This is a genomic window from Streptomyces sp. MP131-18 (assembly GCF_001984575.1).
In the GTDB taxonomy this organism is placed as follows: domain Bacteria; phylum Actinomycetota; class Actinomycetes; order Streptomycetales; family Streptomycetaceae; genus Streptomyces; species Streptomyces johnsoniae.
On record NZ_LZNS01000001.1, the window covers coordinates 623,938 to 680,657 of the forward strand.

Sequence of the window (56,720 nt, forward strand, 5' to 3'; positions counted from 1 at the left end):
CGTTCTGTGGTGGCCATGGAACCCGGCGGGTCTTCGGGGATCAGCCGTCGAGGGCGGTGAGCGCCTCGTCGATCTGCGGCAGGTAGCGGTCGATCACCCAGGGCACGGTCAGCGGATTGATGATGGAGGAGGCGGTGACGAAGGAGTTGTCGTCGCTGGCGACGACGGAGCCGCGCTCGATGGCGGGGATCGCGCCGTACAGCGGCTGGTCCTCGATCTCCGCGCGGGTCTCCTCGTCGGTGTAGAAGGTGAAGACCAGGTCGCTCTCGGCGAGCTGGTCCGCGTTCTCCAGGCCGATGAGCGCGGAGTCGGTGCCCTCGGTCTCCTCGAAGGTGTCGACGACCGGGTCGACGGTGAGGCCGAGGGAGCTGACCATCTCGACCCGCTGCTCCTCGGGGAGGAAGACGCCGAGCGTGCCGGGGCCCGAGGTGTAGATGTACGAGAAGCTGACGTCCTGGTATTCGGGGCGGGTGGCCGCGGCGTCGGCCAGCTGCTGCTCGATGCCGCCGATCAGCTCGGTGCCCTGCTCGGCCTTGCCCAGGGCGGTGGCGATCAGCTCGATCTGCTCGTCCCAGTTGGTGCTCCAGGCCAGATCGGGATAGGCCACGGTGGGCGCGATGTCGGACAGGATGTCGAACTGGTCCTGGGTGATACCGGACCAGGGCGCGAGGATCACGTCCGGTTCGAGTTCGAGGATGGTGTCGAAGTCGATGTCCTCGCCCCCGGTGAACTGGGTGGGCAGTTCGTCGCCCGCCTCCGTCACGGCCTCGTGAATCCACGGCAGGTAGCCGGTGTCGTCGCTCCCCCACTCGTAGCTCTCGATGCCGACCGGGGTGTGGCCGAGGGCGATCGCGGTCTCGGCCGAGCCCTGCCCGAGGGTGACGACGCGCTCGGGCTGCTCGGTGATCTCTGCCTCGCCGAGCGCGCTGTCGAGGGTCACGGGGAACGCGCCGCCGCTCTCCGCCGACCCCTCGGACGAGGTGTCCTCCTCCTCGTCCCCCGAGCAACCGCTCAGGACGAGGGCCAGCGCGGTGGCGGCGGCCGAGAGGGCGAGCGCCTGACGTCGTATGCGGGTGGGGCTGGACGGCATGGATATCCCTTTATGTTTTCCGGTGACTGCGCAGCGGCGGCGCGGGGCGCGCGAGCTTAGGTTAGCCTAAGCTCACTTGGGCTGCTCTTTCAAATATCCGCCCGCGGAACGGCCGGTACGCTGCCGGTGCCGCGGGGCACGTCCCGGCCCCCCGGCCGGCGGACGAGCGCGAGGAGCGACCTGAATGAGTGCAGACCCCGTACGGTTCGGCATCGTGGGCAGCGGATGGCGCTCGGAGTTCTTCGTGCGGCTGGCCCGCGCCCTGCCCGGCCGGCTCGCGGTGACCGGCGTGGTGACGCGCTCCGCCGCACGCGGCGCCGAGGTGGAGGCCGGCTGGGGGGTGCCCGCCTTCCGCACCGTCGAGGAGCTGACCGCCGCCTCCCCCGCGCCCGAGTTCGTCATCCCCAGCGTTCCCTGGTCGCAGACCGGCCCGGTGACCGCCCGCCTCGTCGCGCTCGGCGTCCCCGTGCTCGCGGAGACGCCGCCGGCCGCCGACCTCGCCGGACTGCGCGAGGTGTGGCGGGAGACCGGCGGGTCCGGCCTGGTGCAGGTCGCCGAGCAGTACCCGCTGATGCCCGGGCACGCGGCGCGGCGCGCCGTGGCGGGTGAGGGCGTGATCGGCGAGGTGACGTCCGTTCAGCTGTCCTCGACGCATCTGTACCACGCCGTGTCCCTGATACGGCACCTGCTCGGCATCGGCTTCGAGCCCGCCACGGTGACCGCGCGTTCCTTCTCCGCGCCGCTGGCCGATCCGCTGACCAAGGACGGCTGGTCCGGCGACCTGACGCCGAAGGACGCCGCGACCACCCTCGCGCTGCTGGACTTCGGCGGGCGCACCGGCCTGTACGACTTCACCGACAACCAGTGGTGGAACCCGCTGCGCGCCCGGCGCATGGTCGTCCGCGGCTCGCTGGGCGAGATCGTCGACGACACGGTGGTGCGGATGGCCGATCCGCGTACTCCCGTCGCCTCCCCGCTGGTCAGGCGGCAGACCGGCACGGACCTCAATCTGGAGGGCCGCGAGCTGCACCACATCGCGTTCGACGGACGCGTGGTGTACCGCAACGCCTATCCGGGCGCCGGGTTCTCCGAGGACGACCTGGCCGTCGTCGACCTGCTGTGCCGCACCGGGGCCTGGGTCCGCGGCGAGGGCCCCGAGCCCTACCCGCTGGCGGAGGGCTGCCAGGACCATCTGATCGGCCTGGCCATCACCGAGTCCGCGCGCACCGGGCAGCCGGTGACCACGGCCCGCGAACCCTGGGCCGGCTGACGGCGGTATGCCTGCCCCGCCCGCCCAGCACGGCGCGGCCGGGGGCGCGCGGGGTGCGTGGGGGCGCGGGCGGAACGCGGAAAGTGCCGGATCTGGCAGCAAGTTGACCCGCCGTGCTGCATCAAGCTGACGCCCGCGGCCCTCCCCGCCCCCGCGCTACGCGAGTAGCGTCGGGCCGCAGCCGGACGGACGCCGAGGGAGACCGCAGGATGACGCGGTGGAGCGGGAGGTGGGCATGCGCTTCCAACTGCTCGGGCCGCTCGGCATGAGCGACGGCTCCGACACCGTCGTCCTCCAGCCCTCCAAGCCCGCGAACCTGCTGGCGGCCCTGCTGATCCACTCCGGCACCCTCGTCTCGGCCGACTACCTGCAACGGATGGTCTGGGGCGACGAACAGCCGGCCACCGCGCGGGCCGCGCTCCAGACCTGTGTCCTGCGGCTGCGGCGCCTGTTCACCAAGCACGGGGTGCTCGACACCCCCATCGAGGCCGTGCCGGGCGGCTACCGCATCCTCGCGGACGCCCGTTCGCTGGACCTGGTGGACTTCCGCACCTCCGTCACCCAGGCCGCGGGCGCCACCGACCCCGAAGCCGAACTTGCCATGCTGCGGGTCGCGTTGTCGCTGTGGCAGGGGGCCCCGCTGACCAATGTCCGCTCGGCGGCGATCCACCGCGACGAGGTGCCGCGGCTGGTCGAGGAACGGCTGCGCGCCGTGGAGCGCGGCTGCGATCTCCAGCTCGCGCTGGGGCACTTCGGGCAGGCCCTCGTCGAACTGTGGGGCCTCACCCGCGCCCACCCCGACCACGGCCGCTTCCGCGAGCAGCTGATCGAGGCCCTGTACCGGTCCGGCCGGCAGACCGAGGCGCTGGCCGAGTACCGGCGTTACCAGCAGTATCTGGACGAGGAGCTGGGCATCGGCCCCTCGGCCGCGCTGCGGGCGCTCGAACTGGCCATGCTGCGCGGCGAATCCCTCGGCACACCCGCAGAACCTCCCGGCGCCCGCGCCGCCGCGCCCGCCGCGGCACGGCCCGAACCCGCGCCCGCGCTGCCGCCGGTGCCGTGGTTCACCGGCCGCGCGCGGGAGGTGGCGGTGCTCGCGGAGCGGCTCGGCCGCGACGCGGACCGGCAGGAGCCGGTGCGGGAGCTGATCTGCGGGGCCCCGGGCATCGGCAAGACCGCGCTGGCCCAGCATGTGGCCCACCTGCTCGGGGACCGCTTCCCCGGCGGCGCGCTGCTGACGCGCCTCACCGGCGCCGACGGCGCGCCGCGCCCCGCGGCCGAGGTCGGCGCCGAGCTGGCCGCGCGGCGTCCTGACCCGGCCGCGGGCGGGGCACTGCTGGTGCTCGACGACGCGGCGGACGCGGAGCAGGTGCGCGAGGTGCTGCCCTTCGCGGGCGGCGGTGCGGTGCTGATCACCAGCCGCAGGAAACTGGCCGGGCTCCTCGCCACGCACGGCGGCCGGGTGCACCGCCTCGAACCGTTCGCGGCGCGGGAGTCCCACGCGCTGCTCGCCTCGGTGCTCGGCGCCGAACGCCTGGCCGGGGACACGGCGGCGGCCCGCGACCTGGCGGTGCGCTGCGGGCACCACCCGCTGGCACTGATGATCGCCGCGGCGCGCCTGATGACGCGGCCGGCGCTGCCGCTCGCGGACGGGGTGCGCTGGCTGGCCGAGGACCCGCTGGCCCGGCTCGCACTGCCCGACGACCCGGGGCTCTCCGTGAGCCGGGTGCTGTCCTCGGCGCTGAAGCGTCTCGAACCGGACCTGGCCGAGGCGTTCCTGACAGCCGGGCGCCTGCCGTCGCCCGCGTTCCACGCCGCCGACTGCGCCGGGCTGCCCGGTTTCGCCGGGCCCGGCGCGGAGGCCGTGCTGGAACGGCTCGCCGACGCGGGTCTGCTGGAGGACGGGCCGCCCGGCCCGTACCGCGTGCACGAGCTGCTGCGGCTGTTCGCACGCCGCACCGGCCACGGCCGCGTCCGACCGAGAGAGAAGGTGTGACTGGGATGGCCACGGACTTCGACCGGCTGGCCGGGACCCGCCCGCGGATTCGGCGTGACGTGCTGTACACGCAGACCCGGGACGGCGTTCTCTTCCACAACGCGGACGGCGGCTTCCATCTGGCCGGGCGGACCGCCTACCGGTTCGCGTCCGTGCTGGTGCCGCGCCTGGACGGCAGCAGGCGGCTCGCGGAGCTGTGCGACGGGATCGGCGAAACACAGCGCGCCATGGTCGCCAAGCTCGTCTCCTCACTGCTGGAACGGGACTTCGCCAGGGACGCCGCGCCACCCTCCGGCGCCCCGCTGCCCACGGAGCTCGCCCGCCGCTTCGCCGAGCAGATCGCCTACGTCGACCACTACACGGACGATGCCGAGGCGCGCTTCGCCCGCTTCCGCGGCACCCGGGTCGCGGTGCTCGGGGACGGCGAGACCGCCAGCTGGTGCGTGCTCAGCCTGGTCCGCAACGGCTGCGCGGAAATCGCCGCGGAGACCGCGGCACCGGCCGCACGGCAGGAGGCGACGCGGCTGGCCGCGGAAGGCTGCCCCGTGCGGCTGACCCGGCTGCCCGCCGGCGCCGACCCGGGCCCCGAGCACGACGTGGTGGTGGTCACCGGGCGGGACGCCGCCGTGCGCACCCACCGGCTGCTGGCGGCGGGGCTGCCGGAGGGCAGGGTGCTGATCCCGGCCTGGACGTTCGGGGACCGCGCCGTCGTCGGCCCGCGCAGCACCGCGGGAAGCACCGGCTGCTGGTCGTGCGCGCTGCTGCGGCTCGGCGGCAATGTCGACGCGGCCGCGGCGGCGGAGCTGTGGAGCCAGGTGGCGGGCGGGGCGGTGCCGGTGCAGGGCCCGCCCGGCGGGCTGCTCGCCGGGCCGGTGGCGGCCATGATCGGCAACCTGCTGGGCTACGAGATCTTCCGCGCCGCCACCGGGGCACTGCCGCCGGAGACGGCGGGCCAGGCCCTGATCCAGGACCTGGACTCACTGGACGTGGTGGCCGAGCCGGTGCACCCGCACCCGCGGTGCCGGCTGTGCGGGCAGGACGCCGGTGAGCCCGCGGCCGCCCTGCCGGACGAGCTGGCCGTCACGCCCGCCACGACGCCGGAGTCGGCCCGCGCGGCCGAGGAGCTGGTGGCGGACCTGAACCGGATCAGCACGGCCCTGGTCCGCCCGCACACCGGCGTGTTCACCGCCTACGACGACGAGACGCTGCCGCAGACGCCGCTGAAGGTGACGCGGGTGCGGCTGACGCCCTCGCCGTCGGGCCCGCGGCGGATCGCCGCCTTCGACGTGCACCACCTGGCCGGCGCCCGCCTGCGCGGACTGCGGGCCGCCGCCGCGGTCCACGCCGAGCACGCCGCCCCGGCCGCGACGCTGCCCGGCGGCGCGGGCGGCCTGCCCGTCCTGCTGCCCGACGCGCTGACGGTGGGCGCCGGAACGGGCGTGGACGCGGCCGGGATCGCGGCCTGGTCGGCGGTCACCTCGCTGCTGACCAAGGAGCGTTTCGCGGTGCCCGCCGCCGCGCTGCGGCCCTTCGGCCCGCACAACGCGGACCGGGTGGTGCTGGCCGGGTCCTGGGGCACCGGCGCCGGGCCCACGCCTGGCGAGGCGGCCGGGCACGCGCTGCTCTCCGCGCTGGCGCACGACGCGCTGCTGCGGGCCGTGCGCGGCACGACGGCGGTGGCGCCCGTGGCCGCGGGCGAGGGGCCCGAGCCGGTCTTCCTGCTGAAGTCCGCCGGAACGCTCGGCACTTCCGTCGAACTGCTCGACCTGGGCGAGGGCGAACGCTCCGGCGCCCACGTGGTGCTGGCCCGCGAAACCGCGGGCGGCGCCGCGGCCCGCTGGGCCGTCGGCCGCGCACTCGACGCGGAGTCCGCCGCGGTGGCCGCGCTGCGCGACCTGCTCGGCGCGGTCCAGCTGGCCGCCGAGGAGGGCGGGACGCCGGACACCGGCGACCCGCTGCTGCCCGAGCTGGCCGCGGAGGCGATCGCGGTGGGCGCGGAGCCCTCGCGGCCGCCCCTGGTGACGTTCCCCGCCGTGCTGAGGCGGCTGCGTGCGGCCGGGCGGGACGTGCTGTACCTGGCGGACACGCCCGCCGACCTGCGGTCGGCCGGGCTGCACACCGCGCGGGTCCTGCTCACCACGGGCGCGGCCGATGCGGAACGCTGACGCGGGCCCGGTGGCGGCGGACTGCCGCCGCCTGGCCGACCTGATCGAGGGCACGCTCGCCGGCTGGCCGTCCGCACCCGCAACCGCGGATGTCGCCGCGCTGGGCACGGACGACGCCTTCGCCGCGGCTTCCGCGGCGCGCGGCGGGACGGCGGGCGCGGTCCCGGTCCGCATCTACGGGCGGCACGCCGTCGTCGGGCCGCTGCCGGCGGCCGGGGGCGCGCCGAGCCGGCCGTGCCCGCAGTGCCTGGAGCGCCGCTGGCAGGCGGTGCGCTCCGCGGCGCTTCGCGATGCGCTCGAACGGGGTTCTGGCACCGCGGCCTCGGGCCGGAACCCGTACGTCACGCCGTTCGCCGCCGACACCGTCGCCGCGGTGGCCGCCGCCGCGCGGCGGGCGGAGCCCGCGGTGCACCTGGTGGACCTGGCCGCGCTGACCGTGCGCCGCTACCCGCTGCTGCCCGACCCCGAATGCCCGCGCTGCGGCCGGTCGCAACCCGGGCCCCGGCGGCCGGAGCCGCCGGTTCTCGGCCCGGCGCCCAAGCACCGGCCCGGCACGTTCCGGGTGCGCGCCCTGCCGGACCTCGACCTGCCGACCGACGCCTATGCCAACCCGGTGTGCGGGGCGCTCGGCCCGTCCGTGGTCTACGACGTGTCCTCCACCTCGACCTCGGCCACCATCGGCTGCTTCTCGCTGCGCTCGGGCGACTACCTGCGCGAGACGTTCTGGGGCGGGCACACCGACTCCTTCGGCGACAGCGTCCGGGTGGGCATCCTGGAGGGCCTCGAACGTCACGCCGGGATGCGGCCGCGCGCCCGCACCGGGGCGGTGCGCGGCAGCCTCACGGGGCTCAGGGCCGCGGGCCACGAGGTCCTCGACCCGCGCACGTGCGGCCTGTACGCGGACGCCTTCCACCGCGCGCATCCGCACGTGGCACCGTTCCACGAGGACCGGGACATCCCGTGGGTGTGGGGGCACGCCCTGGGCGCGGGCCGTCCCGTGCTGGTGCCGCAGGTGCTGACGTACTACCACGCGACGGGCCTGGCGGAGCGGTTCGTGCAGGAGAGCTCCAACGGCTGCGCCTCCGGCGGCTGCCTCGCGGAGGCAGCGTACTTCGGGCTGATGGAGGTCGTCGAGCGGGACGCGTTCCTGCTCGCCTGGTACGGGCGGGTGCCGCTGCCCGAGATCGCCCCGGACACCAGCGACCGCCCCGAGACGCGGCAGATGGTGGACCGGCTGGCAATGTACGGCTACCGGGCGCGGTTCTTCGACAGCCGCATCACGTTCCCCGTGCCGGTCGTCACCGGGGTCGCGGTCCGCGAGGACGGGGGCCTGGGCCGGATGTGCTTCGGTGCGGGCGCGAGCCTGGACCCGGAGGCGGCGCTGGCGTCCGCGCTGTGCGAGATCGCCACCGACGCCGTCAACCTCCCGGAGCGCACCGCGCGCGAGGAGCCGCGGCTGCGCGCCATGGCCGCCGATTTCTCGCGGGTGACGGCGCTGCACGACCACCCGCTGGTGTACGGCATTCCCGAAATGGGCGAGCACGCCGCGTTCCTGCTCGGCGCGCCTGGCGATCCGCCGCCGCGGCGCCGCGCGCTGCACGACACGTTCCGCGCGGGCTCGTTGCTGCCGGTGTCGGACGACGTGGGCCAGGATCTGGCGGCGTGCGTGGCGGCGGTGAACGCGGCGGGCTTCGAGGTGATCGTCGTGGACCAGACGACGCCGGAACAGCGGGACCTGGGCCTGGTGACGGCCGGTGTGATCGTTCCCGGGCTGCTGCCGATCGACTTCGGCTGGGCGCGGCAGCGGGCGCTCGGCATGCCGCGGCTGCGGACCGCGCTGCGTGAGGCGGGCCGTGCCGAACGCGACCTGGACCCGGCCGACTTCAACCCGGCCCCGCACCCCTTCCCGTGACCGCGGCGAACGAAAAGGAGCAGCCCATGGGGTACGCGCGCTACGCCCACGCATACGCCGACGCGATCCTGCATCGCGGCCGGACCCCGATGGAGCCGGTGGACTTCGTGCCGGACTGGGCCGACGGGCCGCGCAAGACCAAGCACTACCCGGGAACGGAGCTGCTGCCGCTGCCCGAGCCCGCGCCCTATCCGGCGGCGGCCACCGTGGACCTGGCCCTGTCGGGGCAGGCAACCGGCGGCGGACCGGTGTTCGACCGGGCGCTGCTCTCGGGAATGCTGCGGGACTCCTGCGGGCTGACGGGCCGCCGCCTCGGCGTGCAGGCCAACACCGACCTGGACGCGCTGCCGCACTATCCGCTGGCGAACTGGTCGCGCGGCACCGCGTCCGGCGGCGGCCTTTACCCGGTGTCCGTGTACTGGGTGTCCGGGCCGAGCGACCCGGCGCCGCCCGGCGTGCACTACTACTCGGCGCGCCACCACGCGATGCGCCGCCTGCTCACCGGCGATGTGACGGCGCAGGTGCGGGCGGCACTCGGGCCGGACGCGCCGGGCCCGGAGACCGACCAGTACCTGGTGCTCGGCATCAAGTACTGGCAGAACGCGTTCAAGTACAACAGCTTCTCCTTCCACGCGGTCAGCATGGACCTGGGCGCACTGCTGGGCACCTGGCGGCTGTGGCTCGGCGCGCTCGGCGCGGCCGTCGAGCCCGCTCTGTGGTTCGACGAGGAGAGGCTGGCCGCGCTGCTCGGGGTGCGCGTCGAGGAGGAGGGCGTCTTCGCGGTGGTCCCGCTGCCGTGGACCGGCGCGCGGGCGCCCGCCCCCGCGCCGGGCGCGGGGGGTGCGGCGGTGCGCCGCCGCGACGCCGAACGCTCCCGCACCGTACTGTCGTTCGAGGCACTCGACGCGATGCAGCGGGCCACGTCCGCGGACGCGGCCCGTCGGCCAGGCCCCGGGGCGCTGGCGCCCGCCGCCGCGCCGGCCGCGCCGACGACGCCGCGGGCCGAGGCGCTGCCGGCGCCCGCGCCGCTGTCCGCCGACGTGCGGACCGCGCTGCGGCGGCGGCGCAGCAGCTTCGGCCGGTTCGCCGCCGAGCGGCCCGTGACGGCGGAACAGCTCGCGGCCTGCCTGGCCGCCGCGGCCGGGGTGCGTCTTGGCGGGGACGGCGACCGGGCCGGGGCCGGCGCGCTGGTGAAGCTGTACGCGTTCGCCGGGCACGTGCAAGGAGTGGCGCCCGGTGCGTACGAGTACCTGCCCGCGGACGGCGGCGCCCTGCGGCGGGTACAGGCCGGACCGCCCGGGCCGTTCCTCCAGGAGAACTACTTCCTGGCGAACTACAACCTGGAGCAGGCCGGTGCCGTGCTGGTGCCCACGGTCCGCACGCACGCGGTGCTCGACGCCGTCGGCGACCGCGGCTACCGCCTGGCGAACGCGCTGATCGGCGCCGTCGCGCAGGCGACCTACACGGCGTCGGCCGCGCTCGGCCTCGGCTGCGGCGTGGCGCTCGGCTTCGACAACGTCTCCTACCGGGAGGAGCTGGGCCTGACCGGGACCGACGAGGCGCCGCTGCTCATCATGATGATCGGCCACGAACGGCCCACCGCCGCCGACTTCCGCTACGAGATCGCCTGAGCGGCGGGACGAGGAGTGACCATGGACGGCACGGTGGACACCGGCGGGGACTGGCAGCTCGGCCCCCGGTTCGTGGCGCGCGTCGCCGGGCTGCCGACCGAGGCCGTGCGGCTGCTGCGCTCGCCGGAGGCGCGGCGCTGGGCGGACGAGGTGCTGACGCGGGAAGCGCGGCTCGCGGCCGAGGGCGAGCGCGTCGGGGACCTGCTGCACGGCGTCGTCGGCGGCCTGGCCGACGAGGCGGCGCGGCGCGCGCTGCTGCGGCTGCGCCGCGAGGTGTTCAACAACCGGCTGCCCGCCGACCGGGACGCCGCCCTCGGCCTGGTGGCACGGCTGGACCCGGCGGCCGGCGACGCGTTCGGCCGCTGGCTGTCGGACCGCCTCGCGCTCGCCGAACGGGAGGCGGCCGGTGCGGACCTGCTGGCGGCCGAGACCGCGCGCACCCGCGCGGAGCTGCGCCGCCTGGCCGCCGGGCCACGGCTGCGGGACGGGCTGCTGCTCGCGTCGCCCGCACTGGACGCGCAGCTCGACGGCTGGCTCGCCGCCCCCACGGAGGGCACGGACAAGCGGAGCCGGAAGATCGAACGGTCGCTGCTGGCCTACCTGTACCGCACGGCGTGCAAGACCAGCCCGTTCAGCTCCTTCACGGCCGTGGCGCTCGGCGCCTTCTCCGAGGCACAGGACGCGGGCGGCGCGCTCGCCACCGCGGGCCCCTGGACGAGTCACCCGCGGCTGAACGTGGCGGCGCTCGGCAGGATCGCGCAGGCCGTCGTGGCCGACCCGGCGCGCCGCGCCGACCTGCCGGTGACGCCCGCCTCCGGCTGGGGCCGCGACGAGGAACGGGTGCGGTACGTGCGCCGCTGGGTGACGACCGGCGACGACGACACGGCCGTCACGTTCGACACCGTCAAGGACCGGCTGTTCTTCCTGCGCCGCAGCGGCGCCCTGGAACGGATGCTGGCGTTCTTCGCCGAACGTCCTGAGCCCCGCCACGGCGAGCTGGCCCGCCTGCTGGCCGCCGACCAGCAGGTACCGGAGGCGGAGGCGGAGGCGTACCTGGCGGCGCTGCTCGACGTGGGGATGCTCCAGGTGCCGTGCCTGACGGTGGACGTGCACGACACCGACCCGCTGGACGCCTTCCGCAGCGCGCTGCGCGCGCTCGGCCGGGAGTGGGCGGACCGCACGGCCGACGCGCTGGCCGGGGCCGCCGACTGCCTCGACCGGTATCCGGGGGCCGGCCCGGAGATACGGCGCGACCTGCTCGCCGACCTGCGCGGGCACCTCGCCGGGGTACAGCGGGATCTGGGCGCGCCGCCGCGGGTGCCGCGCACGGTGCTGTACGAGGACGTCGTCGCCCCCGCGGTGACCGGCGCGGGGCCGCGGCTGCGCGCGGCGCTGTCCGCCCCGCTCCGCGGGATCGAGCCGCTGCTGCCCGCGTTCGACCTGACGCTGCCGCAGCGGCTTACGTTCAAGGGCTTCTTCCTCGCGCGCCACGGGTCAGGCGGGCGCTGTGCGGATCTGCTCGGTCTGATCAACGACTTCCACGAGGACTTCTTCGACCAGTACCTGTCGTTCACGGCGAAGCGGTCCCGGTTCGACGCCGCGGGCGATCCGGTGCCGGAGGAGAACTGGCTCGGGCTGCCGCAACTGAAGGCGCTGGACGCGGCGCGCGCCGCGTTCGTGGCCGGGATGCGGGCCAGGTGGGCGGCCTCGGGCGACAGTGACGGCGACGGTGACAGCGAGCTGGTCCTGGACGAGGCGCTGGTCGCGGAGGTGGCGGCCGAGCTCGCGCCGCTGCCCGCCGGTCCTTCCCTCTACAGCCACCACGTACAGCTCGCCGAGCCCGCCGGCGCCGGGCAGGACGGCCCGCTGGTGGTGCTCAACCGCAGCTACGGCGGCCTGTCCTTCCCGTTCAGCCGCTTCACGCACTGCCTGGACACCGGGCGGGGTCCTGGCCTCGCGGCCGGGCTGCGGGAGCGCGCCGCCCGGCTCGCCCCGCCGGGCGCGGTGTTCGCTGAGGTCACCGGCGGCCCGGTGAGCAGCAACCTGAACCTGCACCGGCGGCTGACCGACTACGAGATCGTGTGCCCCGGCGAGCGCAGCAGCGTGCCGCCCGAGTGCCGGATCAGTCTTGAGGACCTGGTCATCGAGCACGACGCGGCCGCGGACGTGCTGCGCCTGCGGTCGGTGCGGCTCGGCGTCGAGGTGGTGCCCGTCTACCTCGGCTACCTGGTGCCGCTGGCCCTGCCGGAGGTGCCCAGGACGCTGCTGCTGCTCTCCCCCACGTCCATGGCGCCGCTCGACGTGTGGGGCGGCGTCCCCGAGGGCCTGCCGCGCGGGGGCGTCACCCGGCGCCCGCGGGTGCGGTACGGGCGGCTGGTGCTGAGCCGGCGCAGCTGGAGCGCGCCGGCCACCGCGCTGCCGCCGCGCGCCCGGGGCGCGGGCGATGCGCGGTGGTTCCTCGGCTGGCACCGGTGGCGGCGGGAACAGGGACTGCCGGAACGGGTGTTCGCGACCGTCTCGGGCGGCGACGCGCGCGGCGCGACCGGCGCCAAGCCGAGTTACGTGGACTTCGACAGCCCGCTGTCGCTCACCGCGTTCGAGGCGCTGGTGCGGGAGCCGGGCGCGCGGGTCGTGCTGCGCGAGGCGCTGCCGGGCGAGGCCGGGCCGCACACCGCCGCCGACGACGGCGAGCACGTCACCGAACTGGCCGTGGAGACCGTGCGGGACCCCGGCCCGGCCGGGCCCGCGGGCCCTGAGGCAGGAGGGAACGTTCCGTGAACCGCACCGGCGAGTGGCAGGCCGTCCACATCTACTACGCCGCCAACCCGCGCCCGATGCTGCTGTCCTGCATCCGTCCGCTGATCTCGCGGCTCACCGCGGACAGGCTGCTGGCCGGGCACTTCTTCATCAACTACTGGCTGGAGGGCCCGCACGTGCGGCTCCGGCTGAAGCCTTCCGAGCCGGGGGCCGAGGGCGAGGTGCGGCACCGCGCGGAGGAGGCGATCGACACCTTCCTCGCCAGGCGGCCGGCGCTGTACGAGGTGGACTCCGGCTTCCTCAACCAGTTCTACAACCAGCTGTTCGACATCGAGTTCCCCGGTGCGGAACGCGCCGCGTACCTGGACGCGGACGGCCGGATGAACCTGCGCCCCAACAACTCCCGCAGCTGGCTCCCGTACGAGCCGGAGTACGGCAAGTACGGCGGCCCGGCGGGCGTGGCGCTGGCGGAGTGGCACTTCAGGCACTCCAGCGACCTGGTGATCGACGCGTTCCGCACGAAGAACCTGCATCTGCGCACGGTGCTGCTCGGCACCTCGGCGCAGCTGATGCTGGTGATGTCGGCGACCTTCGTGCGCGGCGACGAGGAGCTCGCCGACTACCTGGACAGCTACTACGCGTTCTGGCACCGCGCGTTCCCCGGCACCGGCTTCATCGGCAGCACGGCGTACGAGCGGAAGGCCGACGAGGTGACGGAGGACCTGGCCCGCTGGTACCGCCGCATCCGCGCGGCCGTCTCGGGCGAGGACGGCGCCCGGCTGCCCGCGTTCCTGGCGCGGTGGGCGGCGCACTGCGCCGAACTGCGGACGCGGGTACGGGAGCTGGCCGCGCGCGGCGATCTGGTGTTCCGCTCCTGGGACGGTGAACGCGAGGAGCAGGTCACCGACCCGGACGAGGCGCTTGTCCGGCTGCTCTCGCCCTACCTGCACATGACCAACAACCGGCTGCACGCCACGATTCAGGACGAGGCGTACCTCGCCCACGTGCTGGGCCGCGCCCTGCGGCTGCCGGGCGGCGCGCGCGCCGGGGAGTGGGCGCGGTGACCGCCCTGGCCGAACTGCGGCCGAGACTGCGGCCCGACGTGCTGATCAGCGAGCCGCTGCTGCACGGGCCGAAGACGGTGCACCTGGTGAAGGACCCGGTCAGCGGCCGGTCGTTCGAGGTCGGGCCGAGGGAACGGTTCCTCATGGCGCGGCTGGACGGCGACGCGACCCTGGGCGAGATCGGCGCCGCCTACGCGGGCACGTTCGGCAGGCGGCTCGCGGACGGCAACTGGCGGCAGCTTCTCGCTCTGCTCGGCAGCCGCGGGCTGCTGACCAGTGGGCCAGGCGGGCCAGGCGGCGCCGCGCCCGCGGCGCCCGAGCGGGCCGGCGGGGCGGCCCGGCGCAACGGGCCGCTGCGCGGCAGCGTGCGGCTCGTCGCGGACGCGCACGCGACCGCGGGGCGGCTGCACCGGAAGGCGGGCTTCGCACTGCGCGGGCCGTGGCCCGTGCTGCTGCTGGCACTCGTGGCCGGGATGGAGGCGGTGCTGCTGTGGCATATCGGGCCGCTGCTCGACGGCGCGGCGCGCGTGTTCGGCAATCCGGTGCTGCTGGTGGGCGTGGCGACGCTGCTGTGGTTCTCCACGGCGCTGCACGAACTGGCGCACGGGGTGGCGGCCCGGCACTACGGCGGCCGGGTCGGGGAGATCGGGCTGCGCTGGCGGCTGCCGGTGATCATGATGTATTGCACGGTGGACGACTACCCCTACCTGTCGGTGCGGCGGCACCGGATCGCGGTGGCGGGCGCGGGCGCGGTCGCCAATCTGCTGTTCCTTCTGCCGTTCTTCGCCTGGTGGCTGGCCGCGCCTGCCGGCGCCACCCGCGAGGCGCTGGCCGGGCTGCTGTTCCTCGGCAGCCTCCAGGCGCTTGCGATGCTCGTTCCCCTGCCGCCGCTGGACGGTTACACCATCGTCAGCCAGGCGTTCGGCGCGACCAGGCTGGCCGAGTCGAGCCGCCGCTACCTCGCGCTGGCGCTGCGCAGGTCGCCCGAGGCGGCGCGGTACCCACGGCGGGCGCGGCTCGCCTACACCGCCTACGGGGCGTGCGCCGTGCTGGTCTGCTGCCTGCTGCTGGCGGCGCTCGTCCTGCTGGTCCACGCGCTGCTGACCCGTTGAGAACACGTCGGAAGGAGAGTCCCGTGTCCCGCACAACCGGCCCGGGCGACCCGGCGGCCCCCGCGGTCGTCCTGAACGAGGTGCGCAAGCACTACCGGGAGACGCGTGCGGTGGACGGCGTCTCGTTCACCGTCGCCCGAGGCGAGTTCTTCGGCCTGATCGGCCCCAACGGCGCGGGCAAGACGACCCTCGTGGAGATCATGGAAGGGCTGCGGCAGGCGGACGCGGGCACCGTGTCGGTGCTGGGCGCGAGCCCCTGGCCGCGGAACCGGGCGCTGCTCCCGCGGCTCGGAGTGCAGACCCAGACCTCGGCGTTCTTCGTGCGGCTCACGGCCCGCGAGCATCTGGCGACCGTCGCGGCGCTCTACGGCGCGGAACCTGCGGCGGTGCCGCGGACCCTCGCGCTGGTCGGCCTCGGCGAACAGGCCGACGTGCGGGGCGAGGACCTGTCCGGCGGCCAGCGGCAGCGGCTCGCCATCGCCTCCGCCCTGGTGCACGATCCGGAGCTGCTGTTCCTCGACGAGCCGACCGCCGCCCTCGACCCGCAGGCGCGCCGCTCGCTGTGGCAGGTGCTGCGGGAGCTGAAGGGCGCGGGCCGCACCATCGTCTACACCACGCACCACCTGGACGAGGCGGAGGCCCTGTGCGACCGGGTCGCCATCATGACCCGCGGGCGCGTCACGGCGCTGGACTCGCCGAACCGGCTGATCGCGCGCAGCAGCAGCACGACGCGCCTGGTGGTGCCCGCGGAACGCCTGTCGCTGGCCGAGGCGGGCGAACTGCCCGGCGTGATCAGCGCGGTGCTCGACGGCGACGCGGTGGTCCTGGAGACCGGCGACGCGGGCCCGCTGCTCGCGGCCGTGGAGAAGGTCGCGGGCCTCGCGGGCGTGCAGACGCGCACCGCGACCCTGGAGGACGTCTACCTGCACCTCACCGAGCAGCCATGACAGCCGGGCGAGACGGAACGGAGCACACGCCATGAGCGCCTACACCGCGCTGCGGGGAGCCGGTTACCTGGCCTACACCAGGGACCGGACGACCCTCTTCTTCACGTTCGCGTTCCCACTGCTGTTCCTGGTGGTCTTCGGGCTGATCTTCAGCGGGCAGGATGTCGAGGAGAGCGGCCGGCCGTACATCAGCTACATCGCGCCCGGCGTGCTGTCCTGGGGAGTGGCGAACGCCGCGGTGTTCGGCGTGGCCTTCATGCTGATGCAGTGGCGGCGCGACGACATCCTGCGCCTGATCCGCATGACGCCCGCGCCGCTTCTCGCGGTGCTCGGCTCCCGGTTCACGCTGGCGCTCGGCGTCGGCGCGGTGCAGGCGGTGCTGTTCGTGGCGGTGGCGATGCTGCCGGCGTTCGGGCTGCGTCTTGACGGCGGCTGGCCGCTGGCGGTGCCGCTGCTGGTGCTCGGCATCACCGCGTTCCTCGCGCTCGGGGCGGTCGTCGGCTCGTTCACCACCACGCCCGAGGCGGTGGCCGCGGTCGCCAACTGCCTGATGGTGCCGATGGCCTTCCTGTCCGGGTCGTTCTACCCGCTGGACGCGATGCCCGGCTGGATGCAGACGCTGTCGTGGGTCCTGCCGCTGCGCCACCTCAACGACGGCCTGTCCGCGGCCCTGACCGGCTCGGGCGGTACCGGCGACATGGCGCTCGCCGCGGGCGGACTCGCCGTGTTCTGCGCCGTCTTCGGCGTGCTGGCCGTGCGCAGCTTCCGCTGGAGCGACCGGACATGACGACCGCGACCCCGCCGCTCGACGCGGGATGCGCCCAGCTCCAGGCGGAGTTGCGGGCGCGCTGGGACGCCGGGGGCCGCCCGGGTCCCGAGCCGTGCGTGGTGCCGCTCGGGGCCGCGGACGCCCTGGCGCGGGACGGCGACCCGCAGGCGGCCCGCCGCCCCTCGGCCGGCCTGCACCTGACGGCGCGCGCCGTGCTCCTCGGCCCGTGGGGCGGCCGGGCCGCGCCGGCGGCCTGCGGCCGGTGCCTGGCGATGCGCTGGCAGCGGCTGCGCACCCGTTCCGAACGGGAAGCGCTGGAAGGCACGTTCGCGCCGCGGGGCGGCGCGGCCTGGCCGGTGCTCACGGCGTACGCCGTGGACGCGGTGTGGGCGGCCCACCGCGCCGTGCTCGCCCGCGCGGGGCGCACGCCCGCGGACGGGCTGCCGCGGGTGACGCGGGTGGACCTGGCGACCCTGGCGCTGGTGACGTTCCCGCTGCTGGCGGAGCCGCTGTGTCCGCACTGCGTGACACCGCGCCCGGACGACACCGGCGCGGCGCTGCCCGTGCCCGCGTCCGCGGCCAAGCCGTCGCCCGGCACCTACCGCACCAGGCCCGCCGGCGCCTACCCGCTGCCCGCGCAGGCGCTGGTCAACCCGGTGTGCGGGGTGCTGGGCGCACGCACCCACCTCAACCCGGCCTCGACGACCACCGCGCCCGTGTCCGGCAGCAATTTCGTGCGCGGCTACGCCGGGCTCAACGACGTCACCTGGAGCGGCCAGGCCGACAGTTACGCCGCCAGCCGGACGCTGGCCCACCTGGAGGGCCTGGAGCGGTACGCGGGGACCCACGCCAGGCGCGGCCTGCTGCCCGTCGTCGGCTCCTACCACGCGCTGGTGCGCCGCGAGGGTGCGGCGGCCGTGCTCGACCCGGCGACGTGCGGCTTCTACGCGCCGGAGACCTACCGGGACGACCCGATGGTCGCGCCGTTCGACCCGGACCGGGAGATCCCGTGGCTGCGGGGCTGGTCGCTGCGCGCGGGGCGCCCGGTGCTGGTGCCCGCCCGGCTCGTCCACTACAGCGCCGGGGTGCGGGCGGACAACTTCGTGTTCGAGTGCTCCAACGGCTGTGCCACCGGCGGCAGCTGGACGGAGGCGGCGCTGTTCGGCCTGCTGGAGCTGATCGAACGGGACGCGTTCCTGCTGGCCTGGTACGGCCGCCGCCCGCCGGTGCCGCTCGACCTGGGCGCGCCCGCGGACCCGCGCGTGCGCGGCATGCTGGACCGGGCCGCGCTGCTGGGCTACGACGTGCGGGCCTTCGACGTGCGCAGCGACCTGGCGGTCCCGGTGGTGACCGGCCTCGCGGTGCGCAGGGACGGCGGCCCCGGACTGCTGTCCTTCGGCGCCGCGGCGGGCCTCGATCCGGAACGGGCGGTGGCGGACGCGCTGAGCGAAGTCCTCACCTACATCCCGCACCTGCCGTGGCAGGTCGCCGAACGGCGCGCCGAACTCGACGCGATGGCCGAGGACTTCGGTCTGGTGCGGCAGTTGCAGGACCATGCGCAGCTGTACGGGCTGCCGCGCATGGCCCGCCACGCGGACGGCTTCCTGCGCGCGGGGCCCGGCCGGCCGCTCGCCGAGGTGTTCGCGGGCTGGGAGCGGCGCCGGCCGCGGACGTCCGATCTGCTGGACGATCTGCGGCTCGTCGTCGCCGAGCTGGCCGCGGCCGGCCATGACGCGATCGCCGTCGACCAGACCACCCCGGAGCAGCGGTCGTTCGGGCTGCGTACGGTGGCGACGCTGGCGCCGGGGCTGCTGCCGCTCGACTTCGGCTGGCACCGGCAGCGCGCGCTGCGGATGCCGCGGCTGCGCCGGATCGCGGGTGCCGGGGTCCGCTTCACGGCCGCGCCGCACCCGTTCCCGTGAGCGCGTCGCCCCCGGTGGCGGGTACGGCGGACAACGGCCGCAGGCCCCCGCCGGGAGGGGGAATTCACCGGTGGGGGCCGCGCCGTGCGGGGCGCCGGGTCAGGCGCTGCAGGAGGTGGTGCTCGTGGTGCTGGAACAGGTCGAGGTGGAGGAGCAGGACGTCGAGCCGGCGAGGACGACCTCGGCCTCGTCCGAGTAGTCGGAGATCTCGAAGGTCTCCGACTCCAGCTCCAGGATCTCGTCGGCCAGCGTGGACAGTTCGGACTTGTCGCTCATGGATGCTCCTTCGGTCGTCTTCCGTACGGCTGCGGGCCGTTCCGTGCCGTCGGCACTGCGTCCCATTGCACCTGAGGCCGCTGGCAGTTCGGCCGCGCAACCCCTCTCACCCCGCTGACACCCGGTGTCAGCGGAGTGTGCGCGCGCCGGCGCGGCGGCCCGGCAGGATGGGCATGACCACGGCGGAGGGAGGGCGCGGATGACCACGGCCGACGCCGTCACGGTGCCCGCCGCCGTGCTCAGGTCCGCCCTGGAGCTGTACCTCGGCCTGCACATGGCCCCGGAGCTGTCGGGCGCGGAGGAACGCACCGCGGAATGTTTCGCCGACTGGCTCGCGGCCGACGGCTACGCCGTCACGCGCGGCATCGGCGGGCACGGCGTGGCCGCGGTGCTGCGCCGCGGTCCCGGGCCGACGGTGCTGCTGCGGGCCGAGCTGGACGCGCTGCCGGTGACGGAGGAGACCGGCCTGCGGTACGCCAGCCGCGTGCCGGGCGCGATGCACGCCTGCGGTCATGATCTGCACCTCGCGGCGCTGGCCGGCGCCGCCCGCGTGCTGGCGCGCGAGTCCGCACCTGGCGCGGGCGGCACGATCGTGGTGGTGGGCCAGCCCGCGGAGGAAACCCTCGACGGGGCCAGGGCCATGCTGCGGGACGGGCTGTACGAGCGGTTCGGCACGCCGGACGCAGTGCTGGCGCAGCACACCGCGACGCTGCCCGCCGGTTCCGTGGCGCACGGCCTGGGCCCGCTGCTCGCCGGCAGCGTGGCCGTGGACGCGGTGCTGCACGGCACCGGCGGCCACGCCGGTGCCCCGCATCTGACGGTCGATCCGGTGGTGGCGGCCGCCGCCGCGGTGCTGCGCCTCCAGGGCGTGGTCTCGCGCGAGACGCCGCCCGCGGAGCAGGCCGTACTGACGGTCGGCAGGCTGCACGCGGGCGAACGCAGCAACGTGGTGCCGGACCACGCCGAACTCGGCATCAGCCTGCGGGCATTCGGGGAGGCCGCGCTGAAGCGGATGGAGGCTGCCGTGCGCCGGGTGGTGACCGCGGAGAGCGAGGCGTCCGGCTGCCCGCGGCCCCCGCGGTTCGAGGTGGTCTCGCACGCGCCGCCGCTGGTGGCGGACGCCGCGCTGACCGAGGAGGTACGCGCGGCGCACCTGGCGGCGCTCGGGACCGGGCGGGTGACGCGCTGGGCACCGGCCGCGGCCACCGAGGACTTCGGCTGGTTCGGTCCGGCGGGGGCCGGGCTGCACGGCGGGAGCGGCATCCGCCTGGGGTACTGGATGCTCGGCACCGTGGGGGCGGCCCGTCTGCGTGCCGCCGCACAGGCTGCGGACGGCACCGGGGCCGGGGCGTCCGTGCCCGGCAACCACTCCCCCGCGTTCGCCCCCGAGGTGCGCACGGCGCTGCCCGCGGGCATCGTGGCGATGGCGAGCGCCGCCCGGCGCGTGCTCGGCGGCGGTCAGATCCAGCCGCGCTCGCGGGCGAGCAGCGCGGCCTGAGCGCGGGTCGAGGCGCCGAGGCGCCGCATGACGTCGGCGACGTACCGCCGGTAGGTCCTGACCGAGACGCCGAGATCCCTGGCGCCGGTCTCGTCCTTGCCGACCGTGCACATCAGGGTCAGCACCTGGAGTTCCACGGGGGAGAGCCCCGCCTCCTCGTCGACGGGGCGGCGCAGTTCGAGGGGGACGTCCTCGGCCTGTTCCCAGGTCTTCTCGAACAGCGCGACCACCCCGGCGAGCAGCACCTCGCCGTGTACCAGCAGGGCTTCGTGGCCCGCCTCGCCCGGGTCCTGCGGCAGCAGCGCGGCCCTGCGGTCGTAGACCACGGCGTGGGCGGGGACTTCGGCCACGACGCGTATCCTCGCGCCGTGCGCGACGAGTTCCGCCAGGCGGGCCAGCGTCGGCCGGTCGTCGAGGGCGGCGGCGGGGACGACCATGCGGCGCTTGACGCCGCGGCGCAGGGCCCGCAGGTCGAGTGCCTGGGCGTGGCGGGCGTGCCCCGCGGGGGCGGCGGCCCACGGATCGGCGGAGAGGATCTCGTCGCGGGCGAAGAACGTCAGGTCCTCCATGCGGCTGGTCACCTCGTGCAGGCCGCCGAGGTGCTCCACCGGGGGGATCGCGTCGGGCCGTGCGGCGCCGCCCGTGGCGGCCGGCGCCCGGCCGGGGCGCGTCTCCGCGCGCAGCGCGGCGACGACGTGGTGCGAGGTGGTGATGTGCTGCACCTCCTGGTACAGGTGGCGCAGGCGCAGCTGGGTCAGCCGGGCGACCGCGGTCTCGGGGTCGGCGGGCGTGAGGAGTTCGGGCGGGTCCCCGGGTCTGAGCAGTCGCAGGTGCAGCAGCCGCCCCAGGGCTTCCTGGGCCGTCTCCTGTGCGATGTCGAGGGACAGATGCAGATTGCCCGCCGCGCTATTGGGGTGGCGCAGAAAGTGCCGATAGACCATTTCTTCCGATTTGGAGACCCCGAAGACAGCCATCTCATTCACCTGCACGGCCGACCTTCCTACGCTGTGGGGACTGCGGCAGGGCACAGAGTAAGGGGAGCAGTGGCCCGCCGGTGGCTCAGAACCGATGATTTCCTGCCCCATATGGTCCCCGGATGAACACCGGACGAACGCAGAGAGCCACATTGTGTTCGCCGTGCTGCCCGTCGGGGGCAACTCCGGGCATCCCGGAACGCCCCGGACGCACGAAGCCAACTCGCGCCGGGCGCACGACGGTCTGCGCCCGGCGCACGCCACCGCGGAACGCGCCGCTCCAGTCGTGTTCCCATTCCGGGCCGGGCGGCGGGGCGGCGACGCGGGAAGCGCGCCCCCGGGGAAAGACGCGTCAGAAGGTCCTCAATTCCCTTGTCCGACGGGCCGAATGGCGCTCACTTTTCGACGGCCGGCTGCGCCTCGCTGGGTTGCACTATCACGAAACCCTCGCCTTGGAGCACGAGCTGGTACACCTCGCCCGAACCGCCCCGCAGCATCGACTTGAGGCTCTGCGAGCGGTTGATCGAGGTGTGCAACTGGCTCGACCAGCCGACGACCGCATCCGTGTCGACATGGACGGGCGCCTGCGAGGTCACGGGGATGACGATGGGGGCGCCGTCGCACGTGAGGCCGATCCTGCCGTGCCCGCTGAAGACACAGTTGAACAGGCCGCCGCCGGTCATCCCCGCGCCGCTCACCATCTTGATCTCGTAGGCGAGCGAGGGGTCGAAGCACAGGACGTTGCGGCCGTTGATCGTCAGGCTGTCCTGTTGCTCCAGGTCTATGACGAAACAACTCTGGGCATTGTGCGCGAACCACACCTCCCCCTGACCCCGCACGGCCATGAGGGAAAGCCCCTCGCCCGTGACGGCACGCTTGAGGAAGTTGCCCACGCCCTGCTGCTTCACCTCGAATTGAAGATTGCCCCGGAACGCCACCATTGCGCCCTGCCGCGCATGGCACTCGCCGTCGACGACGTACTTGATCGCCTTGTGGTGTTGCAGGCTCATGCCCGACTCGGTCGGCGGCTGGGCCTGGTATTCGGCTTTGAAAAGGTCGCTACGCACGGCGCAGATCGTACGCCGATGGGCCGCTCGGGCGGAGGGGAACCGCACAGGCGAGCGGCAATACCGGTGCGGATGCCGGTGGTTCGCCCACCTTTGTCCTGATATTGACCGTGGGCGGTTTCCGGTCAGCCGGCCCGGGAGCCACCGCATCCGGGGCACGGCGGGGCAACGGCTCCCTTCCCCTCCGTGCGGGAGGAAGGGCGCCGCGTGCGGCGGGGTGACCCGATCCGCGTCAGTGTGCCTTCTCGTACGCCTCGCGGACATTGGCCGGGACCCGTCCGCGCTCGTTCACCTCGTACCCATTCTCCTTGGCCCACTGGCGAATCCTGGCGGTGTCCACCGTTTGCGGCGCCCGCTTGGCCGCGGCGCCCGCCCGCTGCGTCCTGCCGGTCTTCCTCGCCTTGTTGACGAACGGGCCCATCGCCGAGAGGAACTGGTCGAACGAGTCCGGCGCAAGGTCGATCTCGTAGTTCACGCCATCGATGGCGAAGGTATGCGTGCTGACCTCATCCGTGTCTTCGCCGGTGAGGTCATCGGTGTAGATTGTGACAACTTTCCTAGCCATGGCCGGAGTATACGGCCAATGGAGTGGCGGTCCATATACGCCGGGGAAGGCGCGTCACATCGGGGACGCACGCGCCCGCCGTTCCCGTTGACCGCGATCCCGCCGCGGGCGGCGCCCCGTTGTGCCATGACGGGGCGCCGGGAACGGGAACAGGGGTGACTACGGCCGGAATTCACCCGGTTGCAGATATCCGGGAAATCCGCTTTCCGTTTTCTTCGCGGGGCGTTATGGCACCTCGGCAGGGATGCCCGCCTCCACGCGCGCGGCGCGCAGCACGTCCGCGACCTGCACCCGGGCCCCGGTGGCCGAGGAGGCGATGGCGGCATACACCATGGCCAGGCTCAGCAGGTTGTCGTGGCACTCCCCCATCGGCACCCGCCCGGTGCGCAGCGCGGTCACGAAATCGGTCAGCGCGCCCGCCGTTCCCTCGCCGGGGAGCGGCGGCGCCACGGGCCCGGGACCGGCCGGGCCGTGCGCGATCTCCACCTCGGGCTCCCCCTCGCCGTCCCAGATGGCGCTGCCGCGGGAGCCGCCGAGCCGCCACCGGCTGTTCCACGAGGTCTCCAGGCCGTCGGCGCACCAGCTTCCGGTGTAGACGAAGCGGACGCCCCCGGCCATTTCGAAGACGGCGGTGGCCGAGGCGTCGCCGCGGTACCAGCTCCACGGCGGGTTGTACTCGTCGCAGTAGACGGCGACGGGATCGCGGTCGAGGACGAAGCGTGCGGCGTCGAAATTGTGCACCGCCATGTCGAGGATCAGCGGGTGATCCATGGCGTCCCGGAAGCCGCCGAACCGCGGCGCCCTGAAGAACTCCTGGGTGAGGAGCCCGAGTTCGCCCAGCCGGGCGGCCTGGGCCTTCAGGGCCCACAGCCTGCGGTCGTACCTGCGGTTCTGGCTGACCATGAACAGCAGCCCGCTGTCCTCGGCCGCCTTCACCGATACGGTGGCCTGCGCCAGGTCGGCGGCGAGCGGCTTCTCGCCGAGCACGGGCAGGCCGAGGTCCAGGGCCTCGAGGGTGACGGGCAGGTGGGCCGCGGGGACGGTGACGTCGATGACGGCCTGGGCACCGCCGCGCGCGGCGACCTCGCCGAGCGAGGTACCCACCGGCACCTCCTCCGTGCCCGGCTGCTCGGCGAGCGCCCCGCGGGCCGCCGCCGGGTCGAGGTCCACCACCCCGGCGAGGGCCACCCGGGCGTCGGCCGCGATGGTGCGCAGCCAGGCCCGGCCCATACCGCCGGCGCCGACCAGCAGCACGCGCAGCGGCTCGTCGCCCGGCACGGTGGCGAACGGGGGCGGCGCGGTCACCGGTCCCGCTCCTCGTACCAGCCGGTGGCACGCCGGTGCAGCTCGGGCGCCCGGCGCGGAACGCCCCGCTGCTCGACCCAGCGGACGCCGTTGGCCACGACGCGGCGCACGTCCGGGTGGTGGTAGACGGGGTACTCCTGGTCGCCGGGACTGAAGTAGAAGATCCGGCCGCGCCCGCGGCGGAAGGTGCATCCGGAGCGGAAGACCTCGCCGCCGCTGAAGGAGCTGATGAACACCAGCTCGTCGGGGGCGGGTATGTCGAAGAACTCGCCGTACATCTCCTGTTCGGGGATGATCAACGGGCTGGGTATGCCCTCGGCTATGGGGTGCGTGGGGTCGACGGTCCACACCAGTTCCCTGTCGTGCCCGCCGCGCCAGTCCAGGGCACAGGTGGTGCCCATCAGGGCCTTGAAGATCTTCGAGAAGTGCCCCGAGTGCAGCACCACCAGGCCCATACCGCCCAGCACATGCCGCTGCACGCGTTCGACCACGGCGTCGTCCACCCGGTCGTGCGCCGCGTGCCCCCACCAGGTCAGCACGTCGGTCGCGGCGAGCACCTCCTCGGTCAGACCGTGCTCCGGATCGGCGAGCGTGGCGGTGCGGACGGTGGCGTCCGGCACGTGCTCGGCCACCGCCGCGGCGATCTCGCCGTGGATGCCGTCGGGGTAGCGCGCGCGAACGCCGGGCTCCGTGGTTTCGTGAACGTTCTCGTTCCACACGGTCACCCGCAGGGCACGCGATGTCGTCGAGCCGGTCATGGTGGTTCCTACCTCCGTGTTGTGGTCCCGCGGGACCCTACCCGCCGGGCCGGCCGGCGAACGCGGCACGCGGTGTGGCGAGCGCCTCGGCCGGCAGGCGGGCGGCGAGACGCGCGCCGCCCGCGGTCAGCCTGCGAAGACCTCGACGAGGGACCAGACGGCCAGGCCGAGCATGCACACGCCGCCGATGCGCTGGACGGTCTTCAGCGGAACGCGCTGCGCGATGAAGCGGCCCACGAGCAGGGCCAGCGCGGAGACGCTCATCAGGGCCGCGGCGGCGCCGATGGAGGTGGACAGCGCGTCGTTCGTGGCGGCGAGATTCGCGGTGGTGATCTGCGTCAGGTCGCCCCATTCGCTGATGAACACCGCCGTGAACGCGGTGGTGAAGACGGGGAGGAAACCGGTCACCTTCCGGGCCGCGCCGCCGCCCTCCTCGTCGTCACCGCCGCCGCGCAGCAGCAGGAACGCGCCGAAGCCGAAGAGGATCGCGGACACGAGCCGGACGGACCAGTCGGGCAGCAGCCCGATCAGGCTGCCCGCGCCGACGGCGATGGCCACATGCACGACGAACGCGGTGGAGGTGCCGAACCACACGTACAGCGGGCGCATGCGGGTGCCCATGGCCAGCGACGCGAACATCGTCTTGTCCGGAAGCTCCGCGAGGAAGATCAGACCGAAGGCGGTGAGCACCGCCAGGAGGTCGAGCGACATTCCGTTGGCTTTCTGTGAGGGCCGGGTCGCGCGGCGCTCACGTGACGCCCCTCGCGGGGGGCCGGGGAGGACCACTCGGCCCGGCACGACGTCGTACACCCACGCGAGGAACGTGGGTGCGGTCATACCTGGCCGAAGGTCTCGTCCACCGCGGCGCCTGCGGCGTCGCGGCCCGGCTGCCGGGCCATCCGCGGGCGGATGGCCAGTATGTCGACCGGCCGGTATTGCGGGACTACTCCCCTTCGCTGCCCTCAGTGTACCCGCGGTGCGGAAAGGCCCGCGCGCCACATCGGCTGGATCTCCGGGCCGCCGTCGGGCAGGGCGGTCGGGGCGCCCAGCGCGCGGAAGCCGCAGCGCTCGTACAGGGCGCCGTCGCGCGGTGTGCCGGCCTCCAGGTAGGCAGCCGTCTCCTCCTCGTCGGCGCGGGCCAGTTGATACCGCAGCAGGGCGCCGCCGAGACCGCGGCCGCGCAGGCCGGGGAGCACCGCGGTCCGGGAGAGGTGCCAGTGCGGCACGCCCTCCGGGTGGCGCGCGCCCACCAGCTCCTGCAACCGCCCCATGCGGGCCAGCATGGCCGTTCCCCTCCCGGCGGCGGAGGCCTGCCGACCGCGCCCACGAGTCTACTGGGGTGCCGGGTGCCGGGTGCCGGGTGCCGGGTGCCGGGTGCCGGGTGCCGGGTGCCGGGTGCGGCCCCGCGGCAGCACCCGGCGGCTGCGGCTCGGCCGGGGGTGATGCCGACCTCGATACCGCCCCTGGCCCGGTGCGCCGGGTCAGTCCTGTGCGCGGCCCGTGGTGACGCGGGCGATCATGAGCGCGAGGAGGATGATGCCTCCGTAGATCGCCTGGATCCAGAACGACGAGACCTGGGCGAGGGTCAGCAGGTTCTGCACGACGCCGAGGAGCAGCACACCGGTGAGCGCGCCGAGCATGCTGCCCTTCCCGCCGTCCAGGCTGATCCCGCCGATGACGGCCGCCGCGAACACGGTGAAGATCATGTTCTCGCCCTGGTTGCTGTTGATCGCGCCGACGTAGCCGGTCTGGATCAGTCCGCCGACCGCGGCCAGGACACCCGCCGTGATGAACACCCCGAGCAGCACCCGGTCGACGCGGATACCCGCGGCGCGCGCGGCCTGCTGGTTGCCGCCGATCGCGTACAGGGCCCGGCCCCACCGGTGGTATTTCAGCAGCAGGCCGGTGATGCCGAACGCGGCGCCCGCCAGCCATACCGAGGCGGGCACGGTCAGGAACGTGCTGGTCGCGAGCGTGAAGAACGCCTCGGGCATGCCGAAGAGGGTCTTGCCCTCCGTGGCGCCCACGAGCAGGCCACGCAGGATGATCAGCATGGCGAGGGTGACGATGAAGGCGTTCAGTTTCAGCTTCACCACCAGCAGCCCGTTGACCGCGCCGATGCCGGCGCCGACGAGCAGGATGCACAACAGCCCGACGGCGACCGGCAGTTCGGCGCCGAATCCGGCCTGGGCTGCGGGCAGTACGAACAGCGCGCCCAGGGCGGGTGCGATACCGACGACGGACTCCAGCGACAGGTCGAATTTGCCGGAGATGAGGACGAGGGACTCCGCGAGCACCACCATCGCCAGGGCGGCCGAGGCGCCGAGGATCGAGATGATGTTGCGCTCGGTCAGGAAGGAGTCGTTGGTGAACGCGCCCAGGATCATGAGCAGAATCAGCGCGGGCAGCAGCGCCAGCTCCCGCAGGCGCCGCCACAGCGGCGAGTTGCGCGACGGGGAGGCCGGCGCGTCCGGGAGCTTGGGTGCGCCGGTGGTGCGGCCCAGGGCGGACGGCGTCCCGGTGTCAGCCACGGTCGACTCCTTCGATCGATGCGATCAGCTCGTTGTCCCGCCACCCCGCGCGGTACTCGTCGGTGATCCGGCCGTGGAAGAGGACCAGGACCCGGTCGCAGTGGCGCAGGTCGTCCAGCTCGTCCGAGACCAGCAGGACGCCGATGCCGCTGTCGCGGGCGCTGTCGACGCGCGCGAGCAGCGACTCCTTGGACTTGACGTCGACGCCCGCGGTGGGATTGATCAGGACGAGCAGCCGCGGATCGGAGGCGAGGGCGCGGGCCATGACGACCTTCTGCGCGTTGCCGCCGGAGAGGTCGGACACCGGCTGGTCCGGGCCCTGGGCGTGGACGTCGAGACGGTCCATCAGCTCGCGCGCCAGGGCGCGTTTGCGCTTCTGGCCGATGAACCCGTACCTGCCGAGCCGGCCGGGCACGGTCAAGGTGCTGTTGTCGCCGATGGAGAGGCCGGGGACGGTGCCCTGCTCGTCCCGGTCCCGGGGAACGCAGCCGACCCCGGCCCGCAGCGCGGCGGCCACGTCGCCGAACGGCAGGGCGGCGCCGCCGACTTCGGCGGCGCCCGCGGTGGGCGTGTGGAGTCCGGTGAACGTCTCGGCGAGCTGGACCTTGCCGCTGCCGCTGCTGCCGGCGAGGCCCACGACCTCGCCGCGGCGCACGGTCAGGCCGACGTCCTCGAAGGCGGGTCCGCTCAGGCCGGTGGCGACCAGGCACGCCTCGGCGGTCGCGTCCGGGGCGGGCCGCACATGGCCGCGCGCCAGCACGGCCTCGCCGGTCATGGCCTCCACCAGGGCGGGGCGGGGCAGTTCCGCCACGGCCGCGGTGGTGACCCAGCGGGCGTCCCGCAGCACGGTGACGGTCTGGCAGACCTCGTAGACCTCCTGGAGGTGGTGGGAGATGTAGAGGAAGGTCACCCCCGCCCTCTGGAGGGAGCGCATGCGCGTGAACAGCCGCTCGATCTCGCGCTTGTCCAGCTGGGCGGTCGGCTCGTCGAGGACGATGAACCGGGCGCCGAAGGACAGGGCGCGCGCGATCTCCACCATCTGCCGGTCCTCCACGCGCAGGTCCGCGGTGCGGGCGCGCGGGTCGACCCGCACGTCCCAGGTGTCGAGGAGGTCGGCGGCCTGCCGGTGGAGCAGGCGCCAGCTGATGATGCCGCGCCGCAGGGGCTGGCGGTTGATGAACAGGTTTTCGGCGACGGTCAGTTCGGGGACGACGGTCGGCTTCTGGTAGACGCAGGCGACCTTTCTGCGCCACGCGTCGCGGTCCGCCAGGGGCGGCGCGGGCTCGCCGTCGAAGAAGACCGTTCCCTCGTCGGGCGCGGTCAGGCCGGTGAGGATGCCGACGAGGGTCGACTTGCCCGCGCCGTTGCGCCCGACGAGGGCGTGGGACTCGCCGGGCAGCACGGTCAACTGGCCGTCCCGCAGGGCGGTGACGGGGCCGTAGCGCTTCACGATGCCCCGCGCCTCGGTCAACGGCCGGGGCGCCGAGTCAGGTTGACGTTCGCTCATTGGTCGCGGTTGCCCCACAGCTCGGGGTCGTCGACGTTCTCCCTGGTGACCAGGGGCGCGGGAAGCTGGTCCTCCAGCAGCCCGTTGGGCAGCTCCACGATGGTGGAGCCGTGGTCGGTCGGCCCCGGCTCGAAGGTCTCACCGGCCAGCGCCGCCTTGATGTAGTACATGCCGTACTGGGCGTAGGCGTCGGCGGGCTGGGAGACCGTCGCGTCGATCTCGCCGTTGCGGATGGACTCCAGCTCCTGCGGGATACCGTCGTTGGAGACGATCGTGATGTGCCCCTCCTCACCGGCCGGGTGCAGCATGTCCTTGCTGCGCAGGGTCTGGAGCGTGGGGGCGAGGTAGACGCCGCCCGCCTGGAGGTAGATGCCCCGGATGTCGGGGTTGGCGTTGAGCAGGGTGTCCAGTTGCGCGGCGGCCTTGTCCGACTCCCAGTCGGCGGGGATCTCCAGCACCTCGAGACCGGGGTGGTTTTCCGCGACGCAGGTGCGGAACGCTTCGGACCTCTCCCGGCCGTTGACGGAGGACAGGTCGCCCATGATCTGCACGACCTTGCCCGTTTCCACGTGCTCGCCGAGGTAGGCGCAGGCCGCTTCGCCGTAGGCGACGTTGTTGGCCCGCACGATCATCTCGACCTCGCCCTCCTCGGGGGCGACGTCGACGGCGACGACCGGAACGCCGCGCCGCTCGGCCTGGTCGAGGGCGGCGGAGATGGCGCCGCTGTCCAGCGGGGCGACGACCAGTCCGGCGACGTTCTGGTTGAGCAGGTTGTTGACGTCGGTGATCTGCTGGGCCGAATCGCCGTTGGAGTTGACCGTGCCGAGCGCGTCGACGCCCTCGGAATCCGCCATCCGCGGCACGTAGTCGTTGTACGCCTGCCAGAAGGGAGACGTCAGCAGGGGGAGCACCACCCCGACCGGGCCGTCGCTCCCCCCTCCTCCGCCGCCGCCCGAGGGGCCGGAGTCGGCCGTGCTGCCGCACGCGCCGAGCACCAGCGCGGCACCGGCGGCCAGGGCCGCCGCCCGCAGCCGGCGCGTTGTGTGCCGAAGTGACTGACCCGCCATGCCTACGGCTCCTTGTCCGGGGAGGGTGCGTGCCGGACGCCGGAACGCCCGCCACCGCCGTGACGCATCAATTATCGGACCACTTAGGCCAGTTGGGCACCCATGCGGCATCGAATTCCCGATTCCGGAGCCGATTGGTCGGGCCACTGGGCGGTAGACTGCCGCTCCGTACGACACCGGAGGTCGGCCAGCGTGGAGCGGAGCACACCGCCCAGGGGGACGGTGACGCAGCGTGCCATCGAGCAGCTCAAGTCGCTGATCTCCGAGGGGCATCTGGAGCCGGGGCAGCGCCTGCCCACCGAACGGGACCTCGCGGTGCGCCTGGGCATCTCGCGCAGTTCGATGCGGGAGGCGATCAGGGCGCTGACGGTGCTGGGCGTACTGGAGGCACGGCACGGCTCCGGGATCTACGTCACGCGGCTCCAGGCCGCCGATCTGCTGGAGACGCTGGGGGTCGTGGCCGACCTCTCGCGCGGGCCGCAGCTGATCGAGCTGATGGAGATCCGCCGCGCCCTGGAGGCCACGGCGGCGGCCATCGCCGCCGCGCGCATCTCCCCGGAGCAGCTGGCGGAGGTGGAGACGCACCTCGACGCGATGTACGCGACGGAGGACCCGGGCGAAATCCTCGCCCACGACCTGGCCTTCCACCGGGCCGTGGCCGTGGCAGGCGGCAACGGGACGCTGGTGGCGATCCTCGACGGCCTGTCCTCGCGGACGTTCCGCGCCCGCGTGTGGCGCGGCTACCAGGAGGAGGGCGTGTTCGACCGCACCCGCCACGAACACCGGCGGATTCTCGATGCCTTGCGGGCGCGCGACCCGGAGGCGGCCAGGGCCGCGGCGGCGGCACACGTCGGGGAGGTGGAGTCCTGGCTGCGGGCGCGCCAGACCTGAGCGGTCCGGCGGCGGTGACCAGGCACGACCGGCGGCAACTCGCCAGGTCCGCACGGCGGTTGGTCAGCGAACACCTGGGCGATGAGGGCCGGGTGCGGGTTAGTCTTTGCGCCACGGGAAGGGCGAGCCCGCTCGGACGCGCGGGCCGCGGCACGAGGAGGGGATTTTCGCGGTGGCGAACGAGAACGGCGGAGCCGAGGGCGGCCAGACCTCGGACATCGACCTGAGCAGGCCGAGCATCGCGCGGGTCTACGACGCCGTTCTGGGCGGCAAGGACAATTACGAGGTCGACCGGGTGGTCGCCGACCAGGTGCGCCGGACGATGCCGCATATCAGCGACGTCGGCTGGTTCAACCGGGCCGTCCTCGGCCGCACGGTGCGGTATCTGGCCCAGGACGCCGGGATCAGGCACTTCATCGACCTGGGCGCGGGGCTGCCGACCCTGGAGAACACGCACCAGGTCGCGCAGCGGTACGCACCCGACGCGCGCGTGGTGTACGTCGACAACGACCCGATCGTGCTGGCGCACGGCCGGGCGCTGCTGGAGGAGAACGAGCGGACGTCCGTCGTCACGGCCGATCTGCGCGAGCCCGCGGCGGTCCTGGCGCACCCGGGCGTGCGGCGGCTGATCGATTTCTCCGAGCCGGTCGGGGTGCTGCTGATCGGCATGCTGCACCACCTGCACGACGACGAGAACCCGCAGGGCATCGTCGACGCCTACCTGGACGCGGTCCCCTCCGGCAGCCACCTGGTGATCACCGCGTTCTGCGATACGGGCCCCGAGGCCCGCGGCGTGGAGGAGACGATGCTGGAGTTCCTCGGCACCGGGCGGTTCCGGACGACGGAGGAGATCACGGCGTACTTCAAGGGCCTCGACCTGCTGGAGCCCGGCGTGGTGTCCCTGCCGCTGTGGCGGCCGGACGCGCCCGTCGCGCTGCCGCTGACGGTCGCCCAGCGGCTGATGGCGGGGGGTGTCGCCCGCAAGCCGTGACCTCGGGCGCCGACCCGCGCGCGGCGCGGGTCAGCGCCCGCGCCGCGCGAGGACCAGGCGGCAGCGCGGGCTGCCGTCGGGCAGCGCACCGAGGTCGTCCAGTGGCCACGTGCCCACGTCGAAGCCTGCGGCGCCCAGTTCCTCGCTCACCCGGGGCAGCGGGAAGGTGCGGTAATACATGACGAACCGCGGGCGCCACAGCGCGTTCCGCAGGCGCATCGCGGCGTCGAAGCCCCACAGCGTCCAGTACTGCGCCGAGCCGACGCGCGGCGGCGCGGCGACGGGAAAGGCGAAGAGGCCGCCGGGCCGGAGCGCGCCGTACGCCCGGGCGAACAGCGCGGGCCGCTCCGCGGGCAGGAAGTGGCCGAACGCGCCGAAGCTGACGACGAGGTCGAAGGCGCCGGTGAACGGCAGGGCCCTGGCGTCGGCGCGCACCAGGTCCACGGGCGGGCCGCCGGGCGCCGGGGGCCGGGCGGCGCGGGCCACCGCGAGCATCCCGGCGCTGAAGTCCACGCCCACGACGCGCCGTTCGCAGAGCCCGGACAGCACGCCGAGGCCGGCCCCGGTGCCGCAGCACAGGTCGAGCCCGGTGCCGAACGGCCCCAGCGGCCGCAGGGCGGCGGCCACGGCGCCCAGGACCCGGTCCTGGGTGCGGAACGGGGTGTGGTCGAACTTCGGTGCCAGCAGGTCGTAGCCGCGCTCGACGGAGGACATCGCCTGCACGGCCAGCTCGTGGAGGGCCGGGCCCCGGGGAGTGAACACGCCCTCACCGTAACGAAGTGCGGGGCCCACGGGCACCGCCCGCGTTCAGTGCACGCTCACCGTGACGGGGCCGCCGCGGTCGTCCACGTTCCGCAGCACCGACCAGGGGATGCGCAGCGCGCGGCCGGGGGCGGCGGGCCAGGGCAGGGTGCGGCGGGCGACGGTCCTGCCGTCCTGGCGGACGGTGACGCGTGGCACGCGGACGAACTCGTCGGTCCACAGCAGCAGCCGGTTGCGCGGGGGCGCGGGCGCGCCGGGGCGCAGCAGCCCGGGGGCGATCCAGCGCAGGGGCGGCTCGGTCAGGATGCGCACGCCGGGGCCCTCTCCTTCGTCCTCGTCGCCCGCGAGGTGGCGCAGCACCTGGTCGGCGACGTGCGCGCCGTCCAGGGCGGCCACGTCCGCGGTGTCGACGGGGTGCAGGAGGTTCCCGGCGGCGAACACGCCGGGGCGGCTGGTCCGCAGCGCGGTGTCGACCAGGGGGCCCAGCGTTCCGGGGTCGAGGTCGAGCCCGGCGGCGCGGGCGAGTTCGTGGTCGGGAATCCAGTCGCCGGTGAACACCAGGGTGTCGCACTCGACGGTGCGCCGCGCCCCGGTGTCCAGGTGCTCGATCTCCACGGCCGCCAGCCGGCCGCGGCCGATCACCCGGGTGACGCGGGTCCTGGTGGCCACGGGCACGCGCAGCAGGGTGCGGCCGGGCACCGTGAACGCGGCGTAGGACTCGGCCGCCGGGTGCTCGGTGGCCATGAGGGCGACCGCGCAGCCCGCCTCGCGGAGCGTCAGGACCGCGGACCAGCTGACGAGTTCCGCGCCGACGATGACGGCCCGCCGGCCGACGCGCCCGTGGTGGAGGTGCACCACGTTCTGGAGCTGGCCCGTGGTGTACACGCCGTGCGGCCGGTCGCCGGGGACGAGGCGGGCCGGGCGGGGCCGTTCGCGGGCGCCGGTGGCCAGGACGACGGCCCTGGCCCGGATGCGCCTGCGGCCCGCGGGCCCGGTGACCTCGGCGGTGTGTGCGTCGGCCCAGCCGGTGACCATGGTGCGGGTGTGGATGACGGCGCCCGCCTCGGCCGCGCGCGCCGCCAGGTGCGCCGCGTAGCGGGGGCCGCGCATGACGCGGCGCAGGTCGCGCAGCCCGTAGCCGGTGTGGTCGCTGTGCCGGGGGATGCCGCCGGCCTCGGCCTCCCGTTCGACGACCAGCACCTCGCCCGGGATGCGGGGGGCGAGGCGGGCGGCGGCGGTGAGGCCGGCCGGGCCGCCGCCGATGACGAGGACGTCGGGGGTCAGCAGTGGCGTGGTGCCCGGCGTGGGGGTGTCGGGGTTCATGAGTTCTTTCCGTCGTGCCGCCGGGGGGTGTGGGCGGGGCCGGTGCCCCGGGTGGTCAGGAGCCGTTCGACTTCGGCTCCGCAGAAGAAGCCCTGGCAGCGGCCGTTCATGGCCCGCGTGCGGCGGCGCAGCCCCTCGATCGTGCGGGCCGGGAGCGGTGCGTGGCAGGCGTCGCGGATCTCGCCGGCGGTGACGCGTTCGCAGAAGCAGACGATGGTGCCGTAGGCGGGGTCCGCCGCGATGCGTTCGACGTCCTGGTAGGGCCGCGGGGTGGCCTCGCCGATATTGGGCATGCGGGGCGGCGCGGGCAGGTCGGTGCGGCGGGTGAGGGCGAGCCCGGCGTCCTTCAGCAGGTCGCGGGCGTGTTCCGCGATGGCCATGCCCGCGGTCAGGCCGGTGGAGCGGATGCCGCCGATCAGCAGGTAGCGGCGGTCGGCATCGGCCTCGACGAGGTAGTCGCCGTGGTCGATGGCGGCGCGCAGCCCGGCATAGGAGGCGGTGATCTCCTCGGCCAGCAGCCGCGGCATCAGCCGCTCGCCCTTGCCGAGCAGGAACGCGAAGCCGTCGGCCGAGGTGCCGGTGGCGGTGCGGTCGGTCAGGTCCTCGGAGGTGGGGCCGAGCATGACGTTGCCGTAGATGGTCGGCGAGATCAGCACACCCTTGCCGCGCGAGGACGGCACCGGCAGCACGATCTTGTCGGCGAGCGGCCTGGCCAGCTTGTCGAAGACGAAGAGCTCGCCGCGGCGCGGGGTGACGGTGAACCGGTCGTGCCCGAACATGCGGTCGACACGATCGGCGGACAGTCCCGCCGCGTTGACGACCCAGCGGGCGGCGATGCGGCCGCCGGTGGTGGTGAGGGTGGTGACGTCCCCGGCGACGTCCACGGCCGTGACCGCGTGCCGCAGCAGGACGCGGGTACCGCGGCGTTCGGCGTCGGTGGCCAGCGCCAGGTTGGTGGTCCAGGTGCAGATGATCGACTCGTCGGGAACGGTCAGCCCGCCGAGCACCCCCTCGCCGAGCGCGGGCAGCTGCCGGTAGACCTCGTCCGGCCCGATGAGGCGGCAGCGGTCGTACCCGTTCTGCTCCGCCTTCTCCGCGAGGCCGGGGAGGGCGTCGCGCTCCTCCGCGGTCCAGGCGACCAGGATGGCGCCGGTGCGCTCGACGGGGATGCCGGTGGCCTCGGCATAGTCCGCGAGCAGGTGGTGGCCGCGCGCGACGAGCCGCGATTCGAGGGTGCCGGGTTTGGCGTCGAAACCGGTGTGCAGCAGCGCGGTGTTGGCCTTGCTGGTGCCGTCCCCGACATCGTCGCGGGCCTCGACGAGCGCCACCGACAGCTCGTGTCCCGACAGTTCGCGGGCGACGGCCGCGCCGACGATCCCGGCGCCGATCACGGCGACGTCGAAGATCTCGGGCGGGCCGGTGGGCGAAGCGGTGTTCACGGAGTTCCTCCCTTGCCTGGGTATGCCTCGACGGTCGCGACCCAGCGGGCGCGGAACTCGGCGGCCCGGTCGGCCGGCCAGACCGGTTCGTGGACGGTGGCGGGACGCCACGCGCCGACGGCCTCGGTGAGGCCGAGTCCCGGCGACAGCGCGAGCCGGGCCAGCGCGGCGGCGCCCAGCGCGGTGGCGTGGCCGGAGGGGTAGATGTCCACGGGCACCTGCGCGAGGTCGGCCTGGGCCTGCATCAGGGTGCGGCTGCCGGTGAGGCCGCCGTCGGCGCGCAGCCGGGTCACGGGCGCGCCGAGGTCCGCCTCGACCAGCCGGCACAGCTCGGCGACCTGGGCGGCGATGCCTTCCAGGACGGCGCGCACGAGGTGTTCGCGGCGGGTCGACAGCGTCATGCCGGTGAACGTGGCGGTGGCCGCCGGCCGCCACCACGGCGCGGCGAGTCCGGCGAGGGCGGGGACGCACAGCACGCCCTCCGCGTCGCGGGCCGCGACCGCGTCGAGATCGGTCGCGGTGCCGAGGAAGCCGAGGTCCTGCATCCAGCGGATGGCGGAGGCCGCGGTGTAGACCTGGCCGTCCACGCAGTACGGGGTCCCGCCGGCGGCCCGCCAGGCCACCGATGTGGTCAGGCCGGACGCGGAACGCACCGCGGTGGACCCGGTGTTGGCCAGCAGGAACGCGCCGGTGCCGTAGGTGCACTTGGCGGTGCCCGGCGCGAGGCACGCCTCGGCGAGCAGCGCGGCCTGCTGGTCGACGATCAGTCCGGCCACCGGCACCTCGTCGCCGAAGGCCCGGGTGGTGCCCACGATCTCGTCGCAGGCGACGATGCGCGGCAGGCGTTCCCCGGTGAGGCCGAACAGCTCGGCCAGCTCCGGGTCCCAGTCGACCGCGTCGAGGCCGAGGAGCAGCGACCGGCTCGCGGTGGCCGCGTCGGTGACGAACGCGCCGGTGAGGTGGTGCACCAGCCAGGTGTCGGTGGTGGTGACCACGCCCTGCCGGGTGACGTGGCGCCGCAGCCAGGCCATCTTCGGCGCCGAGAAGTAGGGGTCGAGCACCAGCCCGGTGCGCTGCGCCACCCAGGCGGCGTGGTCGGCGAGTTCGGCGCAGATCCGTTCGGCCCTGCGGTCCTGCCAGACGATGGCGGCGGACAGCGGCGCGCCCGTCGCCGGGTCCCAGGCCAGCACGGTCTCGCCCTGGTTGGCCAGGGCGACGCAGTCGACGGGCCGGCCGGCGGCGGCGAGGGCGCGGCGGCCGGCGCCGAGGACGGAGTCGAGGAGTTCGCCGGGGTCCTGTTCGACGCCGCCGCCGTCGAGGTAGGCGGGGCGGACGGCCTCCTCGGCGATGGCGAGAGTGCCGTCCACCGTGTCCACCACGATGGCCTTGGTGCCGGAAGTGCCCTGGTCGATGGCCAGGATGGTGCTCATCGCGGGTTCTCCTCAGGTCCGGGTCCTGCACCGCTGCCGGCCGCGGTGCGGCCGCCGCCGGATGCCGCGGGCTCGGCGCTGCCGGGCTCGTCGGCGTCGAGTGCGCGGTCGATATCGGTCATGTCGGGCATCGAGAGTCCGGACCTGCCGCGGCTGATCAGCAGGTAGGCGAGGTAGACGGCGCCGATGGCGAACAGGACCAGCACATAGGCCCAGGGCGCCCGGAAGGACTCGTCGCGGAACAGCAGCAGTTCGTACACCAGCCAGACGGAGGCGACGACGATGACCGGGATCTCCCAGCGGCCCAGGGAGAAGCCGCGGCTCGGCGGCAGCGACCTGCGCTTGGCGATGTACATGATGACCGTACCGGCGTAGATGATCGCGGGCAGCAGCGTGGCCGCCGAGAAGAGCTCGAACAGCGCGTCGGTGGAGCCGGAGAAGACCAGCAGTACGACCTGGGCGATCACCAGCATGAAGATCGACGAGTTGAGCGGGGTGCCGCGGCTGCGGTGGACCTTGCGCAGCGCCTGCCAGCCGGGGAAGCGCTGGTCGCGGGACATGGCCCACACCAGGCGCGTTCCGCTGAGGGTGATGACCAGACCGCAGGAGAAGATGGACAGGACGACGAGGACGAGCAGCAGCTTGCCGACGACCGAGCCCAGGACGGCCGTGATGACGGTGGCCACCGGGGTGTCGGACCGGGCCAGTTCCGCGGGGTCGCCGGCCAGCGCGGTGATCGCGATGAGGAACAGGAAGCCGAGGACCCCGAGGGAGATCACGGCCTGCGCCATGGCCTTGGGGATGACCCGGGCGGGCTCCTTGGTCTCCTCGGCCAGGTTGGCGGCGGACTCGAAGCCGACGATGGTGAAGGCGCCCAGCAGGAAGGCCAGAGCGAACGGCCCCGCCTGCGTCATGTCGCCCAGCGCGTAGTAGCCGGACGCGTCGGCGGGCGCCGCCTCGAAGAGGGTGGCGAAGTCGAGCTTGCCGGTCACCGCGCCGACCACGAACAGCAGCGCGGTGAGCGAGGTCATGCCGATGAGCTGAACGGTGACGGCCACGTTGTTGACGCGGTGGGTGGTGCGCGTGGAGGCGGCGACCAGGATCGCCTGGAGAAGTATGACGACGGCGGTGATGAACCAGGCGTTCTGCGTGGTGCCCCGGTACTGGAACAGCTCGGGGAGGATCGTGGAGGCGATGGTGTAGTCGACGGCGACGACCACGACACCGAGGAACGCGAACGAGATCCAGCCCATGATCCAGCCCCACAGCGGGCCGACGATCCGGGAGACCCACTGGTAGGCGTACCCGCTGATGGGGATGCGGGCGGCCAGGGCCCCGAAGATCAGCGCGACCGCGAGCTGGCCGACGACGACGATGGGCCAGGCCCAGATGCCGCGCGGGCCCGAGGTGCTGAGCACCGAACCGTAGGCGGTGAAGATGCCGGTGGCGATGGAGACGAAGCCGAAGGCGATGGAGAAGGAGGCGTACCAGCCGAGCTCGCGGGCCATCTCCTGCTGATAGCCGGCGGCCCGGGGGGTGGCCGCGGGGCCGCCCGCGGGGCGGGGATCGCTGTGACTCATGGGGACCTGCTGCCTTTCACGTGCGGACGGCGCCCGTGGCTCGGGACTGCCTGGGTGGAACCTGTGCTGCGCGGGTCAGGCCGTGATCACGGTGCCTCCCGCGCGGCTGACGGCCGCGGCCAGCTCCGGTTCCGCGGACGGCTCGGTGATGACGCCGGCGCACTCGTCCAGGCCGCAGACGCGGTGGGGCGCGATCCGCCCGTGCTTGCTGGTGTCGGCCAGCACGTAGGCGCGGACACTCCGCGGGATCACGGCCCGCTTGGTCGCGATCTCGTCGAAGTAGAAGTCCGTCACCCCGGCCTCGGCGTCGACGCCGCCCGAGCCGAGGAACGCCACGTCGGCGTGCAGGCCGGAGAAGAAGGCGACGGCCTGGGCCCCCGAGCAGACCAGGTCGCCGCCGCGGACGCGCCCGCCCGGGATCAGCACCTCGACCTGCGGCCTGCCCGCCAGCTCGCCCGCCACCAGCAGCGAGGAGGTGGCGACCAGGCCGCGGAAGTCGGCCGGGAGGGCGCGGGCGACCTGTACGGCGGTGGTGCCGACGTCGATGACCACGGTCATGCCCGGGCGCACCAGCGCGGCCGCGGCCCGGCCGATCGCGGCCTTGGCGTCGGCCTGCGCGGCGGAGCGCTCCGCGAAGGGTGCCTCCTCCCCCGTCAGCCCTCTGGCCACGGCCAGCGCCGCGGCGCCGCCGTGCACCCGGCTGAGCACCCCGCGGCTCTCCAGCTGAGCGAGGTCCCTGCGCACCGTTTCGGCGGAGACGCCGAGCTCGGCGGCGAGCGCCTCGGTGCTGAGGGTGCCCGCCTGGTTGACGGTGGCGGTGATGCGGCGGTGGCGTTCGGCTGGGAGCATGCGCGGCCTCGACTGACTGCAAACGTGTGCGGATGACTGAACTTAGCCGAAAGTGTGGACTCATGCCCGAATTCCGTCAAGAGTCAGCCGGAGAATCACCCTGCGAACCGCAGGCATCACCCAGTGTCAGTTGCGCCGGGCGGCGGCCACGGCCAGGAGGAGGGCGACGGCGCCCAGTCCCGCCACCGCCGTCCACACGGCCGGGTAGCCGACCGCACCGACCATGAGGCCGGCCAGGAGAGGGCCGCCGGCGAAGCCGGCGAACTGGCAGATGCCCACGTATCCGGAGACGGTGCCGATGGCGTGCGCCGGAACCAGGTCCATCACGGTGAGGAAGACGACCCCGGGCACCGCCATCGCGCACAGCGCGTGCACCACCACCGCGGCCCAGAACAGGGCGATGGCGCCGAACGCGGCGGCCGCGAGGAGCAGGACGGAGGCGGCGAGGCCGCCCGCCGTCAGCACCGTCAGCACCAGCGGGGGCCGCCGCGCGGCGGCGTGCGCGCGGGTCCACAGCACGCGGCCGGCGATCCCGACGCCGCCGACGACCGCCATGCCGGCGCCCGCGGCCGTCGCGCCGAGGCCGAGCGAGCCGTGCGCGAAGAGCGCGAGGTACGCGTTGGTGGCCTGGGTCGTGGCCCCCGAGCAGAACGAGACCCCGAGCACGATCCGCACCTGACGGGACAGCGGCACCCGGCCGCCGCGGACCGCCCGCCGGACGGGAGGGCCGGCGCGCATGCGCAGCGCGGGCACCACCAGGACGACGGCGGTCAGGGCGAGGGCCGCGAACGCCCAGCGCACCCCGCCGAGGGCGGCGATCGGCGGCAGGGCCGCCCCGGCGAGGAGCTGGCTGCCCGGCACGCCGCTCTGCTTCAGCCCCACCGCCCTGGCCCGGCCCTGCCGCGGCGCGGCACGCGCGATGATCTCGTTGGTCGCCGGATTGGCCGCCGCCTGGGCGAGACCGGCGACGGCGACGGCGAGCACCAGGGTCGCCGTCGACACCTGAACGGTCAGCAGGACGGCGGTCAGCGCGGAGAACACCGCGATGAGGCGGATGAACAGCACGCCGCCGTGCCGGTCCACGGCCGCGCCGGCCGCGGCCGAGGCCAGGGAGGCGACGGCGAACGACGCGCCCACGGCAAGGCCGAGCAGCCGTTCGCCGGCCCCGAGCACCGGCAGCAGCTGCGGGCTCAGGGCCGTCACCGCGTAGAGGCTCGCGGGGCCGAGGCCCATGGCCGCCGTCAGCATCCAGACCGTGCCGGGCCCGGCCGGTCGTCCGGGCTCAGCGGGGAGCGGCGAAGTCACCGCTGATGGCCAGGCTCGCCCGGTGCATGCGGATGGCGATGAGCGGGATGCGCGGCGGGAGCAGCCGTTCCGCGGGGGCGGCCAGGGCGAGCGCGGCGACCGGCGCCCTGGCGTGGTCGCGGACCACGACGCCCACCGCCGCCACGTCGTCGGCGCTCTCACCGTGGTTGGTGGCGTAGCCCGCACGGTCCACGGTCGCCAGGTGGCGTTCGATCTCGTCGAGGCTCTGGAGCGTACGGCCGGTCAGGGCCTGCACCCCCCGCGGGTACAGGTCGCGGACCTGCCCGGGCGGCAGGGCCGCGAGGATCGCCTTGCCCGCCGCCGTGGCGTGCGCGGGCAGCACCATGCCGACGCGCAGGCCGACGCGCAGCGGCTGGCTGCTCTCCACGCCGTCGACGAAGCGGGCCCCGTTGCCCTCCAGGACGACGAGGTGGACCGTCTCGCCGGTCTCCTCGGCCAGGGCCAGCAGGTGCGGCCTGGCGACCTGGCGCAGGTCGAGCCGCGCGATGGCGCGCAGCCCCGCGTCGACGAGGGCGGGCCCCGGCCGGTAGACGTGGCTGTCGCCGCCGTGGGTCGCGAAGCCGCGGAAGGCCAGCGTGGACAGCAGCCGGTGCGCGGTGGAGCGGGCGACGCCCAGCAGTTCCGCGGCCTCGAAGACCCGCAGCTCGCCGCGTTCGTCGAGGACGTGGATGAGCCGCAGGGCGTTGTCCACGGAGGCGAGGCTGTAGGGCGGCGGCACCGCCGACCAGCCGGCCCGCGTCTCGTCGTCCGGCGGGCCACCGGGCCGGCCGCGGGAGGAGGATGCGGACACGGGCGCGTCACTCCTGCCGGTTGACGAGCTCTTTGTCATACGCGGCGACCTTCTTGTAGTCGTCGGAGATCGCGGCCATTTCCTCGGTGCTGATGACGTCCTCGATACGGTCGAACGGACGGTCGCCCGTGCGCTCGTAGACTTCCTTCAGGATCGTATCGGGCGGCCTGATGCGGTTGGTGCGCACCACCGAGGCGGTGGCGGGCAGGCGTTCCTGCTCGTAGCGGAGCAGGGCGGCGCGCGGGTCGGGGGCGTTCTCCAGGGCGGTGCGCAGCGCGTAGGCGTCGAGCACGGCCTGCCCGGCGCCGTTGGAGCCGCGCGGCACCATGGGGTGGGCGGCGTCGCCGAGCAGCGTCACGGCGCCGAAGGTCCAGCGCGGCAGCGGGTCCTGGTCGACCATGGGGTATTCGAGGATCTTGCCGGCGCCGCGGATGAGTGCGGGGACGTCCAGCCAGTCGAAGTGCCAGTCGGCGAAGACGTCGATGAAGTCCTCAAGGCGGCCGGTGCGGTTCCAGTCGCGGCGGGCGGGACGCGGGCGTTCGACCTCGGCGACCCAGTTGACGAGCTGCTCGCCCGCCTCGTTGATGCCGTCGCGCACCGGGTAGATGACCATTTTCCCCGAGGCGAGCCAGCCGGCGCGGACCATGCTGGCGCCGCTGAGGAACGGCCGCCACGGGGTGACGCCACGCCACATCGTGACGCCGGAGTACAGCGGCGGGCCCTCGTCGGGGTAGAACTGCGCGCGGACCGCCGAGTGGATGCCGTCGCAGGCGGCGACGACGGTGGCGTGCTCGGTGCCGCGGGCGCCGGTGGCGGCGTCCTCGACCGTGACGGCGACCCGCCTGCCGTCGTCGTCGGTGCGGACCACGCGCCTGCCGAGCGCGACGGCATCGGCGCCGAGCCGTTCCCGCACCGCTGCCAGCAGCGCCAGCTGGACGTCGCCGCGGTGCACGGAGATCTGGGGGTGGCCGTAGCCGGCCAGGCGGCCCAGCGGCTCCCGGTAGACGAGCTGTCCGAAGCGGTTGAAGAACACCGACTCCCCGGTCTCGACACCGACGGCCTCCAGCCGCCCGGCGACGTCCAGCCGGTCCAGGTTCCGCACCGCGTGCGGCAGCAGGTTGATGCCGGCACCGATGGGCTCGAGGGCCGGGGCGGCCTCGAGAACCCGGCAGGGGATGCCTGCCTGGTGCAGTTCGAGGGCGAGGGTGAGCCCTCCGATTCCCGCGCCGACGACGAGGACGTTCATATGGCTTGCCTTTCTTGAACACGAGTGCGCGCCTGCCGACCGGGCGGTCCGCGCCACCACGCCTTCGCCCGATGATCAAGGATTCCGCAGTAAGGAACGCACGGGGCTCCGCGGCATCCGGCCCGGTGGGAGCCATCGCCGCAGGCTGTTGCCGCCACAGCGTACGATCCGCGGTCGCCCGCTTCGGCGAGGAAGAATCCAGATTCGTCATAGCAGAATCTCGATGGCAGAATCCCGCCGCCGAACGGCCGTCTCCGTATGTTGCTTGTCCGTCGGCCGGCCCGCCCGGCCCGGACCCACCGGGATTCCGTGGACCGCCAGGCGCGCCCGACGGGACGAGCCGGCGCGCCGGCCGGGGCAGGCAAGGAAAGGACAACGATGAGACATCGCATGACGGCCGTGGCCGCGGCGGGCGCCGTGGTGTTCGGCGCCGGGGCCTGCGGAGCCGCGACCTCGCCCGCGGACGGCGCGAACGGCGCGGGCGCGGCGGGCGAGGGCGTCGTCCGCGTCGGCGAGACCGACGGCGTGCCCAGCGCGTTCCTCAAGTACGGCGAGCAGCAGGGCTTCTTCGAGGAGCACGGCATCGACCTGCGGATCGACACCTCGGCGGGCGGCGCCGCCGCGATCCCCGCGCTCGTCGGCGGAAACCTCGACATCGCCGGGTCCAACGTGGTCAGCGGCATGCTCGCCGCCGGGCAGGGCCTTCCGCTGCGGATGGTCGCGCCGGGCACGTTCGCCACCGACGACGTGGAGTCGGACTTCTCCTCCGTGCTGGTACCCGAGGATTCGGCGATCGCCTCGGCCGAGGACCTGGCCGGTACGTCCATCGCCGTGAACACGCTCCAGAACATCGGCGACATCACGATCATGGCCGCGCTGGAGGAGCGGGGCGTGGACACCTCCGGCATCGAGTTCGTCGAACTCGGCTTTCCCGACATGCTTCCGGCGCTGGAGAGCGGCCGGGTCGACGCCGCCTGGATCATCGAGCCCTTCCAGACGATGGGCGTCGAGCAGGGCTTCCGGCCCGTGCTGCGCCCGTACGCGGAATCCATGGCGGGGCTCCAGGTCGGCTCCTACCTCACCACACAGCAGTTCGCCGAGGACAACGCCGACCTGGTCGAGGCGTTCGACGCCGCGGTGGCCGACACCGCCGCCTCGATCACCGAGGACCCGGCCGGGTTCCGGGCGGCGCTGCCGGAGATCGAGGAGCTCGACCCCGCCGTCGCGGACGCGATGGTGCTGCCCCAGTTCAAGAGCGAACTGGACGAGAGCTCGCTCGAGTTCATAGCGGACCGCATGCTGACGAACGGATTCGTCGATGACGCCATCGACCTCGACGCCCTCACCGGGCGCTGACCGGCCGGCCGGCGGGCCCATCTCCCGCCTGTCGCCGCGGGACGCGCTGCTCGTACTGATCGACGTCCAGAACGACTTCTGCCACCCCCGGGGCACGATGGGGCGCCGCGGCATGGACCTGTCGGCCGTGCCGCCCGCCGTGGCCAACGCGGAGCTGCTGCTCGCCGCGGCCCGGGGCGCGGGCGTTCCGCCCCTGTTCGTCCGCACGGTCCACGGCGAGGGCGTCGACTCGGACGCCTGGCGGCACCGCTATGCCGCGGGCATCGGCACCGGCGAGCGGCCCGCCCCCGGCAACTGCCTCGAAGGCAGCTGGGGCGCCGAGTTCTACCGGCTCCGGCCGCGGCCGGGCGAGAGCGTCGCGGTCAAACACCGCTACAGCGCGTTCGGTTCGCCCGGCTTCCGGGCCGCGCTCGCCGCACACGGGCGCCCGGCGCTGGTTCTGGCCGGAGTGACCACCAACGTCTGTGTGGAGAGCACCCTGCGGTCGGCCGTCGACGCCGACCACCTCGCCTCGGTCGTGTCCGATGCCTGCGCCGCGTACGACGCGGCGGAACACGCCGCGGCGGTCACGGTGATGGCGCGCCACTTCGGCAGGTCCTTCACCACCGCGGACGTCGTCGCCCACTGGCGGCGGGAGAAACCGGCGACGCCCGAGACGCGGGCGACATCCGAGACGCCCGAGACGCGGAAGGCGAGGAGAGAAGAGGTGAGACGTGATGGCTGAGGTCACCGCCGTCCGGGTCCACCACCACGACGAGGCGAACGGACCGGTGTCATGACTGCCACTGCCACAGTCCCCCCACCCGTGCGGCCCGCCCCGCGCGGCGGCCGGGGCCGCCCGGCGCGAAGCCCCCACAGGGCGCTGCTCGGCCTGGCCGGCGTCGCGACATTCCTGTGCCTGCTGGAGCTGCTGCCGCGCACCGGCCTGGTCAACTCCCGCTTCCTGCCGCCGTTCTCGGACATGGCCGAGGCGCTGGGCGAACGGGCGGGGACCGGCGAGTTCTGGCGGGCGCTCGGCGACACGCTGACCACCTGGAGCATCGGCCTCGGCATCGCGCTGGCCGCCGGGGTCGTCATCGGCATGCTCATCGGCTCCGTGCGGGTGCTCCGCGAAACCACCGCCTCCGTCATCGAGTTCCTGCGGCCCATCCCCTCCGTGGCGCTGATCCCGCTGGCGGTGCTGATGTACGGCACCGGCCGCGAGGCAACCCTGCTGCTGGTGATCTACGCCGCGTTCTGGCAGATCCTGCTCCAGGTACTGGCCGGGGTGCAGGACGTGGACCCGGTGGCCAGGGACACCGCCCGCAGCTACCGCTTCCGGTTCCTGACCGAAGTGACGCGCCTGGTGTGGCCGACGACGCTGCCGTACGCGGTGGTCGGCTTCCGGCTGGCCGCGAGCGTCGCGCTGATCCTCACCGTCACCGGCGAACTCATCATCGGCACCCCGGGACTCGGCCGGCTCATCGCCGTGGCCCAGACCTCGGGCGCGGTGGCGTCGATGTACGCGCTGGTCATCGTGACCGGTCTGCTCGGCGTGGCCGTGAACCTCCTGGCCCGGCTCGTCGAGCGCCGCGTGCTGCGCTGGCATCCCTCCGTGCGACAGGAGTCCGCGTCATGACCGTCTTCTCCCCGCGGGCCGCCGCGCCACTCGCCCGTTCCGCCACTCGCCGCGGCACCGGCCGCAGGGCCCTGGCCGCCGCCCGCCGCACCCTGGTCGTGCTGGGCCTGCCCGCGGTGCTGATCGCCGTGTGGTGGCTGGTGTCGGAGGAGTACCACAGCTTCTACTTCCCGCCGCTGCGCGAGATCGTGGAGACCTTCGGCCCCACGTGGTTCGAAGGCCGCATCACCGGCGATGTGGTGCCGTCCCTGACCCGGCTGCTGTCCGGGTACGCGCTGGCCGTGGTGCTCGGCGTCGTGCTGGGCGTCCTCATCGGTTCCTCGGCCAAGCTGCGCGCCTTCGCCGAGCCCGTCCTGGAGTTCTTCCGGGCGATTCCCCCACCGGTGATGGTGCCGATCCTCATGCTGTTCTTCGGCATCGGCACCACGATGAAGGTCATCGTGATCGCCACCGGGGCCGTGTGGCCGATCCTGCTCAACACCGTCGAAGGCGTGCGCGGCATCGACCCGCTGCTGCGCGACACGGCCCGCACCTACCGCCTGCGCCCGCTGACGCGGCTGCGGACGCTGGTGCTGCGCGGAGCGAGCCCGCAGATCTTCACCGGCGCGCGGCAGGCGCTGTCCATCGCGATCATCCTCATGGTGATCTCGGAGATGTTCGCGGCGAACAACGGCCTCGGGTTCTCCATCGTCCAGTTCCAACGCAGCTTCGCGCTCCCCGAGATGTGGACCGGCATCCTCCTGCTCGGCCTCGTGGGCGTGCTGCTCTCCCTGATCTTCCGCGCCGTCGAGCGCGTCGTGCTCGCCTGGTACCGCGGGCAGCGCCAGTCTCAACGAGGAGGCAACCGATGACCACCGCAACCGACCGACCGGCCACCGCCACCCGCATGCTCTCGGTGCGCGGCCTGCACAAGGTGTACGAGTCCGCCGGCCGGCCCACCGAGGCGATCCGGGACCTGACCTTCGACATCGCGGCCGGCGAGATGGTCTGCATCGTCGGCCCCTCCGGGGCCGGCAAGACGACGCTGCTGCGCTGCATCGCCGGGCTGCTGCCGCCCACGGGCGGCGACATCTCCCTGGAGGGCAGGCCGGTCGCGGGGCCGCCCAAGGGCATGGCCGTCGTCTTCCAGGACTACGCGCGCAGCCTCTTCCCCTGGCTCACCGTCGCGCAGAACGTCGAACTGCCCCTGCGCGAGAAGAGGCTGCCCAAGGCGGAGCGGCACCGCCTGGTCGAGCGGTCGCTGGAGGCCGTCGGCCTCGCGGACGTGCCCCGCTCCTACCCCTGGCAGCTGTCGGGCGGCATGCAGCAGCGCGTCGCCATCGCCCGCGCCGTCGCCTACGAACCGCACATCCTGATGATGGACGAGCCGTTCGCCGCGGTCGACGCCCAGACCCGCGCCGACCTGGAGGACCTGGTCCGCGACCTGTGGCACCGGCTCGGAATCACGCTGCTGTTCGTCACGCACGACATCGACGAGGCCATCTACCTGGGCCGCCGGGTACTGGTCCTGTCCGGCAGACCCACCGTGATCATGGAGGACGTCGCCGTCGACCTGCCGGACGAACGGGACCAGCTCGGCACGCGCAATCTGCCGCGCTTCGGCGAACTCCGCGCCCACGTCTACGAGCTGGTGCAGAAGGCGAAACGCGGCCACCGCCCCGAGAACGAACCCGACGCCGGCGCGTCCGGCGCGGTCGGGAAGGAGTTTCCGGCATGACCACCGAGCGGCACACCACCGACACCACCGACCACGGCTCCGTCCACAATGCGATGACGGGGGAGGACAGCCCCGAACTGACGCGGCTGTACGAGGACTTCGACGCCGAGCACCTCGTTCCGCTGTGGACGCAGCTCGGGGACCTCATGCCCATGCACCCCGCGCCCGCCGCGCGGGCGCACGTGTGGCGCTGGAGCACGCTGTACCCGCTCGCGCAACGGGCCGGCGACCTGGTGCCCGTCGGCCGGGGCGGTGAGCGGCGGGCCATCGCCCTCGCCAACCCCGGGCTGTCCGGCCGCGCGTACGCGACGCCGACGCTGTGGGCCGCGATCCAGTACCTCGGCCCCAAGGAGACCGCGCCCGAACACCGGCACGCGCAGAACGCGTTCCGCTTCGTCGTGGAGGGCGAGGGCGTGTGGACGGTCGTCGACGGCGATCCGGTGCGGATGAGCCGCGGCGACTTCCTGCTGACCCCGGGCTGGCACTTCCACGGCCACCACAACGAGACGGACCGGCCGATGGCCTGGCTGGACGGGCTGGACATCCCGTTCGCGCACTACACGGACACCGGCTTCTTCGAATTCGGCTCGGACCGGGTCACCGACTACGCCACGCCCAACTACTCGCGCGGCGAACGCCTGTGGTGCCACCCCGGGCTGCGCCCGCTGTCCGGCCTGCGCGACACGGTCTCCTCCCCCATCGGCGCCTACCGCTGGGAGCACACCGACCGCGCCCTGACCGAGCAACTGCTGCTTGAGGAGGAGGGCCTGCCGGCGACGGTGGAGCAGGGCCACGCCGCGGTCCGCTACGTGAACCCGACCACCGGCGGCGACGTGATGCCCACGATCCGCGCCGAGTTCCACCGGCTGCGCCCCGGCACGGCCACCGCCACCCGGCGCGAGGTCGGCTCGTGCGTCTTCCAGGTCTTCGAGGGCCGCGGGCAGGTGGTGCTCGGCGGAACGGAACACCGCGTGGAGAAGGGCGACCTGTTCACCGTGCCGTCCTGGGTGCCGTGGTCCCTGCGGGCCGAGTCGCCGTTCGACCTGTTCCGTTTCTCCGACGCGCCCGTGATGGAGCGTCTGCACTTCGCCCGTACCCACATCGAAGGAGAAGACCGATGAGACTGGCCACCATGCGGCTGCCCGGCGGCGCCACGACGGCGGTGCGGGTGGACGGCGGCACCGCGACGGAGCTGGGCTTCGCGGACGTCGGCGCGCTGCTGCGCGCCGGCGCCCTGGACCACGCGGCCACCGCCGCCGGCCGGGAGCACGCGTTCGAACGGGCCGACCTCGCCCCCGTCGTGCCCACCCCGGGAAAGATCCTGTGCGTGGGCCTCAACTACCGCGGTCACATCCTGGAGATGGGCCGGGAACTGCCCACGGCGCCAACCGTGTTCACCAAGTACCCCGAAGCCCTGATCGGCCCCGCCGATCAGGTGCTGCTGCCGCCGGAGTCCTCCCAGGTGGACTGGGAGGGCGAGCTGGCCGTGGTCGTCGGCTCCGAGGTGCGGCGGGCGGACCGCGCCGCCGCGGAGCGCGCCATCGCCGGATACGCGGTGCTCAACGACGTCACCATGCGCGACTGGCAGTACCGCACGATGCAGTGGCTCCCCGGCAAGTCCTTCGAGCACACCACCCCGTTCGGCCCCGTGCTGGTCACCCCCGACGAGTTCACGCCCGGCGGCGACCTGGTCACGGCCGTGGACGGCGAGGAGGTGCAGCGCACCAGGACCGACGACCTGGTCTTCGGCCCCGCCGAGCTGATCTCCTACCTCTCCACGATCCTCACCCTGCGGCCGGGGGACGTCATCGCCACCGGAACGCCGGGCGGCGTGGGCCACGCCCGCAAACCCGCCCGCTACCTCGCCCCCGGACAGGTGCTGACCACCACCGTCGAGGGCATCGGCACACTGACCAACACCGCGGTCGCCGAGCAGGTGCCCGCGGCAGCAGGCACGTGAACGGCGCGGGCACCGCCCTGGACGAGGCCCGCGCGGCGCTGCGCGCCCGGCAGGGCGCCGGCGCGCGGTACGACGCGGACGGCGCCCCGCACACCGAGCTGGCGTGGGCGCGCGCCGGCACCGCGTTCTTCGCCCGCGCCCTGACGGAGCTGTCCGACGCGGACCTCTCCGCGCCCTCGCTGCTGCCGGGCTGGGACCGGCGCGCGCTGATCGCGCACGTCGGCTACAACGCCCGTGCCCTGACGCGGCTGTGCACGTGGGGCCGCACCGGCACCGAGTGCCCGATGTACGCCTCGCCGCGGCAGCGGGCGGAGGAGATCGCCCGCGGCGCGACACTGCCCGCACGGGCGCTGCGTTCGCTCTTCGCGCACTCCGAGGTCCACTTGAACGTGGAGTGGCGGGATCTGCCAGGACCGGCCTGGGACGCGAGCGTGGTCACCGCGCAGGGCCGGACGGTGCCGCTGCGGGAGACGGCTTGGATGCGCACCCGCGAGGTGTGGGTGCACGCCGTCGACCTCGGCGGCGGCGGCGGCGGGTTCCGCGACGTCCCGCCCGGCCTGCTCGACCGGCTGGCGGCCGACGTGCTCGCCGCGTGGGAACGGCGCGGGGAGCGCCCCGCGCTGACACTCGCCGCCACCGACCGGGACGCCCCGCTCGCGGTCGCGCCCGGTGGCGGGCCGACCGTCACGGGCACGGCCGCCGACCTGACCCGCTGGCTCACCGGGCGCGGGACACGGCGGCTGACCTGCGACCACGGCGAACTGCCCCGGCTGCCGCGCTGGTTGTAGATATCGCCGGGACGTCTCAGGCCGCGGCCTCCAGCGCCAGCAGGTGGTGTTTGGCCGCCGCTCCCCCGGCGTAGCCGCCGGCCGAACCGTCGGAACGGACGACGCGGTGGCAGGGGATGACGAGCGGCAGCGGATTGGTGGCGCAGGCGGTGCCCACCGCACGAACGGCCCTGGGACTGCCCGCGGCGGCGGCGACCCGCGCGTAGCTCTCGGTGCTGCCGTAGGCGATCCGCGGCAGCTGGGCCAGCACTTCGCGCCGGAAGCCCTTGGCGAGCGCGAGATCGAGCGGCAGGTCGAAGCGGGTGCGGCGGCCGGCGAAGTACTCGTCGAGCTGGCGGCCCGCGGCATCCAGCCGCGCCGGGGCCGCGAGGATACGCGGGCTGACGCGTTCCGCCAGGTCGGCCAGGACGGCTTCGTGGTCCTGGACGGCGAAGGCGACGCGCACCAGCCCGCGTTCCGTCGCCGCGAGCAGCAGGCTCCCGACCGGGGTGTCGACGGTGCGGTAGGCGACGTCGAGCAGGCCGGAGCGTTCGGCCCGCTCCGCGAGGCGGGCCCGCAGACGGTCGAGGGCCGCGGGGTCGTGGGCGGGCAGCGACGCGAGAAGCCGCTCCTCCGGGGTGCCGGACGTGGTGGTCATCGGTCCGCTCCTGTCTGGTCGGCGGGGCGCGCGGGGTAGGTGCCACGGAGTTTCCTGATGCCGTCGGCGGCGGCCCTGCGCGCGGCGTCGGGCGTTCCGCCCGTGATGGCGGCGATCTCCCGGTAGGGCAGCCCGGCCAGGTAGTGGTAGGCGACGGCGGCGCGCTGGCGTTCCGGCAGGGCCCGCAGGGCGTTCCACAGGTCGCCGTCCCAGGCGTCGGGCCGCCCGGTCTCGGCGGGGCGCTCGGGGACGTCCCCGACCGGCAGCGCGCGGCGCCGGTTGGCGCGCAGCATGTCGATGGCCTTGCGGTGGGCGATCGTCACCAGCCACGCCTGGACGTTGGCCCCCGGCGGCAGGTCCGGATAGGCGCGCATCGCGGCGAGGAACGTCTCGGCCCACGCGTCCTCCGCGTCGTCGGGTCCGAGAACGGCCCGGCACACGCGGAGCACCACGGGCCCGTGGTCGGTCACGATGCGCTCGAAAGGTTCCATGGTCACACCCCGTAGACGTCCCGCCGGGCCGGAACGTGAGACGGTACCGCGGGTTTTTCCACGCCGCCCTCCTCCTCGTCTGTGCTGGTTGCCCGCCCGGTCACTCCTGTGACAGCGTGATGTAGCGATAAAACACCGCTGGTCGGGGCATTGCTGGCGTCGGCCCGATCCGGGAGGCCCCTCCGAATGGCGAAGGCTGCCATAGACCCGCGGACCGCACGCTGGCGCGCCGCGCTGTTCGCCATGTTCCTGCTGCCCGGCGTGGCGATGTCCTCCTGGATCACGCGGACGCCGGACATCCGCGACCGGGTCGGCGCCTCGACGGCCGAGATGGGGCTGATCATCTTCGGCCTCTCCATCGGCGCGATGGCCGGCGTCCTCTGCTCGGCCTCGCTGGTGGCCCGGTACGGCGGGCGCGCGGTGACCACGGGGGGCGCCGCGGTCAATCTGGCAGGGCTCGCGGTGGTGGCGCTCGGCGCCGGAGCGGGCAGCGGCGCGGTGGTGTTCTGCGGCCTGGCGCTGTTCGGCGCGGGCAGCGGCCTGATGGAGATCGCGGTGAACGTCGAGGGCGCCGCGGTGGAACGCGTGATCGGACGGCCGGTACTGCCCGCCCTGCACGGCTGCTTCAGCGCCGGCACGTTCGCGGGGGCCACCACCGGAGTCGCGCTGACGGCGGTCGACTTCCCCGTGCAGTGGCACCTTTTGATCGTCGTGCTGCTCGGCGCCGCCCTGAGCGTGTGGGCCCTGCGGCACGTGCCGCGGGGCACCGGGCAGGAGCGCCCCGGCTCGACCGAGGCGCCGGCCCTCGGGGCCCGGGAGCGGCTGGCCGTCTGGCGCGAACGGCGCGTGGTGCTGCTCGGCCTCATCGTGCTGGGCATGGCGCTGGCCGAGGGCGCGGCCAACGACTGGCTGCCGCTCATCATGGTCGACGGCTACGACCTCGACGCGGCCACCGGCTCCCTCGTCTACGCCCTGTTCGCCGCGTCGATGGCCGTCGGCCGCTTCAGCGGCGAGCGGCTCCTCTCGCGCTTCGGCCGCGTCACCGTGGTGCGCGCCGGCGCGGTGTGCGCCGCGGTCGGGCTGGCCACCGTCGTGCTCGCGCCCCACCCGGCACCGGCCGCCGCGGCGGTCGTGCTGTGGGGCCTGGGTGCCGCGCTCGGCTTCCCGCTGACGCTCTCCGCCGCGGGCGACGACCCGCAGGGGGCGGCGGCGCGTGTCAGCGCCGTGGCGATCACCGGCTACCTGGCGTTCCTCGCCGGGCCGCCCGCCCTCGGCTTCCTCGGGGAGGCGGTCGGGCTGCGCAACGCGATGCTCGCCGTCCTGGCCGTGGTCCTGCTCGCGGGCACCCTGGCCACCGCCGTCCGCCCGCTGCGCCCGGCACAGCAACCGCCACGGGCGAGCGGCCCGGCCCCGGAACGGGAAACGACCGACGACGCCCCACCGGGCAGCCGGGCCTGAGCCCTTCCTGCTCTCCGGCCAGGAGGCACCCCGGTACCCCTCAGGCGCGATCCGGGCCTTTCGCCCACGGGGACATCGACGCCCCGGCCGGCCGCTGCGCCGCTGCTCGGGGGCGCATGGGGGCCGCGGCGGGCCCGGCGCCGGCCGTTCCGCGCGGGCTGTACTGATGATCCGCCCTACGGGCTTGCCGCTCCCGCTTCCGATGAGCCCGGCCGCGGGCCTGTGCCGGGCCGCGTTGCCGCCCAGGCTGCGGCGACGAGAGGGCGATGCGCGTCGGCCCGCCGGATGCACACCCCGATGGTGAGCCGGCCCAGCCCCGGCGGGGTGGGCAGCTGCCGAAGTCCGGTGCGGACGCCGCTGTGCCGCAGGACGAGGCCGGGGATGACGCCCGTTCCGTAGCCGAGGGCGACAAGAGTGAGCAGCGCTTCGTGCCCGTCGGCCTCGGCAGCGATGTGCGGATGACTGCCCAGGCTGCGGAACCACTGGTCGGCGGCCGTCCGGACGAGTCCCTTCCGCGGCAGGACGAAGGGCTCGTCGGCGACGGAGAACGGCTCGGCGGCCGGAGCGGTGCGCCCCTGGACGAGGACCAGCGGAGTGTGCGTGATCTCCCGGGCGAGCAGGGTGGCGGGGACGCGGGCCGGGAGGGCGGCGACGGCGAGATCCGCCTCGTCCTGGTCGAGGAGGGCGAGGGCGGCGGCGGCATCACCCGTGCGCAGGGAGATGTGCACGCGCGGATGTGCGGTGCGCAAGGGGCCGAGCAGGTCGGGCAGGAGGCTGTGGCATGCGGTGACGGAGGCGAAAACCCGGAGGTGGCCGCCCAGATCGTCCGCCGTGGTGTCGCCGTCGCGGTAGCGGGACCACAAGTCCAGGGCGTCGGCCGCATAGCGGCGGAAGGCGCGGCCGTGCGTGGTCAGGGCCACCCCGCGCGGGCCGCGTTCGAGCAACTGGTGCCCGGTCGCGGCCTCCAGCCGCTGCACGGTCCTGGACAGGGTGGCGGGGCTGACATGGCAATCGGCCGCCGTGCGGGTGTAGCTGAGCGTCTGCGCGAGATGGAGGAAGAGCCGGTACTGATCGCGGTCCTGCATCTTTCACCTTCCGCAACATCACCGTGCGTATGTTGTCGTTGCCGCACGGCCGGTGCAGAGTCTACAAACAGGGCCATGCGACGACACGACGACACCGAACGCACCGAACGCCCCCGGCCCGCCTGGTACTTCTCCGAGTACACCCCGGTCGGCGTCGACCTGGGCAGCAGGGCCGCCGTCACCGCCTACGACCGCAATCAGGGCACCGACCCCGAGGCCGACGACGCGCTGCTGGACCGCCTGGGGGTCACCGAAGGCAGCCGCCTGGTCGATCTGGCGTGCGGTACCGGCTCGCTGGCCGTCCAGGCGGCACGGCGCGGGGCCGTCGCACACGGCGTGGACGTCTCCGCGGAAATGCTGGCCTTCGCGCGGGCCAGGGCGCGGGAGTTCGGTGTCGCACCGCACTGGCATCACGCCGGTTTCCTGGACTACGCCCACCGCGCCCCGCTCGCCGACGTGGTCACGACCAAGTCGGCTCTGCACCAGCTCCCGGACTTCTGGAAACAGCAGGCACTTCTCCGCGCGGCCGGAATGCTCCGCCCCGGCGGCACCTTCTATCTGTGGGACGTGATCTACAGTTTCGAGCCCTCTGACGCGCAGGGCCACCTTCAGCACTGGATCGACACCGCGGGCCGACCCGAGGGGCAGGGCTTCCTCAAGGCCGACTTCGAAACCCATGTGCGGGACGAGTTCTCCACCTACGCCTGGATCATCGAAGGCATGCTTCGGCGAGCCGGTTTCGACCTCGTCTCCCGCGCCTTCCCCCGCACGACTCACGCCGAATTCCACTGCCGCCGCCGGTGAACCCGACGACCGACGCGGCCGGCCGCCGACCGGCCGCTGACCGGCCGCTGACCGGCCGGCTTGGTGGCGAGAACTGCGATTATCGGTTGCTGTCCCCGGCGGCGGTTCCTAGCCTTCAGGCGTGATCGCTCCTGGGTACGACGAGTTGGTTGCCGATGCGATGGCGGCTCCGGCCGCGGGGTGGGACTTCGGCTGGTTGTCCGGACGCGCCCACGGCTCGGACCCGTCGTGGTCCTACCCGGAGCTGGCCCGCGCGCACATCGCCGCCGCCGGGCGCCTGCTGGACGTCGACACCGGTGGCGGTGAGCTGCTGGCCTCGCTTCGGCCACTGCCCCGGCACACATGGGCGACCGAGGGATGGCTGCCGAACATCGCTGTCGCCCGCGGCCGGCTGGAACCGCTGGGGGTCACGGTCGTGCCGGCCCCTGACCGGGAAACACTGCCGCTCGAAGACCAGTCGGTCGACGTCGTGCTCAATCGCCACGGACGGCTGGCCGCGCACGAAGTCCGGCGGGTGCTGCGCCCCGGTGGCCGCCTGCTGACACAGCAGGTCGGCAGCGATGACTGCGCCGAGCTGAACGAAGCCCTCGGTGCCCCGCCCGCGCACCCTGCGGGCAGTTGGAACCTCAACGCGGCAGGTGCGGCCCTGACCCGGGCGGGCCTGAAGCTGACCCGAGAGGAAGAAGAGCACCCGGTGCTCACGTTCCACGACATCGGCGCCGTGGTCTACCACCTGCGCCTGGTCAGCTGGCAGATTCCCGGCTTCAGCCCCGAGCGCTACGATTCCGCGCTGCGTCGCCTGCATCGGCGCATGTGCTCGGAAGGGCGCTTCGACGTGCGTGCGCACCGGTTCCTGATCACCGCTCAACGACCGGATGCGGGCGCGCTGGGGAATTCGGGTGCGGTGCGAAGGGCGGCCGGTCATGATGGTGATCATGATCGGTGAGACGCACACACAGGGTCCGCAGAACGGGGAAGGGCCGGAACGTCCGCTCGCCCTCGTCACGGGGGCGGGACGTTCGGCCGGGATCGCGGCCTCCGTGGTCGTCGGTCTGGCCCGGGCCGGCTGGGATGTGGCCTTCACCTACTGGACGCCCTATGACGCACGGATGCAGTGGGGAACGGACCCGGGCGCGCCCGCGCAACTGCGGCAGCAGGCGGCGTCCCTCGGGGCGAGGACCCTTGCGGTCGAGGCGGACCTGGGCGACCCGGCGGTGCCGGCTCAGCTCTTCGACAGCGTCGAGCGGGAGCTGGGTAACGTCACCGCGCTGGTGCTCTGCCATGCCGAGTCGGTCGACTCCGGTCTGCTGGACACCACGGTGGAAAGCTTCGACCTGCACTTCGCGGTCAATACGCGGGCAACCTGGCTGCTGATCCGGGAGTACGGGCTGCGGTTCCGCGGGGAGCACGGAAGCGGCCGGATCGTCAGCCTGACCAGCGACCACACCGCCGGCAACCTTCCCTACGGAGCCAGCAAGGGGGCCATGGACCGGATCACCCTGGCCGCGGCCCGCGAGCTCGCCCACCTGGGAGTGACCTGCAACGCCATCAATCCCGGGCCGACCGACACCGGGTGGATGACGGAGGAGCACATGGCCGACATGATCCGCTTCACGCCCCTGGGACGCATCGGCGTGCCGCAGGACTGCGCGCGCCTGGTCACGTTCCTCTGCTCGACCGAGGGCGGCTGGATCAACGCCCAGCTGCTCCACAGCAACGGCGGTATCGCCTAGGAACCGTCCGGGCAGTCGCGGTTGCGGTCGCGCGGCGCTGCTCGTCGAACCCGGACGGCCGACCACACGACCTGCGGAGTCCGCCGCGGTGTCGCGGGCTGGTGTCCGGCGTCGTCGGCGTGCCACCCCGGCACCCGGACAGACAGTCTGCCGTAGATTATTTCGTGTGCTTGAACTTCCCTCGAATGCGGAAGCGGCGCGGTTGTTGGAACGGCTGGGCGCGAGCGCCGTCGATCGAGCCGAGACGCTGGCGGCGCGACCCG

The 56,720-nt window shown here is 74.0% G+C and carries 51 protein-coding genes (1 of these 51 running past the window's edge); 27 read left to right on the forward strand and 24 right to left on the reverse strand.

What is annotated here, in order from left to right; genetic code table 11:
* Positions 1-40: 40 nt before the first annotated feature.
* Positions 41-1,090 (reverse strand): iron-siderophore ABC transporter substrate-binding protein, encoded by a 1,050-nt coding sequence (locus STBA_RS02725; protein ID WP_077057692.1) that lies wholly within the window; start codon positions 1,088-1,090, stop codon positions 41-43.
* A 184-nt stretch (positions 1,091-1,274) separates the two neighbouring features.
* Between STBA_RS02725 and STBA_RS02730 the strand changes: the two genes are divergently transcribed.
* The 11 genes from STBA_RS02730 to STBA_RS02780 all read left to right on the forward strand — a co-directional run bounded on the left by STBA_RS02730 (position 1,275) and on the right by STBA_RS02780 (position 18,635).
* Positions 1,275-2,360 (forward strand): Gfo/Idh/MocA family oxidoreductase, encoded by a 1,086-nt coding sequence (locus tag STBA_RS02730; protein WP_077057693.1) that lies wholly within the window; start codon positions 1,275-1,277, stop codon positions 2,358-2,360.
* A 235-nt stretch (positions 2,361-2,595) separates the two neighbouring features.
* Entirely contained in the window at positions 2,596-4,356 is a 1,761-nt protein-coding gene (locus STBA_RS02735) for a BTAD domain-containing putative transcriptional regulator (protein ID WP_077063060.1), read from the forward strand.
* Positions 4,357-4,361: 5 nt separating this feature from the next.
* Positions 4,362-6,521: a TOMM precursor leader peptide-binding protein gene (locus STBA_RS02740; RefSeq protein ID WP_077057694.1), complete on the forward strand. Its 2,160-nt coding sequence runs from the start codon at positions 4,362-4,364 to the stop codon at positions 6,519-6,521.
* The gene (locus STBA_RS02745; protein WP_077057695.1) at positions 6,508-8,433 is read left to right on the forward strand and encodes a TOMM precursor leader peptide-binding protein; all 1,926 of its coding nucleotides are present in this window, start codon (positions 6,508-6,510) and stop codon (positions 8,431-8,433) included. The genes STBA_RS02740 and STBA_RS02745 overlap by 14 nt, the downstream gene beginning before the upstream one ends.
* Positions 8,434-8,459: 26 nt before the next feature.
* Positions 8,460-10,064, forward strand: coding sequence for a nitroreductase family protein (locus STBA_RS02750; RefSeq protein ID WP_077057696.1), 1,605 nt, complete (start codon positions 8,460-8,462; stop codon positions 10,062-10,064).
* Between the two features lie 21 nt (positions 10,065-10,085).
* Positions 10,086-12,842: a lantibiotic dehydratase gene (locus STBA_RS02755; RefSeq protein ID WP_077057697.1), complete on the forward strand. Its 2,757-nt coding sequence runs from the start codon at positions 10,086-10,088 to the stop codon at positions 12,840-12,842.
* Positions 12,839-13,885, forward strand: coding sequence for a lantibiotic dehydratase C-terminal domain-containing protein (locus STBA_RS02760; RefSeq protein ID WP_077057698.1), 1,047 nt, complete (start codon positions 12,839-12,841; stop codon positions 13,883-13,885). The genes STBA_RS02755 and STBA_RS02760 overlap by 4 nt, the downstream gene beginning before the upstream one ends.
* The gene (locus STBA_RS02765; protein WP_253194496.1) at positions 13,882-14,997 is read left to right on the forward strand and encodes a peptidase M50; all 1,116 of its coding nucleotides are present in this window, start codon (positions 13,882-13,884) and stop codon (positions 14,995-14,997) included. The genes STBA_RS02760 and STBA_RS02765 overlap by 4 nt, the downstream gene beginning before the upstream one ends.
* 23 nt (positions 14,998-15,020) lie before the next feature.
* Positions 15,021-15,944: an ABC transporter ATP-binding protein gene (locus STBA_RS02770; protein WP_077057700.1), complete on the forward strand. Its 924-nt coding sequence runs from the start codon at positions 15,021-15,023 to the stop codon at positions 15,942-15,944.
* A 31-nt stretch (positions 15,945-15,975) separates the two neighbouring features.
* On the forward strand, positions 15,976-16,731 hold the full coding sequence (locus STBA_RS02775; RefSeq protein ID WP_077057701.1) for an ABC transporter permease: 756 nt from the start codon (positions 15,976-15,978) through the stop codon (positions 16,729-16,731).
* Positions 16,728-18,635, forward strand: a complete 1,908-nt coding sequence (locus STBA_RS02780) for a TOMM precursor leader peptide-binding protein (protein WP_077057702.1) — start codon at positions 16,728-16,730, stop codon at positions 18,633-18,635. The genes STBA_RS02775 and STBA_RS02780 overlap by 4 nt, the downstream gene beginning before the upstream one ends.
* A 99-nt stretch (positions 18,636-18,734) precedes the next feature.
* Here the strand turns inward: STBA_RS02780 and STBA_RS02785 are convergent, their stop codons facing one another.
* Entirely contained in the window at positions 18,735-18,911 is a 177-nt protein-coding gene (locus STBA_RS02785; protein WP_077057703.1) for a thiazolylpeptide-type bacteriocin, read from the reverse strand.
* 199 nt (positions 18,912-19,110) lie between these two features.
* Between STBA_RS02785 and STBA_RS02790 the strand changes: the two genes are divergently transcribed.
* The gene (locus tag STBA_RS02790) at positions 19,111-20,409 is read left to right on the forward strand and encodes an amidohydrolase (protein WP_077057704.1); all 1,299 of its coding nucleotides are present in this window, start codon (positions 19,111-19,113) and stop codon (positions 20,407-20,409) included.
* On the opposite strand, the gene STBA_RS02795 is transcribed toward STBA_RS02790, so the two are convergent.
* The 10 genes from STBA_RS02795 to STBA_RS02840 all read right to left on the reverse strand — a co-directional run bounded on the left by STBA_RS02795 (position 20,370) and on the right by STBA_RS02840 (position 30,183).
* Positions 20,370-21,383 (reverse strand): helix-turn-helix transcriptional regulator, encoded by a 1,014-nt coding sequence (locus tag STBA_RS02795; protein WP_077057705.1) that lies wholly within the window; start codon positions 21,381-21,383, stop codon positions 20,370-20,372. The genes STBA_RS02790 and STBA_RS02795 overlap by 40 nt on opposite strands.
* Positions 21,384-21,778: 395 nt before the next feature.
* On the reverse strand, positions 21,779-22,450 hold the full coding sequence (locus STBA_RS02800; protein ID WP_077057706.1) for an AIM24 family protein: 672 nt from the start codon (positions 22,448-22,450) through the stop codon (positions 21,779-21,781).
* A gap of 232 nt (positions 22,451-22,682) precedes the next feature.
* Complete coding sequence (locus STBA_RS02805; RefSeq protein WP_077057707.1) at positions 22,683-23,015, reverse strand: Lsr2 family protein; 333 nt, start codon at positions 23,013-23,015, stop codon at positions 22,683-22,685.
* 225 nt (positions 23,016-23,240) lie between these two features.
* Complete coding sequence (locus STBA_RS02810) at positions 23,241-24,320, reverse strand: Gfo/Idh/MocA family oxidoreductase (protein WP_216356059.1); 1,080 nt, start codon at positions 24,318-24,320, stop codon at positions 23,241-23,243.
* Entirely contained in the window at positions 24,317-25,078 is a 762-nt protein-coding gene (locus tag STBA_RS02815; protein WP_077057708.1) for a ThuA domain-containing protein, read from the reverse strand. Before STBA_RS02815 ends, STBA_RS02810 begins: the two co-directional genes overlap by 4 nt.
* A gap of 126 nt (positions 25,079-25,204) precedes the next feature.
* A complete protein-coding gene (locus STBA_RS02820; protein ID WP_077057709.1) occupies positions 25,205-25,789 on the reverse strand; it encodes a TMEM165/GDT1 family protein in 585 nt (194 codons plus the stop codon).
* 251 nt (positions 25,790-26,040) lie between these two features.
* Positions 26,041-26,349: a GNAT family N-acetyltransferase gene (locus STBA_RS02825; RefSeq protein ID WP_171987622.1), complete on the reverse strand. Its 309-nt coding sequence runs from the start codon at positions 26,347-26,349 to the stop codon at positions 26,041-26,043.
* 210 nt (positions 26,350-26,559) lie between these two features.
* Positions 26,560-27,465, reverse strand: a complete 906-nt coding sequence (locus STBA_RS02830) for an ABC transporter permease (RefSeq protein ID WP_107485178.1) — start codon at positions 27,463-27,465, stop codon at positions 26,560-26,562.
* Positions 27,466-27,601: 136 nt separating this feature from the next.
* Entirely contained in the window at positions 27,602-29,116 is a 1,515-nt protein-coding gene (locus STBA_RS02835) for a sugar ABC transporter ATP-binding protein (protein ID WP_077057711.1), read from the reverse strand.
* Entirely contained in the window at positions 29,113-30,183 is a 1,071-nt protein-coding gene (locus STBA_RS02840; protein WP_077057712.1) for a sugar ABC transporter substrate-binding protein, read from the reverse strand. The genes STBA_RS02835 and STBA_RS02840 overlap by 4 nt, the downstream gene beginning before the upstream one ends.
* 192 nt (positions 30,184-30,375) lie before the next feature.
* Between STBA_RS02840 and STBA_RS02845 the strand changes: the two genes are divergently transcribed.
* Positions 30,376-31,074, forward strand: coding sequence for an FCD domain-containing protein (locus STBA_RS02845; protein ID WP_077057713.1), 699 nt, complete (start codon positions 30,376-30,378; stop codon positions 31,072-31,074).
* Positions 31,075-31,246: 172 nt separating this feature from the next.
* Positions 31,247-32,065, forward strand: a complete 819-nt coding sequence (locus STBA_RS02850; protein WP_077057714.1) for an SAM-dependent methyltransferase — start codon at positions 31,247-31,249, stop codon at positions 32,063-32,065.
* A gap of 30 nt (positions 32,066-32,095) precedes the next feature.
* Here the strand turns inward: STBA_RS02850 and STBA_RS02855 are convergent, their stop codons facing one another.
* The 9 genes from STBA_RS02855 to STBA_RS02895 form a co-directional block, all read right to left on the reverse strand.
* A complete protein-coding gene (locus STBA_RS02855; RefSeq protein WP_077057715.1) occupies positions 32,096-32,827 on the reverse strand; it encodes a class I SAM-dependent methyltransferase in 732 nt (243 codons plus the stop codon).
* Between the two features lie 45 nt (positions 32,828-32,872).
* Complete coding sequence (locus STBA_RS02860; RefSeq protein WP_079251676.1) at positions 32,873-34,150, reverse strand: FAD-dependent oxidoreductase; 1,278 nt, start codon at positions 34,148-34,150, stop codon at positions 32,873-32,875.
* Complete coding sequence (locus STBA_RS02865) at positions 34,147-35,589, reverse strand: NAD(P)/FAD-dependent oxidoreductase (RefSeq protein ID WP_079251677.1); 1,443 nt, start codon at positions 35,587-35,589, stop codon at positions 34,147-34,149. The genes STBA_RS02860 and STBA_RS02865 overlap by 4 nt, the downstream gene beginning before the upstream one ends.
* On the reverse strand, positions 35,586-37,019 hold the full coding sequence (locus tag STBA_RS02870; RefSeq protein WP_077057716.1) for an FGGY family carbohydrate kinase: 1,434 nt from the start codon (positions 37,017-37,019) through the stop codon (positions 35,586-35,588). The genes STBA_RS02865 and STBA_RS02870 overlap by 4 nt, the downstream gene beginning before the upstream one ends.
* Positions 37,016-38,599 carry an amino acid permease gene (locus STBA_RS02875; protein WP_077057717.1) on the reverse strand — a complete coding sequence of 528 codons (1,584 nt, stop codon included), beginning with the start codon at positions 38,597-38,599 and terminating at the stop codon, positions 37,016-37,018. The genes STBA_RS02870 and STBA_RS02875 overlap by 4 nt, the downstream gene beginning before the upstream one ends.
* A gap of 75 nt (positions 38,600-38,674) precedes the next feature.
* Positions 38,675-39,448 carry a DeoR/GlpR family DNA-binding transcription regulator gene (locus STBA_RS02880; protein WP_077057718.1) on the reverse strand — a complete coding sequence of 258 codons (774 nt, stop codon included), beginning with the start codon at positions 39,446-39,448 and terminating at the stop codon, positions 38,675-38,677.
* Positions 39,449-39,574: 126 nt separating this feature from the next.
* Positions 39,575-40,696, reverse strand: a complete 1,122-nt coding sequence (locus STBA_RS02885) for an MFS transporter (protein WP_077057719.1) — start codon at positions 40,694-40,696, stop codon at positions 39,575-39,577.
* 34 nt (positions 40,697-40,730) lie between these two features.
* Positions 40,731-41,564: an IclR family transcriptional regulator gene (locus STBA_RS02890; protein WP_171987624.1), complete on the reverse strand. Its 834-nt coding sequence runs from the start codon at positions 41,562-41,564 to the stop codon at positions 40,731-40,733.
* Positions 41,565-41,571: 7 nt separating this feature from the next.
* Positions 41,572-42,810 (reverse strand): flavin-dependent oxidoreductase, encoded by a 1,239-nt coding sequence (locus STBA_RS02895; protein WP_077057720.1) that lies wholly within the window; start codon positions 42,808-42,810, stop codon positions 41,572-41,574.
* 378 nt (positions 42,811-43,188) lie between these two features.
* Between STBA_RS02895 and STBA_RS02900 the strand changes: the two genes are divergently transcribed.
* The 8 genes from STBA_RS02900 to STBA_RS02935 are packed head-to-tail and all read left to right on the forward strand — an operon-like array spanning position 43,189 to position 50,249.
* Entirely contained in the window at positions 43,189-44,166 is a 978-nt protein-coding gene (locus STBA_RS02900; RefSeq protein WP_077057721.1) for an ABC transporter substrate-binding protein, read from the forward strand.
* On the forward strand, positions 44,129-44,890 hold the full coding sequence (locus STBA_RS02905) for an isochorismatase family cysteine hydrolase (RefSeq protein WP_077057722.1): 762 nt from the start codon (positions 44,129-44,131) through the stop codon (positions 44,888-44,890). The genes STBA_RS02900 and STBA_RS02905 overlap by 38 nt, the downstream gene beginning before the upstream one ends.
* Before the next feature lie 51 nt (positions 44,891-44,941).
* Positions 44,942-45,784: an ABC transporter permease gene (locus STBA_RS02910; protein ID WP_077057723.1), complete on the forward strand. Its 843-nt coding sequence runs from the start codon at positions 44,942-44,944 to the stop codon at positions 45,782-45,784.
* A complete protein-coding gene (locus tag STBA_RS02915) occupies positions 45,781-46,635 on the forward strand; it encodes an ABC transporter permease (RefSeq protein WP_079251680.1) in 855 nt (284 codons plus the stop codon). The genes STBA_RS02910 and STBA_RS02915 overlap by 4 nt, the downstream gene beginning before the upstream one ends.
* A complete protein-coding gene (locus STBA_RS02920; RefSeq protein WP_079251681.1) occupies positions 46,632-47,501 on the forward strand; it encodes an ABC transporter ATP-binding protein in 870 nt (289 codons plus the stop codon). The genes STBA_RS02915 and STBA_RS02920 overlap by 4 nt, the downstream gene beginning before the upstream one ends.
* A 53-nt stretch (positions 47,502-47,554) precedes the next feature.
* Positions 47,555-48,622, forward strand: a complete 1,068-nt coding sequence (locus STBA_RS02925) for a cupin domain-containing protein (RefSeq protein ID WP_366510917.1) — start codon at positions 47,555-47,557, stop codon at positions 48,620-48,622.
* Positions 48,619-49,461, forward strand: a complete 843-nt coding sequence (locus STBA_RS02930) for a fumarylacetoacetate hydrolase family protein (protein ID WP_077057725.1) — start codon at positions 48,619-48,621, stop codon at positions 49,459-49,461. The genes STBA_RS02925 and STBA_RS02930 overlap by 4 nt, the downstream gene beginning before the upstream one ends.
* A complete protein-coding gene (locus tag STBA_RS02935; RefSeq protein ID WP_171987625.1) occupies positions 49,458-50,249 on the forward strand; it encodes a maleylpyruvate isomerase family mycothiol-dependent enzyme in 792 nt (263 codons plus the stop codon). The genes STBA_RS02930 and STBA_RS02935 overlap by 4 nt, the downstream gene beginning before the upstream one ends.
* Positions 50,250-50,265: 16 nt before the next feature.
* Here STBA_RS02935 and STBA_RS02940 read toward each other — a convergent pair whose 3' ends face one another.
* Positions 50,266-50,886 carry a methylated-DNA--[protein]-cysteine S-methyltransferase gene (locus tag STBA_RS02940; protein WP_077057726.1) on the reverse strand — a complete coding sequence of 207 codons (621 nt, stop codon included), beginning with the start codon at positions 50,884-50,886 and terminating at the stop codon, positions 50,266-50,268.
* Complete coding sequence (locus STBA_RS02945; protein ID WP_079252344.1) at positions 50,883-51,377, reverse strand: sigma-70 family RNA polymerase sigma factor; 495 nt, start codon at positions 51,375-51,377, stop codon at positions 50,883-50,885. The genes STBA_RS02940 and STBA_RS02945 overlap by 4 nt, the downstream gene beginning before the upstream one ends.
* A 186-nt stretch (positions 51,378-51,563) precedes the next feature.
* Here STBA_RS02945 and STBA_RS02950 point away from each other — a divergent pair, with 186 nt between their 5' ends.
* Positions 51,564-52,835 carry an MFS transporter gene (locus STBA_RS02950; RefSeq protein WP_077057728.1) on the forward strand — a complete coding sequence of 424 codons (1,272 nt, stop codon included), beginning with the start codon at positions 51,564-51,566 and terminating at the stop codon, positions 52,833-52,835.
* A gap of 176 nt (positions 52,836-53,011) precedes the next feature.
* Here STBA_RS02950 and ilvY read toward each other — a convergent pair whose 3' ends face one another.
* Positions 53,012-53,920, reverse strand: coding sequence for an HTH-type transcriptional activator IlvY (gene ilvY / locus STBA_RS02955; RefSeq protein ID WP_077057729.1), 909 nt, complete (start codon positions 53,918-53,920; stop codon positions 53,012-53,014).
* A 75-nt stretch (positions 53,921-53,995) separates the two neighbouring features.
* On the opposite strand from ilvY, the gene STBA_RS02960 reads away from it, so the two are divergent.
* From STBA_RS02960 to STBA_RS02975, 4 genes are all read left to right on the forward strand, one after another.
* A complete protein-coding gene (locus STBA_RS02960; protein ID WP_077057730.1) occupies positions 53,996-54,724 on the forward strand; it encodes a class I SAM-dependent methyltransferase in 729 nt (242 codons plus the stop codon).
* Positions 54,725-54,869: 145 nt separating this feature from the next.
* Entirely contained in the window at positions 54,870-55,670 is an 801-nt protein-coding gene (locus STBA_RS02965; protein ID WP_216355907.1) for a class I SAM-dependent methyltransferase, read from the forward strand.
* Positions 55,660-56,457, forward strand: coding sequence for an SDR family oxidoreductase (locus STBA_RS02970; RefSeq protein WP_107485180.1), 798 nt, complete (start codon positions 55,660-55,662; stop codon positions 56,455-56,457). The genes STBA_RS02965 and STBA_RS02970 overlap by 11 nt, the downstream gene beginning before the upstream one ends.
* 166 nt (positions 56,458-56,623) lie before the next feature.
* Positions 56,624-56,720, forward strand: partial view of an acyltransferase domain-containing protein gene (locus STBA_RS02975; protein WP_253195205.1) — the 5' end (the start) only. The gene runs 818 nt beyond the window's last position; only the first 97 of its 915 coding nucleotides appear in the window; the start codon lies at positions 56,624-56,626; its stop codon lies beyond the right edge, outside the window.

Bases quoted from the DNA above. Each gene is read 5' to 3' on its own strand.
- STBA_RS02725 (WP_077057692.1), bottom strand. From the start codon at position 1,090: ATGCCGTCCAGCCCCACCCGCATACGACGTCAGGCGCTCGCCCTCTCG.
- STBA_RS02730 (WP_077057693.1), top strand. From the start codon at position 1,275: ATGAGTGCAGACCCCGTACGGTTCGGCATCGTGGGCAGCGGATGGCGC.
- STBA_RS02735 (WP_077063060.1), top strand. From the start codon at position 2,596: ATGCGCTTCCAACTGCTCGGGCCGCTCGGCATGAGCGACGGCTCCGAC.
- STBA_RS02740 (WP_077057694.1), top strand. From the start codon at position 4,362: ATGGCCACGGACTTCGACCGGCTGGCCGGGACCCGCCCGCGGATTCGG.
- STBA_RS02745 (WP_077057695.1), top strand. From the start codon at position 6,508: ATGCGGAACGCTGACGCGGGCCCGGTGGCGGCGGACTGCCGCCGCCTG.
- STBA_RS02750 (WP_077057696.1), top strand. From the start codon at position 8,460: ATGGGGTACGCGCGCTACGCCCACGCATACGCCGACGCGATCCTGCAT.
- STBA_RS02755 (WP_077057697.1), top strand. From the start codon at position 10,086: ATGGACGGCACGGTGGACACCGGCGGGGACTGGCAGCTCGGCCCCCGG.
- STBA_RS02775 (WP_077057701.1), top strand. From the start codon at position 15,976: ATGAGCGCCTACACCGCGCTGCGGGGAGCCGGTTACCTGGCCTACACC.
- STBA_RS02780 (WP_077057702.1), top strand. From the start codon at position 16,728: ATGACGACCGCGACCCCGCCGCTCGACGCGGGATGCGCCCAGCTCCAG.
- STBA_RS02785 (WP_077057703.1), bottom strand. From the start codon at position 18,911: ATGAGCGACAAGTCCGAACTGTCCACGCTGGCCGACGAGATCCTGGAG.
- STBA_RS02790 (WP_077057704.1), top strand. From the start codon at position 19,111: ATGACCACGGCCGACGCCGTCACGGTGCCCGCCGCCGTGCTCAGGTCC.
- STBA_RS02795 (WP_077057705.1), bottom strand. From the start codon at position 21,383: ATGGCTGTCTTCGGGGTCTCCAAATCGGAAGAAATGGTCTATCGGCAC.
- STBA_RS02805 (WP_077057707.1), bottom strand. From the start codon at position 23,015: ATGGCTAGGAAAGTTGTCACAATCTACACCGATGACCTCACCGGCGAA.
- STBA_RS02815 (WP_077057708.1), bottom strand. From the start codon at position 25,078: ATGACCGGCTCGACGACATCGCGTGCCCTGCGGGTGACCGTGTGGAAC.
- STBA_RS02820 (WP_077057709.1), bottom strand. From the start codon at position 25,789: ATGTCGCTCGACCTCCTGGCGGTGCTCACCGCCTTCGGTCTGATCTTC.
- STBA_RS02825 (WP_171987622.1), bottom strand. From the start codon at position 26,349: ATGGGGCGGTTGCAGGAGCTGGTGGGCGCGCGCCACCCGGAGGGCGTG.
- STBA_RS02830 (WP_107485178.1), bottom strand. From the start codon at position 27,465: ATGATCCTGGGCGCGTTCACCAACGACTCCTTCCTGACCGAGCGCAAC.
- STBA_RS02835 (WP_077057711.1), bottom strand. From the start codon at position 29,116: ATGAGCGAACGTCAACCTGACTCGGCGCCCCGGCCGTTGACCGAGGCG.
- STBA_RS02840 (WP_077057712.1), bottom strand. From the start codon at position 30,183: ATGGCGGGTCAGTCACTTCGGCACACAACGCGCCGGCTGCGGGCGGCG.
- STBA_RS02860 (WP_079251676.1), bottom strand. From the start codon at position 34,150: ATGAACCCCGACACCCCCACGCCGGGCACCACGCCACTGCTGACCCCC.
- STBA_RS02870 (WP_077057716.1), bottom strand. From the start codon at position 37,019: ATGAGCACCATCCTGGCCATCGACCAGGGCACTTCCGGCACCAAGGCC.
- STBA_RS02875 (WP_077057717.1), bottom strand. From the start codon at position 38,599: ATGAGTCACAGCGATCCCCGCCCCGCGGGCGGCCCCGCGGCCACCCCC.
- STBA_RS02880 (WP_077057718.1), bottom strand. From the start codon at position 39,448: ATGCTCCCAGCCGAACGCCACCGCCGCATCACCGCCACCGTCAACCAG.
- STBA_RS02885 (WP_077057719.1), bottom strand. From the start codon at position 40,696: ATGCTGACGGCGGCCATGGGCCTCGGCCCCGCGAGCCTCTACGCGGTG.
- STBA_RS02895 (WP_077057720.1), bottom strand. From the start codon at position 42,810: ATGAACGTCCTCGTCGTCGGCGCGGGAATCGGAGGGCTCACCCTCGCC.
- STBA_RS02900 (WP_077057721.1), top strand. From the start codon at position 43,189: ATGAGACATCGCATGACGGCCGTGGCCGCGGCGGGCGCCGTGGTGTTC.
- STBA_RS02905 (WP_077057722.1), top strand. From the start codon at position 44,129: ATGACGCCATCGACCTCGACGCCCTCACCGGGCGCTGACCGGCCGGCC.
- STBA_RS02910 (WP_077057723.1), top strand. From the start codon at position 44,942: ATGACTGCCACTGCCACAGTCCCCCCACCCGTGCGGCCCGCCCCGCGC.
- STBA_RS02915 (WP_079251680.1), top strand. From the start codon at position 45,781: ATGACCGTCTTCTCCCCGCGGGCCGCCGCGCCACTCGCCCGTTCCGCC.
- STBA_RS02920 (WP_079251681.1), top strand. From the start codon at position 46,632: ATGACCACCGCAACCGACCGACCGGCCACCGCCACCCGCATGCTCTCG.
- STBA_RS02925 (WP_366510917.1), top strand. From the start codon at position 47,555: ATGACGGGGGAGGACAGCCCCGAACTGACGCGGCTGTACGAGGACTTC.
- STBA_RS02930 (WP_077057725.1), top strand. From the start codon at position 48,619: ATGAGACTGGCCACCATGCGGCTGCCCGGCGGCGCCACGACGGCGGTG.
- STBA_RS02940 (WP_077057726.1), bottom strand. From the start codon at position 50,886: ATGACCACCACGTCCGGCACCCCGGAGGAGCGGCTTCTCGCGTCGCTG.
- STBA_RS02945 (WP_079252344.1), bottom strand. From the start codon at position 51,377: ATGGAACCTTTCGAGCGCATCGTGACCGACCACGGGCCCGTGGTGCTC.
- STBA_RS02950 (WP_077057728.1), top strand. From the start codon at position 51,564: ATGGCGAAGGCTGCCATAGACCCGCGGACCGCACGCTGGCGCGCCGCG.
- ilvY (WP_077057729.1), bottom strand. From the start codon at position 53,920: ATGCAGGACCGCGATCAGTACCGGCTCTTCCTCCATCTCGCGCAGACG.
- STBA_RS02960 (WP_077057730.1), top strand. From the start codon at position 53,996: ATGCGACGACACGACGACACCGAACGCACCGAACGCCCCCGGCCCGCC.
- STBA_RS02970 (WP_107485180.1), top strand. From the start codon at position 55,660: ATGATCGGTGAGACGCACACACAGGGTCCGCAGAACGGGGAAGGGCCG.